56 protein-coding genes (2 of these 56 cut by a window edge) are annotated in these 56,899 nt (G+C 61.1%); 36 read left to right on the top strand and 20 right to left on the bottom strand.

The genetic code is table 11. From position 1 onward, the window contains the following. The 6 genes from VM99_21660 to VM99_21635 all read right to left on the bottom strand — a co-directional run. Positions 1–426, bottom strand: partial view of a hypothetical protein gene (locus tag VM99_21660; GenBank protein ID AKK01825.1) — the 5' portion only. It extends 333 nt beyond the left edge of the window; only the first 426 of its 759 coding nucleotides appear in the window; it begins with the start codon at positions 424–426; its stop codon lies beyond the left edge, outside the window. A gap of 107 nt (positions 427–533) precedes the next feature. Continuing rightward, a complete protein-coding gene (locus VM99_21655; protein ID AKK00547.1) occupies positions 534–1,448 on the bottom strand; it encodes a hypothetical protein in 915 nt (304 codons plus the stop codon). Beyond that, complete coding sequence (locus VM99_21650; protein AKK00546.1) at positions 1,445–2,497, bottom strand: 3-oxoacyl-ACP synthase; 1,053 nt, start codon at positions 2,495–2,497, stop codon at positions 1,445–1,447. Before VM99_21650 ends, VM99_21655 begins: the two co-directional genes overlap by 4 nt. Continuing rightward, positions 2,494–3,636: a hypothetical protein gene (locus VM99_21645; GenBank protein ID AKK00545.1), complete on the bottom strand. Its 1,143-nt coding sequence runs from the start codon at positions 3,634–3,636 to the stop codon at positions 2,494–2,496. Before VM99_21645 ends, VM99_21650 begins: the two co-directional genes overlap by 4 nt. A gap of 12 nt (positions 3,637–3,648) precedes the next feature. Next, positions 3,649–4,098 (bottom strand): hypothetical protein, encoded by a 450-nt coding sequence (locus VM99_21640; GenBank protein ID AKK00544.1) that lies wholly within the window; start codon positions 4,096–4,098, stop codon positions 3,649–3,651. Positions 4,099–4,112: 14 nt separating this feature from the next. After that, positions 4,113–6,314, bottom strand: a complete 2,202-nt coding sequence (locus tag VM99_21635) for a type VI secretion protein ImpA (protein AKK00543.1) — start codon at positions 6,312–6,314, stop codon at positions 4,113–4,115. Between the two features lie 178 nt (positions 6,315–6,492). On the opposite strand from VM99_21635, the gene VM99_21630 reads away from it, so the two are divergent. After that, positions 6,493–7,566: a hypothetical protein gene (locus VM99_21630; protein AKK00542.1), complete on the top strand. Its 1,074-nt coding sequence runs from the start codon at positions 6,493–6,495 to the stop codon at positions 7,564–7,566. A 26-nt stretch (positions 7,567–7,592) separates the two neighbouring features. On the opposite strand, the gene VM99_21625 is transcribed toward VM99_21630, so the two are convergent. Then, positions 7,593–8,234, bottom strand: coding sequence for a TetR family transcriptional regulator (locus tag VM99_21625; protein ID AKK00541.1), 642 nt, complete (start codon positions 8,232–8,234; stop codon positions 7,593–7,595). 17 nt (positions 8,235–8,251) lie between these two features. Next, positions 8,252–9,778, bottom strand: coding sequence for an FAD-dependent oxidoreductase (locus VM99_21620; GenBank protein ID AKK00540.1), 1,527 nt, complete (start codon positions 9,776–9,778; stop codon positions 8,252–8,254). Positions 9,779–10,009: 231 nt separating this feature from the next. Here VM99_21620 and VM99_21615 point away from each other — a divergent pair, with 231 nt between their 5' ends. Next, complete coding sequence (locus VM99_21615) at positions 10,010–10,528, top strand: hypothetical protein (protein AKK00539.1); 519 nt, start codon at positions 10,010–10,012, stop codon at positions 10,526–10,528. A gap of 29 nt (positions 10,529–10,557) precedes the next feature. Here the strand turns inward: VM99_21615 and VM99_21610 are convergent, their stop codons facing one another. Further along, positions 10,558–11,352 (bottom strand): transcriptional regulator, encoded by a 795-nt coding sequence (locus VM99_21610; protein AKK00538.1) that lies wholly within the window; start codon positions 11,350–11,352, stop codon positions 10,558–10,560. Between the two features lie 127 nt (positions 11,353–11,479). On the opposite strand from VM99_21610, the gene VM99_21605 reads away from it, so the two are divergent. The 6 genes from VM99_21605 to VM99_21580 all read left to right on the top strand — a co-directional run bounded on the left by VM99_21605 (position 11,480) and on the right by VM99_21580 (position 15,857). Beyond that, a complete protein-coding gene (locus VM99_21605; protein ID AKK01824.1) occupies positions 11,480–11,668 on the top strand; it encodes a hypothetical protein in 189 nt (62 codons plus the stop codon). A gap of 10 nt (positions 11,669–11,678) precedes the next feature. Next, positions 11,679–12,587: a membrane protein gene (locus VM99_21600; GenBank protein ID AKK00537.1), complete on the top strand. Its 909-nt coding sequence runs from the start codon at positions 11,679–11,681 to the stop codon at positions 12,585–12,587. Positions 12,588–12,604: 17 nt separating this feature from the next. Beyond that, positions 12,605–14,530, top strand: a complete 1,926-nt coding sequence (locus tag VM99_21595) for a fusaric acid resistance protein (protein AKK01823.1) — start codon at positions 12,605–12,607, stop codon at positions 14,528–14,530. Positions 14,531–14,550: 20 nt separating this feature from the next. After that, positions 14,551–14,748 carry a hypothetical protein gene (locus tag VM99_21590; protein AKK00536.1) on the top strand — a complete coding sequence of 66 codons (198 nt, stop codon included), beginning with the start codon at positions 14,551–14,553 and terminating at the stop codon, positions 14,746–14,748. A gap of 117 nt (positions 14,749–14,865) precedes the next feature. Next, complete coding sequence (locus VM99_21585) at positions 14,866–15,072, top strand: hypothetical protein (GenBank protein ID AKK00535.1); 207 nt, start codon at positions 14,866–14,868, stop codon at positions 15,070–15,072. Between the two features lie 2 nt (positions 15,073–15,074). Continuing rightward, entirely contained in the window at positions 15,075–15,857 is a 783-nt protein-coding gene (locus tag VM99_21580) for a methionine aminopeptidase (protein AKK00534.1), read from the top strand. An 11-nt stretch (positions 15,858–15,868) separates the two neighbouring features. Here the strand turns inward: VM99_21580 and VM99_21575 are convergent, their stop codons facing one another. Further along, the gene (locus VM99_21575) at positions 15,869–16,747 is read right to left on the bottom strand and encodes a LysR family transcriptional regulator (protein ID AKK00533.1); all 879 of its coding nucleotides are present in this window, start codon (positions 16,745–16,747) and stop codon (positions 15,869–15,871) included. 152 nt (positions 16,748–16,899) lie between these two features. On the opposite strand from VM99_21575, the gene VM99_21570 reads away from it, so the two are divergent. Further along, positions 16,900–17,325: a glyoxalase gene (locus tag VM99_21570; GenBank protein ID AKK00532.1), complete on the top strand. Its 426-nt coding sequence runs from the start codon at positions 16,900–16,902 to the stop codon at positions 17,323–17,325. A 19-nt stretch (positions 17,326–17,344) separates the two neighbouring features. Here VM99_21570 and VM99_21565 read toward each other — a convergent pair whose 3' ends face one another. The 5 genes from VM99_21565 to VM99_21545 form a co-directional block, all read right to left on the bottom strand. After that, on the bottom strand, positions 17,345–20,308 hold the full coding sequence (locus tag VM99_21565; GenBank protein AKK00531.1) for a hypothetical protein: 2,964 nt from the start codon (positions 20,306–20,308) through the stop codon (positions 17,345–17,347). Further along, positions 20,295–22,124, bottom strand: coding sequence for a hypothetical protein (locus VM99_21560; protein AKK00530.1), 1,830 nt, complete (start codon positions 22,122–22,124; stop codon positions 20,295–20,297). The genes VM99_21565 and VM99_21560 overlap by 14 nt, the downstream gene beginning before the upstream one ends. Next, positions 22,124–22,492 carry a hypothetical protein gene (locus tag VM99_21555; GenBank protein AKK01822.1) on the bottom strand — a complete coding sequence of 123 codons (369 nt, stop codon included), beginning with the start codon at positions 22,490–22,492 and terminating at the stop codon, positions 22,124–22,126. The genes VM99_21560 and VM99_21555 overlap by 1 nt, the downstream gene beginning before the upstream one ends. A 71-nt stretch (positions 22,493–22,563) precedes the next feature. Continuing rightward, on the bottom strand, positions 22,564–23,685 hold the full coding sequence (locus tag VM99_21550) for an ATPase AAA (protein ID AKK00529.1): 1,122 nt from the start codon (positions 23,683–23,685) through the stop codon (positions 22,564–22,566). A gap of 195 nt (positions 23,686–23,880) precedes the next feature. Next, entirely contained in the window at positions 23,881–24,486 is a 606-nt protein-coding gene (locus VM99_21545; GenBank protein ID AKK00528.1) for an amino acid transporter LysE, read from the bottom strand. A gap of 111 nt (positions 24,487–24,597) precedes the next feature. Between VM99_21545 and VM99_21540 the strand changes: the two genes are divergently transcribed. From VM99_21540 to VM99_21475, 14 genes are all read left to right on the top strand, one after another. Beyond that, complete coding sequence (locus tag VM99_21540; protein ID AKK00527.1) at positions 24,598–25,467, top strand: LysR family transcriptional regulator; 870 nt, start codon at positions 24,598–24,600, stop codon at positions 25,465–25,467. Between the two features lie 250 nt (positions 25,468–25,717). Next, on the top strand, positions 25,718–26,569 hold the full coding sequence (locus VM99_21535) for a polyvinylalcohol dehydrogenase (GenBank protein ID AKK00526.1): 852 nt from the start codon (positions 25,718–25,720) through the stop codon (positions 26,567–26,569). A gap of 4 nt (positions 26,570–26,573) precedes the next feature. After that, on the top strand, positions 26,574–26,936 hold the full coding sequence (locus VM99_21530; protein AKK00525.1) for an anti-sigma factor antagonist: 363 nt from the start codon (positions 26,574–26,576) through the stop codon (positions 26,934–26,936). Continuing rightward, entirely contained in the window at positions 26,933–27,337 is a 405-nt protein-coding gene (locus VM99_21525) for an anti-sigma regulatory factor (protein ID AKK00524.1), read from the top strand. Before VM99_21530 ends, VM99_21525 begins: the two co-directional genes overlap by 4 nt. After that, positions 27,334–28,344 carry a transcriptional regulator gene (locus VM99_21520; GenBank protein AKK01821.1) on the top strand — a complete coding sequence of 337 codons (1,011 nt, stop codon included), beginning with the start codon at positions 27,334–27,336 and terminating at the stop codon, positions 28,342–28,344. Before VM99_21525 ends, VM99_21520 begins: the two co-directional genes overlap by 4 nt. Beyond that, positions 28,337–29,212 carry a histidine kinase gene (locus VM99_21515; protein ID AKK00523.1) on the top strand — a complete coding sequence of 292 codons (876 nt, stop codon included), beginning with the start codon at positions 28,337–28,339 and terminating at the stop codon, positions 29,210–29,212. Before VM99_21520 ends, VM99_21515 begins: the two co-directional genes overlap by 8 nt. After that, positions 29,202–31,145, top strand: coding sequence for a histidine kinase (locus VM99_21510; protein ID AKK00522.1), 1,944 nt, complete (start codon positions 29,202–29,204; stop codon positions 31,143–31,145). Before VM99_21515 ends, VM99_21510 begins: the two co-directional genes overlap by 11 nt. A 263-nt stretch (positions 31,146–31,408) precedes the next feature. Further along, positions 31,409–32,059, top strand: coding sequence for a hypothetical protein (locus VM99_21505; protein AKK01820.1), 651 nt, complete (start codon positions 31,409–31,411; stop codon positions 32,057–32,059). Further along, positions 32,043–34,400, top strand: coding sequence for a DeoR faimly transcriptional regulator (locus VM99_21500; GenBank protein AKK00521.1), 2,358 nt, complete (start codon positions 32,043–32,045; stop codon positions 34,398–34,400). Before VM99_21505 ends, VM99_21500 begins: the two co-directional genes overlap by 17 nt. Before the next feature lie 5 nt (positions 34,401–34,405). After that, positions 34,406–35,269 (top strand): hypothetical protein, encoded by an 864-nt coding sequence (locus tag VM99_21495; GenBank protein AKK01819.1) that lies wholly within the window; start codon positions 34,406–34,408, stop codon positions 35,267–35,269. Beyond that, entirely contained in the window at positions 35,269–35,688 is a 420-nt protein-coding gene (locus VM99_21490; GenBank protein ID AKK00520.1) for a globin, read from the top strand. Before VM99_21495 ends, VM99_21490 begins: the two co-directional genes overlap by 1 nt. A gap of 142 nt (positions 35,689–35,830) precedes the next feature. Continuing rightward, the gene (locus tag VM99_21485; GenBank protein AKK00519.1) at positions 35,831–36,610 is read left to right on the top strand and encodes a hypothetical protein; all 780 of its coding nucleotides are present in this window, start codon (positions 35,831–35,833) and stop codon (positions 36,608–36,610) included. Positions 36,611–36,736: 126 nt separating this feature from the next. Then, entirely contained in the window at positions 36,737–37,012 is a 276-nt protein-coding gene (locus VM99_21480) for a transcriptional regulator (GenBank protein AKK00518.1), read from the top strand. Between the two features lie 8 nt (positions 37,013–37,020). Next, on the top strand, positions 37,021–37,971 hold the full coding sequence (locus tag VM99_21475) for a cation transporter (GenBank protein ID AKK00517.1): 951 nt from the start codon (positions 37,021–37,023) through the stop codon (positions 37,969–37,971). Between the two features lie 1,039 nt (positions 37,972–39,010). Here VM99_21475 and VM99_21470 read toward each other — a convergent pair. Continuing rightward, a complete protein-coding gene (locus VM99_21470) occupies positions 39,011–39,613 on the bottom strand; it encodes an XRE family transcriptional regulator (GenBank protein AKK00516.1) in 603 nt (200 codons plus the stop codon). A 159-nt stretch (positions 39,614–39,772) separates the two neighbouring features. On the opposite strand from VM99_21470, the gene VM99_21465 reads away from it, so the two are divergent. The 13 genes from VM99_21465 (at position 39,773) to VM99_21405 (ending at position 53,007) form a co-directional block, all read left to right on the top strand. Then, the gene (locus VM99_21465) at positions 39,773–40,468 is read left to right on the top strand and encodes a hypothetical protein (protein AKK00515.1); all 696 of its coding nucleotides are present in this window, start codon (positions 39,773–39,775) and stop codon (positions 40,466–40,468) included. Positions 40,469–40,483: 15 nt separating this feature from the next. Further along, positions 40,484–41,377 carry a dihydrodipicolinate synthase gene (locus VM99_21460; GenBank protein ID AKK01818.1) on the top strand — a complete coding sequence of 298 codons (894 nt, stop codon included), beginning with the start codon at positions 40,484–40,486 and terminating at the stop codon, positions 41,375–41,377. 220 nt (positions 41,378–41,597) lie between these two features. Beyond that, complete coding sequence (locus VM99_21455; protein ID AKK00514.1) at positions 41,598–42,971, top strand: threonine synthase; 1,374 nt, start codon at positions 41,598–41,600, stop codon at positions 42,969–42,971. Positions 42,972–42,985: 14 nt separating this feature from the next. Then, positions 42,986–43,423, top strand: coding sequence for an AsnC family transcriptional regulator (locus VM99_21450; protein ID AKK00513.1), 438 nt, complete (start codon positions 42,986–42,988; stop codon positions 43,421–43,423). Between the two features lie 117 nt (positions 43,424–43,540). Next, positions 43,541–44,596: a homoserine dehydrogenase gene (locus tag VM99_21445; GenBank protein ID AKK00512.1), complete on the top strand. Its 1,056-nt coding sequence runs from the start codon at positions 43,541–43,543 to the stop codon at positions 44,594–44,596. Then, positions 44,593–46,011: an aldehyde dehydrogenase gene (locus VM99_21440; protein AKK00511.1), complete on the top strand. Its 1,419-nt coding sequence runs from the start codon at positions 44,593–44,595 to the stop codon at positions 46,009–46,011. The genes VM99_21445 and VM99_21440 overlap by 4 nt, the downstream gene beginning before the upstream one ends. A gap of 48 nt (positions 46,012–46,059) precedes the next feature. Beyond that, positions 46,060–47,262 (top strand): cystathionine gamma-lyase, encoded by a 1,203-nt coding sequence (locus VM99_21435; GenBank protein AKK00510.1) that lies wholly within the window; start codon positions 46,060–46,062, stop codon positions 47,260–47,262. Positions 47,263–47,402: 140 nt separating this feature from the next. Beyond that, positions 47,403–47,720: a multidrug transporter gene (locus VM99_21430; GenBank protein ID AKK00509.1), complete on the top strand. Its 318-nt coding sequence runs from the start codon at positions 47,403–47,405 to the stop codon at positions 47,718–47,720. Between the two features lie 174 nt (positions 47,721–47,894). After that, entirely contained in the window at positions 47,895–48,677 is a 783-nt protein-coding gene (locus VM99_21425; protein AKK00508.1) for an ABC transporter substrate-binding protein, read from the top strand. Positions 48,678–48,729: 52 nt separating this feature from the next. Next, positions 48,730–49,458 carry an amino acid ABC transporter permease gene (locus VM99_21420; GenBank protein ID AKK00507.1) on the top strand — a complete coding sequence of 243 codons (729 nt, stop codon included), beginning with the start codon at positions 48,730–48,732 and terminating at the stop codon, positions 49,456–49,458. Then, complete coding sequence (locus tag VM99_21415; GenBank protein AKK00506.1) at positions 49,455–50,165, top strand: amino acid ABC transporter permease; 711 nt, start codon at positions 49,455–49,457, stop codon at positions 50,163–50,165. Before VM99_21420 ends, VM99_21415 begins: the two co-directional genes overlap by 4 nt. A 46-nt stretch (positions 50,166–50,211) precedes the next feature. Beyond that, complete coding sequence (locus VM99_21410; protein ID AKK00505.1) at positions 50,212–50,973, top strand: amino acid transporter; 762 nt, start codon at positions 50,212–50,214, stop codon at positions 50,971–50,973. Between the two features lie 144 nt (positions 50,974–51,117). Continuing rightward, on the top strand, positions 51,118–53,007 hold the full coding sequence (locus VM99_21405; GenBank protein AKK01817.1) for a chemotaxis protein: 1,890 nt from the start codon (positions 51,118–51,120) through the stop codon (positions 53,005–53,007). A 38-nt stretch (positions 53,008–53,045) separates the two neighbouring features. Here the strand turns inward: VM99_21405 and VM99_21400 are convergent, their stop codons facing one another. The 4 genes from VM99_21400 to VM99_21385 form a co-directional block, all read right to left on the bottom strand. Further along, entirely contained in the window at positions 53,046–53,681 is a 636-nt protein-coding gene (locus tag VM99_21400; GenBank protein ID AKK00504.1) for an amino acid transporter, read from the bottom strand. A 71-nt stretch (positions 53,682–53,752) separates the two neighbouring features. Beyond that, positions 53,753–55,378, bottom strand: a complete 1,626-nt coding sequence (locus VM99_21395; protein ID AKK00503.1) for a chemotaxis protein — start codon at positions 55,376–55,378, stop codon at positions 53,753–53,755. Between the two features lie 177 nt (positions 55,379–55,555). Further along, positions 55,556–56,557 carry an NADPH:quinone oxidoreductase gene (locus VM99_21390; protein ID AKK00502.1) on the bottom strand — a complete coding sequence of 334 codons (1,002 nt, stop codon included), beginning with the start codon at positions 56,555–56,557 and terminating at the stop codon, positions 55,556–55,558. Between the two features lie 119 nt (positions 56,558–56,676). Continuing rightward, positions 56,677–56,899, bottom strand: the 3' end of a protein-coding gene (locus tag VM99_21385) for an AraC family transcriptional regulator (protein AKK00501.1). The gene runs 566 nt beyond the window's last position; only the last 223 of its 789 coding nucleotides appear in the window; its start codon lies beyond the right edge, outside the window — the gene reads right to left on this strand; the stop codon is at positions 56,677–56,679.

The raw sequence follows: 56,899 nt of genomic DNA, 5'->3' as shown, positions 1-56,899 counted from the left end.
ATCTTTGTATTGGCTGTCGCTCAAGCCGCTGTCAAAGAATTCGGGTTCGTTTTCGACAGGGTCCAGCAGGTTGGTCAGGTTGGCCTCCACGGCCGCCCGGTCGGCCCGCCGCGGCAGCGTTCGCCACGCCTCGACCATGAACGGGATCAGCCACAGCACTCCCGACCACTGGGCCGCCAGGCACGCCTCGATGCGAAGGTACGGTGGGGCTTCGAGCATGAGTTCGGCGAGGAACTCCAGGTCGCTGTCCAGGCCGGCATCGGCGGTCAGGCCAAGGCAGGCCGAGACCAGTGTTGGCGCGCAATCCTTGTCCAGGATCCATTGGCGCAGGTGTGACACATGGCTGTAATCGCCACGCTTGGCACTCTCCAGGATCGAAGCCAGCGCCAGCCACGGGTCATCGCTGCGCCACCCCTCAGGTGACAATACTTGCGCCGGGACGGGGCCGGCGTAGTGGTATCCGCGCCCCTTCCAATAGAAGCAGTCCTGAAGGAAGTCCGGTCTCTGGGTGTACGTGTAGATGCTGGCTTTCATCATGCGGGCCTTGGGAAACTGTTGATGCGCGCCTCTTGGAGCGTACTCAACTCGCCTTCGAGTTTCTCGCACTTCTTGCCCGTGGGCGCAAGGTTTCCTTGCCCCGCCGGACACCCCCCGGCGGCCTTGGGCACCCTGTGCGCCACAGGCTCTCCCTGGCCCACGCCTTTCCACTCCATGTAGGCTGGCCGGTTTATCGTCCAGTCCGTCTCGATGTTACTTTTCTCCCGCTTGCTGGTGACGTAGTACTTGTTGCATCCACTGGGTTTTTTCCCGGCAGGAGGCAGCAGGTGCCGGCACTGGGGGTTGGCCCGGACCTTGGCGAGGAGGGCGGCGTTCCCGGGGTTCTGGGCCGTGCCATAGAATTGTTCCTCCGACATGAATTCACCGTTCGCTTGGGCCTTGGAATGCGCCGTGCCGCCGCAGCATTCACATTTGTGTTTGCCCGCCACCTTGGCGTCTTGCTGGACCGGGGCGTACTTGGCGGTATTGACCATCGGCACTGCCGCATTGGCCGCCGGGCTGGCGTGGTTCGAGGTGGTGAGGTCGGTGTGCCGGTCGACGTTCTGGCCTTCGAACAGCACGTCCATCGACCATGAAATAAAGTAGGTCTTGCCGGTGATGACGTGGGTGATGACACCGGCGCCCTGGCTTCTTGTCGCCGGTTCGTCACCCAGCGGTGAAGTTTTGTAGAACGAAAGGTTTTTCAGCATCACCTCCTTGTTCTTGATCTTGACCGTGCGGCTGCCTTTCTTCATGTCCTTGGAAAATGAAGTGTCCGGGTAGGGGACCGGAATGGGGCCTGCCGGCGGCGGCGGAGGGGTCAGGCAGACATCCGGAAATGCCGCGATGACTTTGCCATCGCCTGCCTTGCAGGCAATCTCATCGCCGTTTGCGTAGACCTCGCAGCTCATGAGGCACCCCCTGATTGACGTGGGTCACGCACGACTGCAACGGCCCGTGCGCCTTGCAAGGCGCTGGTCAAGCAGATCGCGGTGCTGCCTGGTGCATAGCCCTTGCGCAACGCTTGGTCGGCGAGGATCAACTGGGCGATGCCGGCCACCGCTCCGGTGTCGCCCATGGCCTGCGCCCAGTGCCAGAGAGGCTGGTTCTCTTTTCTCACCGTGCGCCACAGCCGGGCTTCCATCAGGGGGATTTCCTTGAACCCGTATTGCTCCCCCGTGGCATCGGACAGGCGCAGGTCAATCTGGTGCAGTCCCAGGTTCGACTGTGCCAGCGCAGCCCGCGCGGCCTCGGCCAGGCCCTCTGCCCGAAAGGGCTTGCACGACAGCAAAGGTGCCTGTTCCTGGCCAAATCCCAGGCCACAGATTTGCAGGCAGGTGTCCGCTTGCCGGCGGGCCTGGACCAGCACGGCCGCGGCGGCTTCGCCTGGAAACAGCCCGTCCACGTGAGTGCTGGTCTTCAACCGGCGATGTTGGTCCAGCCACTGCAGTGTCGATGCGTTGAGCAGCGAGTCGACTCCGCCCACCACGCAAGCGGGGACGCCCGCTTCGAAGATCAAGCGACTGGCTTCATGCAGGGCGCGCAGGCCGGCCACATGGCCGCACGGGATGACTTTCGACAGGCCGGGGTGCAACTGTATGCCCAGCCGCGTGGCGAGATCCTGAAGAATGGTCTGGGCCAATGCCCTGATATCGACACCCGGACGTTCGGGTTCAGCCAGGCACAGGAGCAAGGGCACCTCCTTGAAGTCCTGTGTTGGCGCGTTCTGTATCAGTTCGGCGAGCGCCTGCATAAAGAGTTTGGACAGGCGCGGCGAGGCCGGCAAATCCAGGTCCAGGGTGGGCACCGCCGCGCCGATGATGGGCTCGCCGTCGTTGTCCAGGAACGGCAGTTCCGAAAGCGCTGAAAGGCCTGCGCGCCTGGCGGCACAGGCACTGGCAACGCACAGGCCCACCGGGCTGACCATGCCCGTGCCGGTGATGAACAGGGGCGGCGTCATAGGGTGTGTTCCGAAGGCGGATAGGCTTCTTTCGTCCAGGCAATGAGCTGATCCAGTGACTCGAAGTGTTGCTTGCCCCGCATGCGTTCTTCGTAGGCCTTGGCCTGTTCGAACTGACGGGCTGTCTGCCCGACGATGACGCGGGCGACCTCCCTGATGTTGCGCCCAAGCGGCGATGACGCTCGCCACGTCAGGGTGAATCGCCTGGCGTCAGGTTCGAGAATGACTGTGTCGACGACGGCTGCGCTTTCCCGGGTGCTGCCATCGTGCAGGAGGATCAGCATCGGCAGTTTCAAATGGGCCGGAAGCCTGAATGCCGAGCGGCCCTTGTCGTCAAGGTTGAGCAGCGCCACCTGCTCACCCCCTTGCGGGTAGTCCATTTGCTGGTCTTGCGGCGCACTCTGGAAGTAGCGCACGTCAAAATCCTCCGGCAGAAACGGAAACTGCTGATCGAGCCATTTCTGATCGTACGTGCCGGCCCATTGGACCCGCTGCCGCCAGGCCCGTCCCACGGGACCCAACGCCATCGGTTTGTAATGACCGTCGGGCGCAGTCACGGGCTGGTCCAGCTCTTCGGTAGTGGGCAGCGGCAGGCCATTGAGCTGCGTGGGATCGGCGCCGGGGTGGTAGCCGACCCCCACCGGGTTCCACGGGTACCACGAGTGCTTCGTCGGGTCTACCGCCGTCCGGTCCACGCCGCCAAAGGCCTGGGCATAGGTGATCGGCATCCTGGTGAATGGAAGCGGCCTGCCGACCGCGTAGGAGAAGGCGCCCGCTTCATAAATGCGTGGCCCGACCACTTTGAAGGCCTTGACCAGCGAGCCGATCTTCATGGCAACGTTCACATCGGTGGCCGGCACGCCATCAGGGGCGTGGCAATGCCCATTGAGCAAGACATCGCAGCGTGGCTTGTAAAGGGCAAAGTCGTTTTCGTAAGACGCCGCTGACTCCCCGGGGTCGCCGGGGAACACATCGGCCGTGACCAGCAGCACCTGCTCGTCCAGCAGCCGGGGCTCGTGCACGGGATGCACGGGGATGCCATAGGTGCCTTTCGCGACCATGACCAGCCACTCGCGGCCGGTCTTGTCGGTTGCGCTCGTGTAGCCACTGGCCAGGCGGGTCTTGTTTATCCATTCCATGGCATGACGGTCTCAGTTGATCTGGACGGAACCGCCCTTGATACGGTTCACACCGGTGGAGCGGCTGGACAGGTAGGCTCCTCGGATCAGCACCTTGCCTTCGCGGGTGAGGGTGATGCTGGCCTTGCCACAGCGCAGGACGATTTCCCGTTCGGCGATGAACTCCATGCGCTCGCCGTCCAGTTGGGCCACCGGCGGCACGCTGGTTGGCGGCGAACGCTGGATGCGACCGATCACCAGTGGTCGCGCCGGGTCGCCCGCCTCGAACATCAGTGCGAGCTGCACGCCAATGTCTTCGCGGCACAGCGGTGTGGTGCTGCGCGCGGCGAGGCCTGTGTCATTGGGGCAACCGGGAAAGCCCACCACCGGGGCGTCGGCGCTGGGCACGTCCAGCAGCACACCGATGACGACACCGTCCAGGCGCGTGTCCTTGCAGGCGGGAAGAGGCTGTGAAACGGTCATGGCGCACGCTCCAGTTAGTTCTGCAGGACTTTCTGGCCTTTGACGACCACGTTCCTGTCGGCCTTGATCTTGATGGCACCGGAACCGTCGACAGTAATGTTCTTGCCGCTGATCATGATGGTGCCGTCCTTCTTCAGAGTGATGCTGGCCGCCCCGGTGGTCAGGGTGATCGAGTCACCGGCGGTGAGCGAAAAGTGCTTGCCGACGTCCAGGCTTTCGTTCTGCTTGATGTTGGTGGTACGGCTCTGGTCGACATCGCGGGATTCGTTCTGGCCGACGTGGGTGCTGTGGTTGCCGGTGACGTCGGTGCTCTGGTTGCCGCTTATCTCGATGCCTTCATTGCCCTTGACCGTTTCGTTGCGGTTGCCCGCAATCCCGATCGTTTCATTGCCGCCGACATCCTCGGTGCGATTGCCCACAATCGTGATGGCCTCGTTGGCGCCGACTTTTTCCGTGCGGTCCGCTCCGATGGTGATGTGCTCGTTGCTGCCGACCTTCTCGGTACGATTGACGCCGATGGTGATTTTTTCATGGTTGCCGACCTCCTCGGTGCGGTTCACACCGATGGTGATGGTCTCGTTGTTGTCCACCGTTTCCGTGCGGTCGTGCTTGACGTGCACGGTCTCGTCGTTGTCGATGGTCTTGCGGCGGTCATGACCGACCCAGTGGGTTTCGTCGTTCTCGACCTCGATGTCCTGGTTCTTCTCGGCGTGGATGAACAACTGCTCCGAGCCTTTCTTGTCCTCCATGCGGATTTCATTGAAGTTGGCCGGCGAGCCGCCCTTGCTGGAACGGCTTTTCACACCGCTCTGGGTGGCATTGGCGGGGAGGGCATAGGGCACGGTCTGTTCGGCGTTGTAGACACGGCCGGTGATGATCGGCCGGTCGGGGTCACCTTCCAGGAAACTGACGATCACTTCCTGGCCGATCCGTGGCAGGTGCATGGCGCCCCAGTTTTTGCCGGCCCAGGCCTGGGACACGCGAATCCAGCAGGAGCTGTTCTCGTTGGACTGGTCGTGACGGTCCCAATGGAAGTGCACCTTGACCCGGCCGTATTGGTCGGTCCAGATCTCCTCGCCGCTGGGGCCTACCACCACGGCAGTCTGCGGCCCGCGAACAATAGGCATGGGGGTCAGCGGGAGCGGGCGGAAGGCCTGGTGGGCGTCCATGCAATCCAGCTCGCTGACGAACTGTTCGGCCAGGTCCGATTGTCCGCTCTCGTAGGGGTCCTGGCGGATCTGGTAGCGTGCGACCACCACCAGGTACTCGCGATTCTGGTCCGCCCGGTCGTACCCCGTCAGCTTGAACAAATGGCCGGCACCCAACCCACGGGCGAGACCGCGCAACTGCACCCGCTCGAACTGGCTGTGAATGGCTTCGATACGCGTACGGGCGTAGTGCTCACCGTCGTTGCTTTGCAGGTATTCACCGGGGTAGTCGTAGAGCGGATAGTCGCCGTTGCTGTGGCTGCGGCCGACACTTGAGCGTACCTCGAGGCTGGCGCGGGGACGCTGGAAGTCGTAGTCGTTCAACGCCAGCGAACCGGGCTGCACTTCCCGCGCCAGTTGCCAGTCGTAGAAGTGATCGCGCTCGCGCATTTGCCGGTCGGGTGGATAGAAGGGCACCGAGGCGTAGTCCGGCACCGTGGAATGGGCGCCGTAGGCATCGGCCAGCACCAGCACATGGCGCGCCTGTTCGTGTCGGAAGTAATAGTAGATGCCTTCCTGCTCCATCAGTCGACTGACGAAGTCGAAGCTGGTTTCGCGGTACTGCACGCAGTATTCCCACTCGCGGTAGCTGGCGCTCAGGCTGTCTTCGAAATCGGAAAACCCAAGGTCGCGAAACACCTGCTTGATGATGTCCGGGACGGTCTTGTTCTGGAAAATCCGGCAGTCGGACGTACGTGTGAGCAACCAGAACCAGGGCCGCAGGCTGACACGGTAACCGGCGAACTGGCCGTGGCCGGTCAACTGGCGGCAGCCGCAGACGACGCCATGGAAGTGCCGCTTGCCTCCGTCGTGCAGCTCCAGCGCCAGGCCCATCGGCTTGCCCAGCAACTGATCGAACGTGATCGCGCGGTTTTCGGACGTCAGGTCCAGCTCATAGTGAAAACACCGCCCCAGCTCTTCACTGCCTTCCATACCCTGCAACACCAGGACATTGCCGCCGAGTGGACTGTCGACTTGCACCAGGCGGTTGTTTTGCGTGATCTCCATATCGCCTCGTCATTGACCCGAGACAGCGCTGAACTGTGTTTCAAGATAGGTGACACGACAGGGTTGGTTAGGCTCGTTAGCTATAGGGGTTATTTCAAATGCACCAGCCGAGGGGGACGACGTGATTTGCGTATACCGTGCACCTTTGTGGCCGCGGGCTAAGCTCAAGAGGCCACTCATGGAGGATGACGCGATGCCCGCTCAGAGCGAAGCCAGTGTAGCGGTGGATTTCACCCAACACTTTTCTCAGGCGTTTCAAAACAGCGACTATTACCAGGACTTCTGCGATGTAGGAGCGCTTCTGTCAGCGGAAGAAAATTGTCGGGGCCCGCTGGCGTATCTGGAACAACAGTTATTTATCCTGTTCTCAGAGCGCGTAATGGCTGCCCAGGGGGCGTTACGCGCCAAGAACATCGACATTACGCCGGACACCTTGCTGGACCTGTTCAATCATTTGAGCGGCATGAGGAAACAATGGAACAGGGGAACACCCGCTGAGTTTAATGAACTGGCCGAGATCGCGAAGAAAACCACCAGCAAGCTGCTGACCACCGTGTTATCGCGCTGGGAAGCCGATAACGGCTTCGCTGTCGACAAGGAATTCTTTTCCAGCAAGCATTTACCGGCGGACTTGCTGGTGGGCAACGTGCTGTCGCTGTTCAACGATCAACTGGCATCGGGACGCCCCTTCAAGGACCTCGGCGCCGGCCCACAGCACGGCGAACATACCCACAGAATCCAGTGGTACCTGATCGGCATCGGGCTGAAACTCGGCCCCAAGGCTGGCGCCATGTTCAGGAATGTCAAACGCTGGATCAGCCGCCAGCCCATCACGTCCATCGACCAATCCAACACTGTCAGGCGATACCTCTGGGAGTATTTGTTCGACAGAGAGGGAGACCCGTCGAATGCCGCATCGGTTGCGTTCAGATGCACGGACAAGCTCGACTTCCGTGCGCCCAGCAACTTGAACAGGTTTCTAATGGACGATGCGCAGCGCGGGACGTATCCGCTCTTGAATTGGTGTTTGAACTACCGATTCGACAAACGTACCCACCAACGTGCGGGGATCGAGTATGTGTCTTCCAAGGTTTCCGATCGGAATGTCAAAAAAGTTGCGAACGCCTACGAGCGCCAGTTCGTCGAGCCTGGTGACAACCGGCTGCTCAGGGCTTTCAACAGTGGTTTGTTCATTCGCAGGGGGCATCTTATCAATGGGGTTAAATGGCAGAACTGGCCGGATGATCTCTAGTTGAAGATGCTTTGACGCAAGACCAACTATGGGCGCCCGTGAACCGTCATCCCCCTAATCACCGTCTCGGCATGCTGCCGGGCAAGCGCTTGAAGGTCGGGCGCGTAGGGACTGAACAGGCCGAATATCTCTTTGAACAAGGCCCCCGCGATCATCGGGCCTAGCACGGAAAACGCATAAAGAGTCGGGTCGCCAGGACGAACTTCACCGCGTTGTTGCGCCTCGCCAATGACCCCCGTCATCAGTTTCAGCAGGTGGGCCACGACGTTGTCGTGCCAGATCGTCGCCAGGTCAGGGAAGGTTCTGCTTTCAGCGATCACCAGCCGGGCCAGGGCAGGAACGCGGCTGTCACCCAGGCGTCCGGCCGCACCGCTGAGTATCAGGGGCACCAGGTCGCGCAGTGGTCCTCGATAGCCTGTCGACACCTGCTCGATGTCTTGCAGGTTGATCGAAACGGCGTGCTGCACAACGGCACGAAACAGGTCTTGCTTGGTGTCGAAGTAGCGATAGAGCGTGCCTTTGACCACGCCGGCGCGCTTCGCCACGTCGCCCAGCTTGGCCGCGGCGAAACCACATTCGGCAAACACATCCAGCGCCGCGTCGATGATCTCGGCGGGGCGTGCGTCCTTGCGCCGGTTCCATTTGGGTTTGGTATCCGTAACGTCCATCGCCTGGCCTGAGTGCTTCAAACCGGCAGTATAAAGCCGCGCTCACTGAAATAGCGGTTTAACGCGGCGATGTCCGCATTGGGCTCAGCCAGTGCCACGTAGGTGTCCGGACGCAACAGATACACGGCGTCTCGCGCCATCCCGGCCTTTTGGTGCTCAGGCTGCCAGGCGAAGACGTGCAGCGCCATGCCGCAGGCCTGGCACCATTGCACCAGGTCGGGCCTGGCCTCACCGTAGACATGCACCTGCCAGCCGATGGCACGCAGGGGTTCGTAGTTGTCCGCACCGGGCGTGGGCACCCACGGCAGCCGATCACCGCCCTGGACGTCACCTGCCTGACCCTGGCTCAACGGACTCTCGTGGTAGTTGAGGGTGGTTTGCGAAATGACACGAAACAGGTACTCACGCACGTTTTCGCTTTTGTACGCGACACTCGCGAACGCGGGGACGATGCGGGTGCGCACGAAGTCGGCGAACCCGCCTTGGGCGGTCGCGAACGTGAACACTTTGTCGGTGGTCTCGACGAGCTTGTGGGCAAAGGCCTGGCGCTCGGCCTGATAACTGTCGAGCAAGGTCTCGCCAGCCTTGCCGTTCAACACCGCGGCCAGTTTCCACGCCAGATTGATCGCATCGAGAATCCCTGTGTTCATGCCTTGGCCACCTGCCGGGCTGTGAACGTGGGCGGCGTCGCCCAGCAGAAACGCTCTGCCATGGCGGAACCGATCCGTGACGCGATGGTGGACGCGATAGGTGGAAAACCAATTCACGGCGCTGATCTGGATGTTCAGGCCATCGATCGCGTCGTGGCTGACATCTGCAAATGTCAGGGTTTGCGGAGGCTCGGCACGTTCGTCCCGGGCGGTGCCAATCAGGCGATAACGATCCGCTTCACCGTAAGACAGGACCAGCACGAACTCGGACTGGTTGAAAGCCACATGGGCTTCCCCGGCAGGCTCAACGCCGCTGGCGGTGACATCGGCAACGTAAAAAAGCTGCTTGTAGGTGCCGCCATCGAAACCGCTGCCGGTCGCATGACGAACGAGGGAACGGGCGCCGTCGCAGCCGGCCAGGTAAGACGCCGTGAACGTTTCCTCGTGCCCGTCGGCATGTCGCAGGAGGGCCGTGACCTGGCCTGGCTCTTCCTCGAAAGACAACAGTTCGGTCTGGCGTTCGACGTCGATACCAACGCCCTGGAGCTGTTCGATCAGCAGGCGCTCGTGACGATCCTGCGGGTAAATCAGGACAAACGGGTAGGGCGAGATCCGTGCGCCCGCATCGATCAGTGGCAAGCGTGCTTTGCGATCACCACGGGCCCACATGTTCATGGCGGGTGTCTTGTAACCGGCATCCACCACTGCATCGGCCATGTCGAGCTGGCGATATAACTCCAGGGTGCGTGCCTGCACCGCCATGGCGCGAGACGTTTCACCCGGGGCGCTGCTCTTGTCCACGATCCGGACGGCAACGCCTTGCCGATGGAGCCAGAGCGCAAGCGTCAATCCAGTGGGGCCGGCTCCCACAATGAGCACATCTGTCTGTGGCATGAACTGGCCTCACGACTATTAATGACCTTTGAGTCATTAGTAGTCTTGAAGGCTGGTGCTGTCAATGATGGGGCTTGGGCGTTGGGCCAGATAGGGTCATGGAGGAAGGCGAACCCAGGCGTATTCCCTGGGAACTGGTTAGAACAACCTTGAATCCATTACCATCAGGCCGCTTTTCGGCAATCCCAAGTCGCTGAAATGGCTGGGGGCAATGGAATCAGGAAGAGATGGATGTACGTCAATCAAAAATCCGGCAGGTTTATCTTGCTGGCCTGCGTGTTGGTGGTGAGCGGTTGCACTTCGTTTTTGCAGGGCAAGCAATACATCGTTCCCGGGGCCGATGACCCCGCCGCAACCGTTCGCCTCAAAACAGGCGGTGGTGCGAGGCTCGATGCCATGACGTTTAGCGACAACGGTTGCTATGCCGGTTACACGACCCTGCCTTCAAACGGTGACCACATCGAATCCCGGGTGGCTGCGAACAAGGAGCTGATCCTGACCTACTGGAAAATCACTGGAAGCAGCGCTTGTAAGATCCCGTTCTCCTTCACGCCACAGGATGGAGCCACCTACACCCTGGTCCAGGGCTCCTGGAGCGAACCTAAGGCAGGCATTCTCCCTATCTTCAACCGCGACGAGCATTTCTGCGGGGTAGGCGTCATCAAAAAAGTCGGCGATCAAGAGAGCGTAGAACCCATTCAACAACTGAAGATCAAGACCGGGTTCGCCTGCCTCAAGTTCGTCAAGTAAGCATGTCACCTCGTAGTCTGTGCCTTCGACTAGCGCGTCACGGTATTGCGGATATACCGCGCCGGCGACGACCCCAGCGTCTTGCGAAACATGCTGATGAACGAACTCACTGACTCGTAGCCGAGCGCCTCGGCGGTGCGTTGTACCGACTCGCCCTCGGCCAGGTTCTGCAGGGCCACGATGATTTGCCATTGCTTGCGCCATTGGCCGAATGTCAGCCCGGTTTCGCGCTTGATCAGGCGCGCCAGGGACCGTTCGCTCATGGCGACCTGATGGGCCCACTGGGCCATGGTGCAGCGATTCGACGGGTCTTGCGCCAGGCTACGGGCGATGAAACGCAGTTGCGTCGAGGCGGGAAGCGGCAGGTACAGCTGTTCGGTGGGCGCCAGTTCCAATTGTTCGAGGAGCACGCTGGCCAACCGCGCCTGGGTACTGGCCGGTGGATAGTCCTGGGGCTGGGCGCTCAGGTGCAGGATCAACTCCAGGATCAGCGGGGAAAGCACCAGCGTGCAGCATTTTTGCGGCAGCGCGGCGGCGCCGGGTTCCACGAACAGGTAGCCGATCTTGCCGTTGGCGGTCACCCGGTTGCTGTGGGCGATACCACCCGCAATCCACACGCCGAACCCCGACGGCACCATCCAGACCCCATCCTCCACGGTACACACGATGCCCCCGCGATAAGCCACCACCAACTGGCCTTTGCGGTGCGTATGCACGGGGAATTCGGTGTCGTGTCGCTGGCTCCCCAGCATCAGCGCGACGGCGGGCTGTTCGAAGCTGTCCAGTTCAAATTGTTCCATCGCCGAGAGATGCGTCTGGCCCATGCCGTCTCACTCAAGTTGTCTGAATTTGATTATAGGTTGGCAGCATACTCAATATCGGCACGTCCCTGCAGTGCTTAGCATCGTCACCAAGGCCATCAAGGTGATTGCCGACTGCGAGACGCAACCGATGCTGAGTGAAATCACAATTGCCCACCTCTACCTGCCTCCCTTCTTGCTGTACGTGGGGGTTGCAGCCCTGGTGTACGGGGCGCTGGAACGGATCATGCGGCGCTGGCTGGACTGGACCTGGCACCCGGAGATGGCGCGCTTTTTCGTGTCGCTGATCGTCCTCTCGCTGCTGGTCTTGAAGGGGTGAGGGCGGCGCAATGATCATCAAACAAGTGCTCAAGGTGCTCGTCACCCTTGGACTCGGGCTGATTGCCCTGCTGTTTTGCTCGCAGTTGTGGCGTGCCTATGAGTTGGCGCCCTGGACGCGGGACGGGCGGGTCAGCGCACACGTCATCCGTATCACCCCCGAGGTGTCCGGCCAGGTGGAGCGGCTGCGGGTGGGCGACAACCAATGGGTGGCCAAGGGTGATCTGCTGTATCAGATCGACCGCAGCGCCTATTTGCTCGCCGAGCAACAGCGCACGGCCGAGTTGGCCGAGGCGCGCAGTGTCTTCGAACAGCGCAGCACGCAGTTCAAGCGTCGTCATCAGTTGGGCGATGCCATCGCGCAGGAGGAGATCGACAACGCCGCCCGTGACCTGGCAGTGGCCAAGTCGCGCCTGGACGCGGCCCAAAGCCAGTTGGCCCAGGCGCGCCTTGACCTGGACCGCACGACCCTTCGCTCGCCGGTGGACGGCTACGTGACCCAACTGCGGCTCCAGCCCGGTGACTACGCGTCGGCGGGCCAGACCAACATCTTTGTGGTCGATAGCCATAGCTTCTGGGTCACCGGGTACTTCGAGGAAACCAAGTTGTCGGGGATTCGGGTCGGTGCCACGGCATCGATCAAGCTCATGGGGTTTGCGACGCCGCTTGAAGGGCATGTGGCGAGCATGGGCAGGGGCATCGCTGACGGCAATGAGCTGCGCAGTAGCAACGGCTTGCCTCAAGTGGCGCCAACGTTCAGCTGGATACGCCTGGCCCAACGGGTGCCGGTGCGGATTGAACTGGACAAGGTGCCGGCGGATGTGGAATTGGCCGCCGGGATGACTGCCAGCATCGAGGTCGCCGAGGCAGGGGCCGCGCCACGTTGGAGGCTGACGCAGTGGCTTCAGGCTTTCCTGTGATGGCCCGCGGGTTGCAAATGCTCGGGGCACGGCTCGGCGCATGGAGCCCCCAGCCTTCGGGCTACCTGCTGCGCAGCCTCGCGGCGGCCACTCTGGCGCTATGGCTGGGCTTCCAACTGCACCTGGAGGCGCCGTTCTCGGCGGCTTCGACGGTGTTGTTGCTGATCCATCCGCTCCAGGGCGCGGTGGTCGGCAAAGGCTTCAATCGGGTGCTGGGAACCGTGGTGGGACTCGTTGTCGCGTTGCTCCTGACCGGTCTGTTCGCCCAGAAAATGCTGCTGTTCATCCTCGGGATCGGGGTATGGCTGGGGCTCTGCGTCGGCGCCATGACCCTGCTGCGGCACTACCAGGCCACGGCAGCCGTGGTTGCCGGTTACACCGTCTGCCTTGCCCTGGGGCCGGCCATCGTCGCGCCGCAGTTGGGTTTCGATCATATCGTGGCGCGGTGCACGGCGGTCGTATTGGGGGTGTTGAGCCTGAGCCTGGTGGCCACCTTGTTCAGCCGCAAGACCGTCGAGCCGAAACTGCGCCTGGCCCTCCAGGACATCTGTTCCCGCACGCTGCAGTGGCTGGCCATGCAGTTCAAGGCGGAGCAGGGTGCGCACCCGGCGATTACGCAACGCCAGCTCGCCCTCGACATCAACAAGGTGGATGAGCTGCTCGGGGTCGGTCGAGGCGAGTCCTTTCTGATTCGCGCCAGGCAGGCGAACCTGCAGGCGGGGCTGGCGTACCTGCACGCCGTGGTCCTGGACGAATGCACGACCGATCGGTGTGTCTCACCAGCCTTCACCCAAACGGGCATGGCGTTGCAACAACTGGCCGACGCGCTACCCGGCTTTCGCGCAGCGGCCGATCGTGTCCGGGCGCTGCAAACTCGCCTGGCGCAAGCACCTGAGCACACGACGAGCCAGCAGCGCTTGGAGGACCAACTGGCTGACCTGTCCAGCGCCTTGGTGAGCTTCGCCAGCCTTGAGCATGCGCCCCAGGCGCCTGCCCGCGCGGTGGGTTTCCATCGTCACTATGCAGACGCGTTGCGTAACGGCTTGCGAGCGCTGCTGGCGACGTTGGCAACCGCAGCGTTCTGGTACCTGTCTGCCTGGGACCAAGGGCCGACGCTGTTGGCGGTGTTAGGGCCGTGCTGCACGTTACTGGCCACCAGCCCGGCGCCCACCCAAGGCCTGGCGCGCTTCTTCGAGGGCACTGTCTACGGAATATTGGCGGCAGCGGCGTGCAAATTCCTGGTGCTGCCACACCTCAGCGGCCTGGCGCTGCTCACGGTGGTGATGATCGCGTTCTGGGCCGTGGGCATTCAAGCCACGACCCGCCCGCGTCACGCCCTGCAAGGCATCGCCTACCTGATTGGCTTCAACACGCTCGTCAGCACAGGCCTGGCTGCCCAGTACGATTTTGCCGACTTTGCCAACCAGGCGCTCGCGTGGCTCGTGGCGCTTGCCCTATGCGTGCTGGCCTTCCAACTGGTGCCGGGAAAACCCCATCGCCACCCACACGTGTTGAGGAAGGCGATTCACCAGGACACCCACCGACTGCTTCGTCATGGGCACCGGATTGACCCGTTCAAGTGGCAGGCCAGGCAGCAACACCGATGGGTGACCTTGCAGGCGTTGGCAGCGGCCGATGAATCGCAGACTGCCCAGGCCGACGCCACGGCCCTGCAACTGAGCCGGCAACTGATTCGGCTGCAACGCAAAACCCGCGACCTGGCTCCGGAGTCATCGACTGGTCAATGCGCGCGACGGGGCGATCGACGGATTTCGACGTCTGCCTCCGACCCGGCGATCAGCGCGGCCCAGGCCCGTCGAACCGCAAGCTCACTGACCCGCCTCGGCGCCCACGACCTGGCTGCCGATTATCGGGAGCTGGCGAGGCTGCTCGAAACGTACGCACACCTCGTCAGCGCGGATAAGCGCAAACGCTTTCGTTAACACAACCCAGGTGAAATGAAATGAAGCCACTTCTTGTTCCAATCCTGTTCGGTTTGATCATGTCTGTTCCATGGAGCGTCCAGGCTTCGGACGGCGCTGATGCGCTGGAGCGTCGCCAGCAGGCCCTCAAGCAAGAGCAGACGCGCCCGGCGGGCAACGAGGACTCAACGGCCCGAGCGCCCAAGGCACAGAAACAGAAACCGTCCTTGGCGAGCTGATCACAACGCCGGCCCTGATGAATCAGGATTGCCAACGCGGGCGCCCGACCATTGCCCTTGGTTTTAATACATACAAAGCATATGCTCTTCATATACGAAACGTATGGAGTGAAACCAATGGGCATCGTGAACATCGACGACGAACTGCATGATCAACTGCGCCGCGCTACCAAAGTGTCTTGCCGTTCCATCAACGCGCAGGCGGCTTTCTGGATCAAGGTCGGACTGCTATGCGAAATGAACCCCGATCTGAGCTTCAACGAGGTCATGCGCCGTGAGCTCGGCAGCGCGGGTGTGCGGGCCCAGCCACTGGTGATGAGTTGAGCATGATCAAGAATCCGCAGCAGATCGCGCTGATGGCGGAGTCAGGGCGACTGCTGGCGTTGGTGTTCGAGCGGCTGGACCAAACCCCGCTCGCAGGAATGTCGACCCTCCAGGTCGATGCCATGGTGGAACGGTTCATCGTCGACGATCTCAAGGCCCGACCGGCGAGCAAGGGCCAGTATGGCTTTGGGTTCGTGCTCAATTGCTCGGTCAACGAGCAGGTTTGCCACGGCGTGCCATCGCCCTCCAGGATTCTGCGCGATGGCGATATCGTCAATCTCGACATCACCCTGGAAAAGAACGGCTATATCGCCGACTCCAGCAAGACCTACCTGATCGGCAATGTCAGTGCCGCTGCGCGGCAACTGGTCCAGGTCACGTACGAGGCGATGTGGCTCGGCATCCGCGCGGTACGCCCAGGCGGGCGGCTGGGTGACATTGGCGCGGCGATCGAGCAACACGCCAGGCGCAATGGTTACTCGGTGGTGCGTGAATACTGCGGCCATGGCATCGGCCAGCAAATGCACGAAGAACCCCAGGTGTTGCACTTCGGCAAGCCAGGCACCGGCCTGGTGCTGCGCGAGGGGATGGTGTTCACCATCGAGCCCATGCTCAATCAGGGCAGCAGCCACGTCAGGACCCTGGCCGATGGCTGGACGGTGGTGACCCGGGACGGCGCACTCTCCGCGCAGTTCGAACACACCGTGGCGGTGACGTCATCTGGGGTGTCGGTGCTGACGTTGCGCTCGGATGAGTTGGACGGGCGTCCGGTGCCGGCCCTGTAGTCTGGGTGCCGTTAGAGGCGCTCGCCCTGGAGGTGCTCACGAATGAGCTCCGCCAGTAGCCGTGCCGGTTCGGTCAAACCCTGGCCAGAACGATGGATCAACCCGATATCACGGTGAAAGGTGTGCACGCCGAGGTCCAGTGCTCGCACGCCCGCCGGCCAGGGCGGGTTCTGCGTCGTTTGCGGTACCAGCGCAACCCCGACACCGTTTTCGACCAGTTTGACGATGGCCTCCAGCTCATCCAGTTCGAAGACTTCGTGCGGGGTGACGTGCATCTGGCGCAGGAAGCGATCGACCTGCCTGCCACCGAAGGAGGATCGGTCGTAGCGAATGAAAGGGTGGGTGGAAAGCAGCGCCGCCCAATCGTCCCCTGGCACCTGGCGCGGCACGATCAGGCGGTAGGGCTCAAGCGCCAGGGTCGTCCAGCGCAGATCGCTGTGCAGCGAAAAGGGCGGTCGAATGATCACGGCCAGGTCGATCTCGCCAGCGTCGACCAGGTTTACCAGCTCCATCGACAGTCCCGGGATGACACGCGTGCGGCACAGTGGACTTTGCTGGTGAAACCGGGCCAGGGCATCCGGCAGGTAGGAGCGCTGCACGGACGCGATCGCACCGATGTTCACCCGCACGCTCGCTGGTTGCCCCACCGCCGCGGAGCCCAGGTTGTCGTAGAGCTTGAGCAGTTCCTGGGCCTGCAGGAGTACCTGCTGGCCCATGGGGTTGAGATGGGCCGTGCGGCCTTTTCTGTCGAACAGCTCGAAGCCGAGCTCGGCCTCCAGGCGCTGGACCTGTGCGCTGACAGCGGCCTGCGTGAGGCCGATTCTGTTCCCGGCAGCGGCAAAGGTGCCTTCGCGCGCCACCGCAATGAGCGTCTTGAGTTCTTTGATCATTCACAAATATTAATTGTGCTTCTAAGAAATATATATTGATTTTTCTGGTTGGTTTTACCCGCTACGATGCGTTTGTTCCCCACGACAACCGCTGCCAGGCGCCATGACGATGGCGGTGTTCGCCCATCACAACAACAGTATCGGAGCCCCTGATGAGCCTCTCGCCCTTTCACCTCGCCATCCCCGTCTACGACTTGCCCGGCGCGCGACGTTTCTATGGAGAAGTCTTTGGTCTTGAAGAAGGACGTTCCAGCAGCCAGTGGGTCGATTTCAATTTCTATGGTCACCAGCTGGTGATTCACCAGCAGCCGAAGACCGCCGCCCAGGACAGTGTTCACAGCAACCCGGTCGATGGTCACGATGTGCCTGTCCCACACTTCGGCATCATCCTGGGGTGGGAGCAATGGGAGGCGTTGGCCGAACGCTTGAAGTCGTTTGGCGTCTCCTTCGTGATCGAACCCTACGTTCGCTTCAAGGGCCAGGTCGGCGAGCAAGCCACCATGTTCCTGTTCGACCCATGCGGCAACGCCCTTGAATTCAAGGCATTCAAGGACATGAGCCAGATCTTCGCAAAATAGAGGGCACGCGCCCGGCAGATCACTGCACCGACAGGGCCGCGGTCGTGGAGCGGGCGACGTCGATTTGCCATAACCGCCCCTGATGATCGAACAGCACGCATTCGCTGCCCACGAAACGCAGTTGCGCATGCTCCAGCGGCCAGTCCATGACGGCGCAGAGCCGGTCGCTGCTGCGGTGTATGAAGTGCCAGCGGGCCTCATCCTCGCCGACCCTGAAACCTATCACCAGCCACTGCGCGAAGGGGTAGACGTGCAACGGGCCGGCGGACTCCGTATTGAAGCCGGGCAGGCGATAGCGCTTGCTCGTGACGCCCTCGTACACCATCAGCGCGGGATCGTTGTCGACGCCGTCTTCGATCCACAATTCGACGGTTCGGCCCACCGCGTCGAACACTTGCCAGCTGTGCGCCTGACGCCGGACGGGCAGCGGTTCACGGCGCAGCAATCGGCGCTCGGGCAAGCGGTAGTGCCAGAGCAGCGCTTGCTGCGGGGTCTGCAGGAAGACCGATTCATTGTGCTCGTCATCCCGAATCGACGTGATCTGCCCAGGCAGGTCACCGACGTGCCACAGGGTTTCGAGTCGGCGACCCACGTCCACGACGCGCAACTGCGTGCCGCGGCCAACGGTCCAGGCCGTGCCGTCGAACGTCCTGGCGAAGGCGTCCAGCATCAGCACGCCCAAGTCGCTGGCGCTGCGATTGACCAGGTCCAGCTTGCAGATGCGCCAGACGTCGCCGCGCCGTGCCAGCGCCAGCGCGACCTGGCGGCTGTGGCCCAGCACAATGACCTGGGTCGGCACCGGGAAGTGGAAGGCGCACTTGCCGTTGGCTTCGACGACCGACGCACCGGCTTCGCCCAGCGCCAGCAGGTAGCGTCCATCCGTCAACGGCACGGCATCGCAGATCGCCCGAACGCCCCTGTCTGGCGCGGTGAATGACAACGGGTCGCTGAACCGCTCAAGGCCTTGGTTGAGGCGTTTGTTTCGAGGCAGGCCGTTGCCGGGCAGGTCTGCCTGGAGCAATTTGTCCTTGCTCATTTTAACCAGCGCCTGGAGCTGGTTCTGGGTCAGGTGGGCCTGTGGCCCGGCCTGGTCACAAATGATTGCCCGCACGGTCGCGGCTGCCAGCCAGGCCAGCGCTGGACTGTAGGCCTTGTGCGCCAGCAGCGCCTGGGCGAGGGTGGCGCGGTCCATGACCCGCGCCGGATCGCTGCGCAGTGTCTCGACCCAGGTTTCATAGGCCGTGAGCGTGTCGGGGAGCAGGATGGCGCGTTTGACCAAGGCGCCAATGGCCAGGCTGCCGCCTGCGGCCTCGGCGGCGAGCAGCCATTGTGCGGCGCGTTCGCGCTCTGCCGGCAGGCTCCAGATGACGTCCACCGCCTGCAGCCACAGGCCTTTTTCAGTCAGGGCCAGCGCCCATTCCAGGCGCAGGCGCGCAGCGGCTTCGGGCCATTTCTTTTCGAGCAGGATAACGGCATCGGCGAACGCATTGTCGCGCCGGGCGACTTGTAGCGCTCGCTGCCAATCCCCGGCCAGGCATAGCAGGCGCACGATGGTCGAGGCGGACATGTCCCAGGCCAGGGCCAGGTCGGCGGCCTGTTGATGGCGTTGCTGCTTTTCCAGGTAATCGAGCGCTTCCTGTCGCGCCCTCAACAGTTCGGCCAGCACGAACACGGCTTCCTCGATCCGCCCCTCGCGATCCAGTCGCTCGAAGGACTGCCGGTAGACCTGCTTGAGGTGGCTTTCCAGATCGGCCTCGAACAGCAAGCGGGTGCCGGGCACTGAGTGCTGGCTGAGCGTCAGGTCCTGGCGCCGGGTGGGGGTGCCGAATGCCTGGCCGGCATCGCCCTGGCCGCCGCCCAGCGGAATGGCATGGCGCAAGGCTTCTTCCAGGTTGCCGTTCTCGAACATGTCCAGCATGCGTTGCATGTAGGCGGCCTGTCGTTTGCCGTACAGCGCTGACAGTCGCGAGTGACGAGTCAGTTGGGTCAACCAGCGTCGCCACCTGGCCGGGCCTCGCGGCCGGCCCGAGGCCCGCGGTGGCACGCTCGGCTGCACGGGGCGGGCGGCATCGGCAACATGGGTGGCTTTTCCAGTCGTCGTCCTCACGCCGTCGCGCCGCACCCAGGCACGCCCGGCCATCAATGCCAACATGAAGAGTACGAAAAACACAGTCCCGATCAGCGCCCACGCCAGGGCATTGTCCAGGTCGAACCCGGAAGGATCCACCGTTCGCGGCGGCTTGACGGTTTCAGCAGGCGGCGCGGTGGTCGGGGACCGCGTACCGTTGAGGGCATTGATGGCGAAGATACCGGTGCCCACGGCCACCCCAATGAAGCCTGGCAGGCCATCTTTCAACGGGCCTCGGCCCTGCGAGTGAGACGCGGAGGCGGGCGGGCGGTGGGCTGCCGTTGCCTTGTCGACGGCAGCCTGACGCTGGCGCTCCAACAGGGCCCGCATCACCCCCTCGCGCTCGGGGCTGACCGGCGCCAGTGAATCGCCGAGGATCTCCCGGATATCGGTTTGCACAACCAGCGGCTCGGCGTGGGGTTCTGGCAATGCATCGCGGCAGTCATAAGTGGCGAGCAGGGCGTACTGACTGACGTCGATCCATTGGCCGGGGGCCAATGCCGTGGCGTCGCGCAGGTGCAGCGCACTGACCTGGGTGCCGCGTACCAGCCAGACATCGGCGGGTGCCAGGTGCTGCATTTCCTCGTTGCTCAGCCGCGCCGAGCACAGCGTTCGCCCCTGGCGAATCAACGGCCAGCCGGCCAACCCCTCGCACAGCCGTGCACAAGCCTTGGGAAAACGCAGCAGGTCGCCGTCGGCAAAGCGATAGGCCTTGGCGTCGGTTTGCCAGTGGGACAGGATCAGCCGAGCCCGTTCATGCTCACTGAAGCGCTCGGCGGGAAACCACAATGCCTCGATCGGTTGATAGCCGCTCAGCACCGGCCGGCGGATCATGACGATATCAGGACCGGACATAGGTGCTTAGCTCCGAATATGGCTGCGGCGGATTGCACATGACCTGCAGGACCCTGCGTTCCTCCCGGACCGCATACACCACCAACTCGCGAGCCTTGGTCAGTGCAGCGACCAACCCGCTCATCGGACAGAAGGTAATCCTGGCAATGGGGTCCTGGGTGGTGAACAGCGCCTGCTGCTCACCCTGGCAGTACAGGGCGACCGTCTGCTGGTGAGGGCTGAGCAGGACCATGGAAAAGACTTCGTCGTCACCGATCAGCAATCCCAGGCCTTTCCAGCCTGGCGCCAGGTCGACCTGCACGGTCTGAAGGTCGGGGGCGACCAGCTGCCACTGCTGGTGGCCGTCGACCAGGCGCATCCAGGCACAGCCGTGAAAGGCCCGGTTCCAGCATGCACTGGCCGGGAACAATACCTGAGCGACGTCGTTCGCCGTGCCCACCAGATCGCTCGCGGGCTGGCTGAGCCAGGCATTGAGCCGATGGACATACAGCCGACCGGCTTCCTGGCGCAGATAGACCAGCATGTCGCGACTGACCTGCGCCATGCCCACCACGTTATCGGCCATCGAATGCGTCATCCCCGACGCGCGCTGCGGCGGCAGCTTGCCGTTGTCGGTCACCCAGAAGGCCAGGTGTCCCTTGTTGTCGAGCAGGAAAGCTGCGCCGTGGGTGCCGTTGTGCAACCAGACCATGGGCAGCAGCGTGGCCGTGCCCACGGGGATCTGCAGTTGATTACGTTCAGGCCGGGCGGCCGCCTTGACGAAGTCCATGTTCCAGAAGACCAACTGCTCGTCGAAGCTCAGGATCGCACCGGGCATGCGCCCTGGGAATGTGATCGCCAGCGGCGTGCCACGGCTGTTCCAGAGAGTCTTGCGAACCTCGAGCGGTTTTTTCTGCCGTGGCGCCGGGAGCTTGATCACCACGAGCCCGGGCTCGTCGAGCATTTTCAGGGCGACATGGGAGCCGCTGCTGGCGATGATCGGCGCCAGGGTCAGGACCACCCGGGCAATGGGGGTCTTGACCGGCGTGCGCGCCAACTGTCGAGCGGTGTCGAACTCGCCTTTGATCAGTTGCAGGGCCTGGCGTTTGTCGGGAAAGGGCAGGGCGATTTGCCGGGTGGTTGCGGCCTGTAGCGAGAACATCAGGCTGCGGCCATCGAGGCTGTCTTGAATCTGCACCCGGTGGGTGCACGAACGGCTATCGGTGGGCGGCAGGCGCTGACCGACGAGCCAGCGTTCGCCGCTGTCGTACGCCTGTTCCGACAGCCAGGCGCACCAGGTGCGCCAGTGCTCGTCACTGACGGTCTGATAGGTACGGGCGCTGAGTAACTGCTTCAAATGCGCGGCGCCCTTGAACTCGTTCAGTCGAGGCGCTTCCTGCAAAATGCCCCAGCGCAATTCGGCCCCGGCTTCGCTGGCACGGCGGGCAAGCAGGATCAGCAGGGCCAGGTGCACCAGTCGCGGGCCGCCCAGTTGCAAGGGGCCGGCGTCAAAGAGCACGACAATCATGCGGTTGGCGTGATGCGTGCGGTAGCGCGGCGCCAAAAACAGATGCTCGCCCACCACCGCCCTGCGTAGAAACTCGTCGGGCAACTCATCGGCCAGCAACCATTCGCTGGTCAGCAGTCGTTCATAGGGGCCGCGGCGTTGCAGGTCGCCCAGGCCGTCGGGTTCGGGGTCGCCGCCCGGCTGCATGCCGCGTAACGGACCCAGCAACGGGTTGAGGCGGGTGAACAGGTCGGTCAGCACCGGCAGTTGTTCGGGGGCAAACCATTGCAGCCAGTCCCGCCAGGGTTGCAGGGATTTGGGTAATTGCATCAATGACCTGCCCACTCATCCTGAATACGTTGCAGATGCCGGGCCGTGACGGGCAGGCAGCGGTCCAGGGGCAGAACCGCCCTGGGCGCGTGCCACAACAGCAACGGCGCGCGGGCGAACCTGTCGAGCAGCGCCTGGCCCATCAGGTCCACCGGCATATCGGGTTCCCAACTGGTGGGCAGCCAGAGGCCGGGAGCGGCGGGCTCGCTACAGGCGTAGTCGACACCCTCGACCCACGGCAGGTCATCCACATGGCCGGTGACGATCAGCACGTCCCGGTTGGCCGTGGCTTGCAGGCGAGCGGTTTGATCCTCAGGCATGCGCAGCAGGCGTGCGTGCAGACGCGCTGCGACATCACCCCAGGCCACGGCCGCCTGGGGTTGACCGGCCTCACGCCGCGCTCGCCAATGCCAGTCGAGGGCAGGGGTGGCCCTGTTCGTCATGCCTGGGCGCTCAGCAGGTGAGCCACTTTTCCGCGCACCTCATGCAGCCGCTGGGGGATGGTCTGGCTGTTGAAGTTGGCGTCGATCTCACGCAGCAGCGCTTCCAGCAAGGGGCTGGCCGGCGGCTCGCTGCGCCCCAGGTAATCCTCGGCCGTTTCCAGCAGGCGATGCAGGCGAGCCATCGGTTGCAGCGTCGCTTCTTCGACGGCACTGAACAGATGGCTGTTGTTGCACTGGGCCAAAAGGTCTTTCAGCACCTCGCGACCGTGCTGCTGGGTCTCGCGGGTCGGCAGCACATAGAGCAGCGGCCAGAGGTCGGCTTCGCTGGCTTCGCGGTGGCCACGCAGCAACGCGGCGGCGGCGATCAGGCGCTGGGATTTGACGATACGGCGGTCGGACAGTTGGATTCCGGCTTCGCGCAACCGGCGAATGGCCTGGGCCAGTGCCGGGCGCACCCGGGACAGGTCGACGTCCTTGAGCGCCTGGCCCAGCGTGTCGAGCGGCGTCAGCCCCAGCAGTTGCGGGACCGGGCGTTGTTCGGACTGCCAGCCGCCGGCCAGCATCGCTTCGAGCTGGTTGTCGGGGACGGCATCCACGAACAGGTGCAGCAGGAATCGGTCGCCGAAGGCCGCCAGCGATTCGTCGTCGGGCAGGCCGTTCGCCGCAGCGACGCAGACGCGCAAGGGGCACTGGACCTGGGTGTGGCCTCGGCGGAACCGTCGCTCATTGAGCACGCCGAGCAGGGTGTTGAGAATGGCCGTCGAGCCCAGGAACACTTCATCCAGGAACACGATGTCGGCTTCGGGCAGCATGCCGCTGGTGTCGGTTTCCACCGTGCCTTCGCGCAGTTTCTTCAGGTCCACCGTGCCAAACAGCTCCGAAGGCTCGGTGAAGCGTCCCAGCAGGTATTCGAAATAACGCCCGCCCATGGACTGGGCGACCCGACGCACCACCGCGCTTTTCGCCGTGCCGGGCGGGCCCACGACCAGGATGTGCTCCTGGGCAACCGCCGCCAGCACGATCAACTCGGCCAGTTGCTCACGGCCGACCAGGCCTTCGGTGGCGGCGCGTACTGCCTGACGGATCTGGGTGGCGGCGAGGTCGAGCGAAGCGGACATGGGGATCTTCCCTGAATCTGAAAGGGCCTATCTTGCCTGAAGGCGAGGGCGAACTGGGAAGTTGATCGGCATGCAAGGCCCAAGCTTGAGCCTCGTGGGGGGAGCCCGCCACGGAACATGCGCCGCCATTGCGTTGCACAATGGCGGCTGCGGCAGGCGTCCGTCGCTCACGCCGCCCCCCACGAAGGCACCTGCCTAGCGGATCGGCAACAACGCCCCAAACGCCACGAAAAAACCGCCGCAGATGCGGTTGAAACGCCGGCCCATCCGCGCCAGCCACGGCCGGACCCGGTTCGCCGCGCTCGCCACGCCGAACTCCACGGCGAATTCGACGAATGCGTAGGTCAGCGCCATGACCGTCGCCTGCAGGATCAGATTGCGCTGGGCGTCGATGAACGGCGTGATGAATGCGGTGAACAACAGCAAGGCCTTGGGGTTGGAAATCGCCGACAGCAGCCCCTGGCGAAACAGCGACCAGTCGGCCGAGCCGCTCACGTCGCTGACCGCCAGGGTCATCGCCTCCGAACGCCACAGGCTCAGCCCCAGCCAGATCAGGTAGAGCCCGCCGATGATCTTCAGCGCGGTCAACCAATGCAGCGACGCTTGCAGCAAGGCGCCCAGGCCGAGGACGCACAAGGCGATCACGATGACGAAACCGAGGACGCCGCCGGTGATGGTGAACAGTGTCTTGCGGTGGCCATGGATCGCCCCGTGGGTCAGCACCAACAGGGCATTGGGGCCGGGCACCAGGGCGATGCCACAGCAGGTCAGCAGGTAGAACAGCCAGGCGTCGAGGGACATGGGGGCTCCGGTGCACGATGACAGGCGCCGATGTTGACGCGAGAATGCCTGGACGAAAAGCGCATATTGTGGCACTCAGGTATTCGATTATCGAATGCAGGGTTTTCCACCATGACACCCAGGGATCTTCAGATCGATTGGCTCAAGTGCTTCGTCGCCGCCGTCGATACCGGCTCGCTGTCGAGCGCCGCCCTTGAGATCAACAAGTCGCAGTCGGCCGTCAGTATGCAGCTCAAGAAACTCGAGTCGGCCTTGGGCCGCCAGGTCCTGAGCCGCGGCCCGCGACACTTCCAGCTCACCAGTGACGGCGAAGCACTGCTCGGCTACGCCCGGCGCATGCTGGCCTTGCACGCAGAAACGCTGGGGGCCTTCTGGGGCGAACAGCTGAGCGGACGGATCCGCCTCGGCGTGGCGGAGGATTACGCCGCGCCTTACCTCACGCCGGTGTTGAAACGGTTCTCGGCGCGCTACGCCAGCGTCGACATCGAGTTGACCTGTGAGCAATCCACCGCACTGATTCCCCGGGTGGCCAGCGGTGAACTGGACCTGGCCCTGGTCTCGCGCGACAGTCCGCGTCGCGGCGCCTTTCTGTTCCATGAACCCATGGTCTGGGTCGGCTCGCCGCAGTTCGAGCTCTGGCGTCGGGATCCGCTGCCGATCGCGGTCTACGACGAAGAAAGCCTGGCCCGCCGCACGGCAGTGGAAACCCTGGTCCGCCATGGGCGCCGCTATAAGGTCGTCTACAACAGTTCGAGCCTGGCCGGGCAGATCGCCGCGGTGGAAAGCGGGGTCGCGGTGGCGGTGCTGACCCGCTGCTGCACCCCGGCCAACCTTCAGGTGCTGGGCCAGGAACATGGCCTGGGCGCGCTGGAATCCATGAGCGTGGCGGTCTATCGCAGCCGGGCCTCGCAAGGATCGATCGCGGTGGATGGACTGCGCAGCTTTCTGATCAAGACCCTGGGCGCCCCTGCGCAGGCCTAGCTTGCCGACCCGGCTACCGTGGACGGCGGCCAGCACTTGCAGGTTCGGGCGAAAAAGCAACACTCATTCACGCAATCTGCACGGCTATAAGTGACATCCAGGCAAAGTTAAAAAAATTACGAGCATCAAGGACTAAGCCCCTGTAAATTCCCGAAACAACTACCCAAACTATTTCTGATGGCCAAGGTCATTCATTCGCGCCGGTCGTTCTCAGTCACCGGTTTCCCCTACGTTCAGGAGCAACTCACACATGGCAGCACTGCAGAACACCACGTTCGAGGCGATGAAAGACAAACAGGCGCAGGTGCTGGGCGAATGGGTCAACGGACTGGAAACCAGTGGCGCGACCCGCAACCTCAAAAGCCAGGACCTGCAGCAACAAACCAGCGAGTTCCTGCAACTGGTGATCAATGGCCTGCAAAACAACAACGGCACCAACATCAATACCCCGGGCTGGGAGTCCACGCGCCAGTTCCTCGAAAAGCTCTCCCAAAGTCGCGCCCAACTCGGGCAGGATTCGCAACAGACCGCCAGTTTCATTTTCGCCCTCAAGGGGCCGCTGTTTGCCTTGCTGCAAGCTCATTACCGTGAGCAACCGGCGCTGCTGGCTGAGCAACTGTGGGAAATCTCCGAGCTGTTCGATGCGTTCGGGATGCACACCATCCGCACCTTCCAAAAATCCCGCGAGGCGGTGATCAAGCGTCAGCAGGAGGAACTGCTGGAGCTGTCCACCCCGGTCGTCAAGCTGTGGGACGGCGTATTGGCGCTGCCGATGATCGGCACCCTCGATTCGCAACGCACCCAGGTGGTGATGGAGTCGCTGCTGCAGCGTATCGTCGACACCGGTTCGGAAATCGCCATCATCGACATCACCGGTGTGCCGACCGTAGACACGCTGGTCGCCCAGCACCTGCTCAAGACCGTGACCGCCATTCGCCTGATGGGCGCCGACTGCATCATCAGCGGCGTGCGTCCGCAAATCGCCCAGACCATCGTGCACCTGGGCCTCGACCTGCAAGGCGTGGTCACCAAGGCCAACCTGGCCGACGCACTGAAACTGGCCTTGACCCGCCTGGGCGTCAGCCTTGGCAAGACGGTCTGAGCCGATGGAACGTATCCCGATTCTACAAATGGGCGACTTTCTGCTGGTCACGATCCAGGTCGACATGCATGACCAACTGGCCTTGACCCTGCAGGACGATTTGTCCGAGCGCATCAGCAAGACGTCGGCCCGCGGGGTGTTGATCGACATTTCCGCACTGGACATGGTCGATTCGTTCATCGGCCGGATGATCGCGACCATTTCCGGCCTGTCGAAAATCATGGACGCCGAGACCATGCTGGTGGGCATGCAACCGGCCGTGGCGATCACCCTGGTTGAGCTCGGCCTGACGCTGCCCGGCGTCAGCACCGCGCTGAACGTCGAGCGCGGAATGAAACTGCTGCAGGAACGAGTACGCCATTCATGACCGTGCGCAGCAGCGGCACTCAACCGATCAACATCGAACAGGACGTGGTGCTCGCTCGGCAAGCGGCACGCAAACTGGCCACCGAATGCGGCATGCGCCTGATCGACCTGACCAAACTGGTGACCGCGGTCAGCGAGCTGGCGCGTAACACCATGGTCTATGGCGGTGGCGGCGACATGGATTGGCAGATCCTCGACGAGGGCGACAGGGTCGGCCTGCGCCTGGTCTTTCGCGACGAAGGGCCGGGCATCGCCGACATCAAGCTGGCGATGACCGACGGTTGGACCTCCGGCGGTGGCCTGGGGCTTGGGCTGACCGGTGCCAAGCGACTGGTCGATGAATTTGAGCTCGACACCGAGCCCGGCAAGGGCACACGAATCACGATTACCCGATGGACATGACGATCGCTGGGTCACTGACCCAGGTGCTGCCGATCGAAGACAGCAGCCAGGTCGGCCATGCCCGGCGTACCGCGCAAAGGCTCGCCGAGCAAAACGGCTTTGATGCCACCGATGCCGGACGCGTGGCCCTGGTCGCCACCGAACTGGCCAGCAATGTGCTCAAGCACGCCAGCCGCGGCGAGCTCCACCTGCGCCTGTTACCTTGTCCCGACGGGTTTGGCATCGAGATGCTCGCGGTCGATCGCGCCCAGGGCTTCGATCTGGACGCCTGCCTGACGGATGGGTATTCCACCGGGGGCACCCAGGGCATCGGCCTTGGGGCCGTGGCGCGCCAGACCGAAGTGTTCGATGTGTACGCCGATGCCCGTGGCGCGGTGTTGCTGGCGCGGCTGTATCCGCGCGGCAATCGCCAGCCGGACTTGCGTTACGGCGTCAGCCAGCATTCGCTGAACGACGATCCGGCGTGTGGCGACACCTGGCACCTGGCGTACAACGGCGCCAACATCAGTGCTCTGGTGATCGACGGCCTCGGCCACGGTGAGGATGCCGAGCGTGCGGCCAAGGCGGGGGAGCGAGCGTTCGCCCAGACCCCGTTCGCCAGTGCGGTGCTGTTGATGGAGGACATGCACCGCGACATGATTGGCACGCGTGGCGGCGCAGCCGCTTTCGCCCAGTTCAATGCCGCGCGCGATGGCCTGACGTTTACCGGCGTTGGCAACATCGGCGCTACCCTTATCAGCGCGGACAAGTCGCGGGGCCTGGTGTCGAGCCCGGGCATCGTCGGCAGCCAATACCGCAGAGCCCAGCCCTTTGACTATGCTCACGTGAACGGACATTTATTGATCATGTACAGCGATGGCTTGCAGTCCCGTTGGAATCTTCAAGACTACCCCGGCCTGGTGCACCGTCATCCCGCTGTGGTCGCCACTGTCCTGCATCGCGACTTTTGCCGTGGACGCGATGATGTGACCGTGCTGGTCGTTGCCTTGGAGGCCGCCCATGGCTGAGCCGTCTACCCTGAACCCTGCCGAGCAAGCCGCGTTGATCGCCCAGTTGCAGGGCGAGAACGCCGCCCTGCGCGACGAACTCGATGAAACCAACCAGGGCGTGCTGGCGCTCTATGCCGAACTCGACACCCAGGCTGAGCAACTGCGCCAGGCCTCGGACCTCAAGAGCCGCTTCCTGTCGTACATGAGCCATGAGTTCCGCACACCGCTGGGTTCGATCCTGAGCATCAACAGCCTGCTCGCCGATGAACTCGACGGCCCGCTCAGCCCCGAGCAGCACAAGCAGGTGGCGTTCGTCAGCAGCGCCGCCCGCGAACTCAGCGACATGGTCGATGACTTGCTCGACCTGGCGAAAATCGAAGCCGGACGGATCTCCATTTCCCCGGCGTGGTTCGACATGTTCGACCTGTTCTCGGCCCTGCGCGGGATGTTCCGACCGATCGTCGATGCGTCCGCGGTGGACCTGATCTTCGAAGAGCCCGTCGGCCTTCCGCGCCTGTACACCGATGACAAGAAACTCGCGCAGATCCTGCGCAACTTCATTTCCAACTCATTGAAGTTCACCACCCGCGGCGAAGTGCGGATCTCGGCCCGCCTGGAAGGACCGGACCGGGTGCGCTTCGCTGTCAGCGACACCGGAATAGGCATCGCGCCGGAACTGCACGGTGCATTGTTCGAGGACTTCATCCAGGTCGACTCGCCCTTGCAGAAACGCCTGCGCGGAACCGGCCTGGGCCTGTCGTTGTGCAAACGCTTCGCGGCGTTGCTGGGGGGCGAGGTCGGGATGGACAGTACACCGGGGGTCGGCTCGAACTTCTTCGTGACCATTCCATTGGCGCTCGCCTTGGAGAATGCCGATGAATCGTGACATTCGTCTGTTGATCGTCGACGACAACATCGCCACCCGCTATGCCTTGCGCCGGCGCCTGGAGAGCCACGGCTACGTGGTGCTGGAGGCCGGTACCGGCAGCGAGGGCCTGGCGCGGATCGCCGACGAGCCCATCGACGCACTGATCCTGGACGTCAACCTGCCGGACATGAGCGGCTTCGACATCGTACGTACCTTGCGCGCCGATGCGCGCACCGCGTTGCTGCCGGTGATCCATGTATCGGCCGCGTCGATCCAGACCGGCGACATCATCACCGGCCTCAACGCCGGTGCCGACGCCTACCTGATCCACCCGGTGGACCCGGACGTGCTGCTGGCGACCCTGCGCACCTTGCTGCGGGTGCGCGACACCGAAAACGCGCTGCGCGAGAGCGAGGCGCGCTTTCGCGAGATTTTCGTCAACGTCTCGGCGCCAATTGCCGTGCTCGATGCGCATTTGAAAGTGCATGAGTGTAACCATGCTTTCGCGCAGATGATCCAGGACAACCATGCCCCGGAAACCCTCAGCGAATGCTTCGACGAGGACCAGGGCGCGGTTCTCGACGAGTTGCGCCAACGCCTGGCCGATGGCGAACGCTGGAAGGGCACGTTGAACATGCGCGTGCAGGGTGAGATTCGTGAGACCGAGTGGCAGATATCACCGTACCGCACGCCGCAACTGAGCCTGGTGTTCATCGAGGACGTCACCGAACACCGCCACCGTGAGCGTTCTCACCTGGCACGGCTGGACGACACCACCACACAACTGGCCAAGGAAGTCGCCGAGCGGGCGCGCGCCGAATCACAATTGCTGCAAGTGCAGAAAATGGACGCGCTGGGCAAGCTCACCGGCGGCATCGCCCATGACTTCAACAACCTGTTGACCGGCATCATCACCAGCCTGGAACTGATCCAGAAACGCATGGCCGATGCACGTCCGGACAAGGTTCAGTTTTACGCCGAGGCGGCACTGAATTCGGCAATGAGCGCGGCCTCCCTCACGCATCGACTGCTGGCCTTCGCTCGCCAGCAGCCCCTCGACACCCGTCCGGTGGACATCAACGAGCAAGTGCGCTCGCTGGAAGAGCTGCTGATGCGCACCATTGGCGAACGCATCAACCTCAAGCTCGAATTGACCACCAAACCGGCGATTGCGCTGGTCGACCCGGTGCAACTGGAAAGCGCGGTACTGAACCTGGTGATCAACGCCCGGGATGCACTGCCCAAGGGCGGTAACATTTGGCTCAACACCTATGCGGCGCATTCCCATGGCGCCCCCAACCTGGCCGATGGCGCGTATGTCGCGTTGTCGGTGCGCGACGACGGCACCGGCATCGATCACAGTGTGATCGACAAGGTATTCGAGCCCTTCTTCACCACCAAGCCGCTGGGGCAGGGCACCGGGTTGGGGCTGTCGATGATCTACGGTTTCGCCCGTCAGTCTGGCGGCGATGCGCACATCCGCAGCGTGGCGCGGTGCGGCACTGAAGTGACGATCATGCTGCCGGCCACCAGCGACTCGACACAGGCTTACGTCGCCCCGCTCATTGTCGACCCGCAGGCTTCTGGCGAGCATGTGCTGATTGTCGAGGACATGCCTTCGGTGCGCCTGTTCGTGACCGAAGTGCTGGAGGATGCGGGCTATCGCTGCACCCAGGCACCGGATATCGAAACCGCGTTGGAGCGCTTGCAGAATGATCCGACCATTAACCTGCTGCTGACCGACGTCGGCCTGCCACGCATGAGCGGCCGGGAACTGGCCGATGTGGCGCGAGGCTGGCGTGAAGGTTTGCCCATCCTGTTCATGACGGGCTACGCCGAAACCGCGCTCAACCGCCAGGTGTTCCTGGGCAGCGGCATGGAAATGCTGGTCAAGCCCTTCCAGATCAGCGAGTTGCTGGAAAAAGTTCGCCTCACGCTGGATGCTCAGTAACCCCCCGACATCGGCGGGGTCCCGGTAGACCAGGCATTCAATTGTGCCTACAGGAGCGAGCCTCCAGGTGTGGCGTGGCCTGGGCATGCCATGGCGCCAAGGAATTTCAGGCCAGCCTGTTCAGGTTTGCGCCAGACGGTCGATACCCTGATAGACGCCCAAGTGCGTGATTGCCGGTGCCGCCGTGAGGGGTGTGTCACCCAGATCCTTCACCCATCGTTTTCAGTGGAATTGGCATGGCCAAAAAAATCTCCCTTTTCGCCTTGCTATTGCTGCTTGCTGCCCCGGTCGGGTGGGCGGGTGTGGCGAAGCTTGATGTCGAGATTCTCGAGGGCACGGGCAAGCGGTTACCCGATGCGGTCATTACCCTCAAAGGCCCTATCGATAGGCCCTCAACTGACTTGGCCGCCAGCATGGACCAGCGCAACCAACAGTTTGCGCCTCACGTACTGGCAGTGCACACCGGCTCCCTGATCAAGTTTCCCAACAGCGACAACATCCGCCACCAGGTCTACTCGTTTTCACCCGCCAAGCGTTTCGAGCTGCGTCTGTACGAGGGCACGCCCTCCGAGCCGGTCCTGTTCGACAAGCCTGGCGTGGTGGTCCTGGGCTGCAACATCCACGACCGCATGCTGGGCTACGTCTTCGTCACCGACGATCCGTTCTTTGCCGTCAGCGATGCTCAAGGCAACGTGACGCTGGACAAGCTCGCGGTCGGTGAATACCACGTGACCCTCTGGCACCCGCAGCTCAAAGGGATGCAGCCGATCGATGCCGGCACGCTGAAACTTCCTGCCAGCGGACTCCAGCAGCACTACACGCTGACACTCGAACCGTTACCTGAACAGATGGCGCCCGCGACCAGTGCCTTCGGTGATGCCTTCAAGCGAGCCACTCGTGAAACTGCGCAATAGTTTTCAGGCGCAAGTCGCGGCAGTGATGATCTTGCTGTCGCTGCTGGTGATCGGCTTGTTGTATTTCAGCGTCAATGCGGCGACCCGCACGGCCGTGCGAGGGCAGGCCGACGCACAACTGGACGTCGGCACGCGCATCTTCGAACGGCTGATGGAAGTCCAGGGGCGGCGCCTAGCCGATGGCGTGCAGCTGTTGGCGGCCGACTTCGGCTTTCGCGAAGCGGTGGCCAGCCGGGACGCGGCAACCATCCGTTCAGTGCTGATCAACCATGGCAAGCGGATCAATGCCAGCGACATGATCCTGCTGAGCATGGATGGCACGATACTCGCCAGTACCCTTGACCATACGCCCGATGGATCGCTGTTCCAGTACGACGGCGCGCTGCGCCTGGCACAACGTACGCGCCAGGCCATGGTGATCGTGCCGTTGCAGGGCAAGCCGCATTTGTTGGTGGAAACGCCCGTGCTCGCGCCTCTGCCGGTGGCCAGGGTGGTGATGGGGTTCAGCATGGACGAGACCTTTGCCCGTGAACTGCGCTCACTCACCAACCTGCAAGTGTCGTTTCTTGCCGTCGATCGGCAACAACCAGGGGGGCTGGTCAGCACTCAGCCAGAGGTATTGCACGGGCCAATATCCCGCTTGATGCTCGGCTCGTCCATCCGCAGCGGGGCCATGCCGACGGAACACCTGAATCACAACTACCTCAGCCAGTTACTGACGCTGGCCGACGGTTCGGGTGAGTACGATGGGCAAGTGATCGCCTTGCTGCAAAGCCCGCTTGACGCAGCCATGCAGGCCTTCGCGCCGCTGGATGAAAAAATCCTGGTGATTAGCCTGATGGCGCTGATCGCCTCGCTGGTCGGTGCCTTGCTGTTGGCCCGGGGGGTGTCGCGGCCGGTCAAGTCGCTGGCCTTGGCGGCGGAGCGCATCGGGCAGGGCGATTACCAGACCCCCGTGGTATTGCCGCGCGCCGATGAACTCGGCTTGTTGGCCAGCGCCGTCAACGCCATGCAAAGAGGCATTGCCGAGCGTGAGCAACAACTGGCCCACAATGCGTTGCATGACCCGGTCACCGACTTGCCCAACCGGGCACTGGCCATGGAGCGCCTGGGCAGTGCGATCAGCGCAAAACGGCCGATGGCATTGATCTTCCTGGGCATCGAGAACCTGCGCGGCATCAACGAAACAGTGGACCCCGAGACGGTTGACCGGTTGCTTCGTCAAACCGGCCAGCGCATCCAGGCCCTGTTGCAACCTGGCGACACCGTGGCGCACCTGATCGCCGAGGAATTTCTGATCCTGCTCGACGGGATGGACAGCGACGCGGCGGTGGCTATCGCCGACCAACTGCAGCAGTTGCTGCTCAAGCCCCAGCAAATCAACGGCCATCATTTGGCCTTGGATTGCCGCCTCGGGATCGCGGCGTACCCGGTGGATGGCGAAAACGCCCAAAGCCTGCTGGAGCGCGCATCGATCGCGATGAAGGATGCGGCTCAGATGCCAGGGCATCTGCAGGTTTACCAGCACGGGCGGGACCTGGCGCACCGTCGTCAAATCACGTTGATTCGTGACCTGCGCCATGCGGCGAACAACGGTGAGCTGGTCCTGCATTACCAGCCCAAGCTGGACATCCTCAAACATCACGTGCGCCAGGCCGAAGCCTTGCTGCGCTGGCACCATCCCCAACTGGGCTCGATCTCGCCTGGCGAGTTCATCCCGTTGGCAGAGCGCACCGGCAGTATCCAGGCCCTGACCTATTGGGTGATCAACGAGGGCATGCGTCAACTGGCCGAGTGGAATGAACGGGGCCTGTGCCTGGAACTGTCGTTGAACATCTGCGCCGAGGACCTGATCAGCGATGAGTTGCCCAACCGGGTCGCGGTGTTGTTACGCACTCACCGGTTGCCAGCCGAACAGCTGGTGTTCGAAGTCACGGAAAGCGCGGTCATGCGCGAACCCGAGCGGGCCTTGAAGAACCTTCATCTGCTGCGCGATTGCGGCATCAGCCTGTCGGTGGATGATTTCGGCACTGGCTATTCGTCCTTGGCGCACCTCAAGCGATTGCCGGTGCAAGAGCTCAAGATCGACCAGTCTTTTGTCCGCGACCTGGACGAGGCCAGTGAAGATGCGGTGATCGTGCGCTCGACGATCGAGATGAGCCACAACCTGGGGCTCAAGGTGGTGGCTGAGGGCGTCGAATATGCCCACAGCCTTCGGTTACTCGAGCGCTGGCATTGCGATACAGCGCAGGGTTACCTGATCAGCCCGCCGCTCAGCGCCGCAGCCTTCGCGGCCTGGGTGGCGTTGCCTTTGAATATCCGTACAGCGCTGGTTCATTGAACATGATGGCTTCACGTTTTTTCCTGTCGATCGGCTGCTGCATGGCCTTGGCCTTCCAACACGTTTGCGCCGATGGCGGGCGCTTGATCGCGACAGGCGGCGCCAGCAGCCTGGAAGGTGCCGCGGGCGGCGGGATCACGCCCTGGGCGATGCTGGCCGGGTACGGTGAACAGAACGAGTGGGGCGCGACCGCGTTCGCGACCTCTGTCAACCTGCCGGATTATCGGCTGGATGTGGCGGGGTTGGCCGTGGCCTATGACAACCGGGTGGAGCTGTCCTTTGCCCGGCAACGTTTCGACCTGGGGTCGCTGGTGAACAAGCTGAACCTACCGGACGACCATCTCGACCAGGACATCTACGCCATCAAGGTGCGCCTGTTCGGTGACGTGATCTATGACACCTTGCCGCAGGTCTCCGTCGGCCTGCAATACAAGCACCAGAACGATTTTCTCATCCCCAGCCTGGTGGGCGCCCGGCGCGACAGCGACACCGAGGGCTACCTGGCTGCGAGTCGGCTATTCATGGGCGCGGCGTTTGGCTACAACCTGCTGGTCAACGGCAGCCTGCGCTACAGCCGCGCCAACGAACTGGGGCTATTGGGGTTCGGCGGCGATCGTCGCGATACCCGCAGCGTGCTGAAGGAAGGCTCGCTGGCCGTGTTGCTCAATCCGCGCTGGGCCTTGGGTATCGAGTATCGCCAGAAACCGGACAACCTGTCCTTCAGCGGGGAGAGTGACTGGTCTGATCTGTTTGTGGGTTACTTCCCCAACAAACACGTATCAATGGTACTGGCCTACGCGCGACTGGGTGAAATCGCGACGCTCGATCGCCAGAACGGCTTGTACTTGTCCATTCAGGGGGGCTTCTGATGCGTGGGGTCCTGCTGATGCTCATCGTGCTGCTGGGCGCGTGCACACAACCCTTGCCCAAGGACGACAGCCTCTATCAAGACCTCGGCGGCCAGCCGGGAATTACCGCGATCGTCGAGGGCATGTTGCTGAACATCGCCCGTGATGACCGTATCGTGGAGCGCTTTCGCAGAATCGATATCCAGCGGTTGCGCGACAAACTGATCGAACAGTTTTGCGTGGAGGCGGGCGGCCCCTGCACCTATACCGGCGACACCATGGCCGAAAGTCATAAAGGACAAAAGGTCAGTCGCAGTGACTTCAATGCCCTGGTCGAGGACCTGATCGCTGCGATGGATGAGCAACGCATACCGGTGCCTGTGCAGAATCGCCTGATCAAGCGCCTGGCACCGATGCGCGGCGAGGTCATCGAAAAGTGATGGACCGGCGCCATGACATCAGCAGGCAAGGGCCTGTTCGATATTTTGATTGCCGTCTGCATGGGCAGCCTGCCCGGTAGCCGCTATAGTGCGCGTTTTACGCCACTCCGGCGCTGACACGGCAGTCACAGGAACCCTTCACATGTCCCACGGCGAAATCGCTACCCGCCCTGAAATCATCCACGTCCCACTTTCCCCCAGCGTTGAACAGGCCCGCCAGTTGATACCGCCCGCCGAAGCACGCCTGGCGCAGCGCAAGCACGTGATTCTCAAGCCGTTCATGATCGTCCAGGGGCTGGTCTGCGGATATTTCCTGATCAAATGGGTGGCGCAGGGGCATTACATCGGCGGTCCGATTCTCGCGGGGCTGCTCTGGTGCGTGACCTGGGTCTTCAGCCTGCCGCTGGCGCTGTTCTGGCGCCAGGAAAGCCGCGAACTCAAACGCGTTCAAGACAATGTCGGCGTCGTCCTGCACAAGACCTGCACGGACTTCCTCGCCGAACAGGCACTGGGGCCGTATCGCTGGATCTCCCGCGGGGAAAACATGCTCGGGTTGTTTCCGGAAACCGGCGTGCTCTATCTCTATGCAGAGGAGTCCGGCTACCAACATGCGCTGATCGATGCGCCGCAAGTGGTTCGCCAAGTGCGGGTCGATGAGAAAGTCCAGACCGTCCACACCTCCAACACCCATACCACCCACAGCGAGCGTCGGGTCAGCAGCACGCACTTTGGCGGCGAGATCGGCAAGGGCACGTCGAACTCCACCACCTACACGTCCAGCACGACCCACCACACCTTTACTTTGCAGATTCAGTTCCAGATCGGTGCCGGCACGCCGTGCTGGACCACCTGGTCATTCGGCAACGACTGGCAGGAAGCGGAAAACTGGCGGTTGCAGATTGCCCAGGCGGCGGGGTTGTAGACCCGCGCTCACGGCAACAGGCCCGAGCGATCCTGGTTCAAGCAGACAGGGCCCCTGAGGAGCCCTTGTCGTTGGGAAGTCCTGCCGTGCTATGCTCACTGCCAATATAGGGTAGGGGGGGATGCTATGGCGCATACAAAAGCAGGCAAAGAACAGCTACTCAAGCGTGTGAAGCGTATCGCCGGGCAGGTGCAGGCGATCGAGCGTGCACTGGAGGGTGACGCCGACTGCGCCAAGACATTGCATCTGGTCGCGGCGACGCGGGGTGCAATGAACGGTTTGCTCGACGAAATCATCGAGGACCATGCCCGGGAGCATGTCGCCAAGCCAGGCCTGACCGATCAGGAGCGGGCACAAGGCGTAGAAGAACTGCTCGAAGCCATCCACCGGTATTCAAAGTGAGCACTGCATTGAGCACTCATTCCGTTCATAGCCACAATTTCCTGGGGGCCGCCCACGATGCCAATGCCAAGCGCACCTTGTGGGTGGTGACACTCACGGTGGTGATGATGGTAGGGGAGATTGCCGCCGGCTACATCACCGGCTCGATGGCGCTCCTGGCTGATGGTTTCCACATGGCAACCCATGCCGGCGCGCTGGGCATCGCGGCGGCCGCCTATGCATTCGCCCGCAAGCATTCGCAGAGCCCTGCCTACAGTTTCGGCACCGGCAAGGTGGGTGACCTGGGAGGGTTCGCCTCGGCGTTGATCCTCGGCTTGATCTCGTTGGGCATCGGGGTCGAATCGGTGATTCGGCTTTTCGAGCCGTCCCAGGTGCAGTTCACGATGGCGATCCTGATCGCGGTCATCGGGCTGATCGTGAACATCGTCAGTGCCTTGCTGCTGGGTGGAGGCGGGCATGACCACGGTCATTCCCATGCCCATGCCCATGCCCATGCCCATGCTCATCACGGACACGGTCACGCCCATGGCCATGGCCAGGACAACAACCTGCGCTCCGCCTATGTCCACGTGCTCGCCGACGCGGTCACGTCGGTCATGGCCATCGTGGCGCTGCTGGCCGGCCGGTTTCTGGGCTGGGTATGGCTCGACCCGCTCATGGGCATTGTCGGGGCACTGGTCATTGCCCGCTGGGCGTGGTCGCTGATGAAAGACACCGCGGCGGTGTTGCTGGACAAGACGGATGAGCACGTCGCCGAAGAAATCCGCGCGCTGCTTGATCAAGCCGGCCGACTCCAGATCACCGACCTGCACGTGTGGCAGGTGGGGCCGCAAGCGCGTGCCGCCATCGTCAGTGTGCAGGGCCCGCGAGCGTTTTCCGCGGAGGATGTACGGGCGGCGTTGAGCGCGGTACATGAAGTGACTCATCTTACGGTGGAGTACCGGGCGGTGGAGAACTAGCCCCGTCAGGTCTTGAGCGGCGTTGCCTTGGCATTGCCGCTCGCCATCTGTCTGTTCACTTTGGATCCAATAATAGTTTTTGCAAATTAATTTTGGATGAGCGTTGTCGCTGGCGGTCACTGTGCCGGGAGCCGAAACGTTGCCGGCCGCATCGGTCAAGACGACCTCAAGGGTCTGGCCATTGGTCTGCGGGCTGCTCAGTACCACCTCGAACCGGCCATCAGTGCCAACCGTCCCGGTGCCCAGTAGGTTGCCCAGTGCATCACGTATGGTGAGCAGGCTCCCGGCTTCCCCCAGGCCGCTCAGCGTCAACCCGTCACTGCTCAGTGCCAGCCCTGTGGGTGCGTCAGGCGCCGTCGTATCGACCGTCGCGCCGTTGCCGCCACCACCGCCACTGGCGACCGCGCCGGCCGCGGCCGCGGTACCGCCCACCCCGAGCAAGCCGAGACCAGCAAAAGCCCAGACCGGCGTCGCACCTTCGACGACGCCGGCACCGGCAATCAACTCGTCCAGCGAGGAGACTTCTTCGAAGGTAAAACCGTTGAACGGCTCGGCGCTGTATCGGGCTTGCCACAGGGTGCTGGCCTCGCCCTGGAAAACCATATCGCTGGTGCTGCCATCGGCGCCGTTGTTTTTACTGGGCGCTCTAGATAGGGTCTTTTTGACAAGACCGCTGGTCGGTTTTACAAAAATGAGCTTCTTGTACAAGAATCCCCAGGCAACGCTGCCGCATGGGGGCGGCGGCGATTACGCGATTGCGAAGGACAGGACAGGAACTGTCAGAACTAGTCTTTTTTAACGGAGAGCGGGCCGGGGTATCAGCGCAACAGGGCGGACCGATAGGCACCAGGGCCGATCCCGAACGCCTGCTTGAATTGCCGGGTCAGGTGGCTTTGATCGGTAAAAATTCGTCGGTCAAAAGGAACCCGAGGCCCAGTCGCCAGCGTGGAGACAGGGGGGGCGGGAGTGTACATCGCCAGCGGACCCTAGCCGGGGAAAGGGGACGACGTCCAGCCTGCTCGGTGCAGCGCTCTTCAAGCTACTGGTGTATCTCCGCCACGGACATGGTGAACACCAGCCTGGATTTGCCTGCGTTGGAGTAGGCATGAGGGACGTCGGTTTTAGCCACCGCCGAGCTCCCCGCCGGGATGATGAGTTCTGTTTCTCCGATCACGCATTTCAGCGTTCCCTTCTCCACATGAAACAGTTCAAGTGTGCCCTGGGGGTGCCCAGGTGAGGTGAAGGATTCGCCTGGGTGCATTTCCCAGCGCCACAGCTCGATCATGTTGGGGCCGGAAGTGCCCGCCAGCAGCCGCGCCGTGCCACCCAACTCGCCGGTCCAGAGGGTGGGGATGTCCTGGCTGTCGATGACATGGGCAGAGGGGGCTTCGGTCACATTGACGATATCGGCTACGGACAGCCCCAGCGCGGCTGCGATTTTGCAGAGGATCCCGATACTGGGGTTCGCCGTGCATTTCTCTATTTCGACGACCATGCCTTTGCTCACGCCTGAGCGCCGTGAAAGCTCATCCAGCGTGATCCTTTGCGCCTTGCGTGCTTGCTTGAGTGTGCGGGCGACGGCCAGGCTGACGGCTTGAGCATCAGCACCCGGGGTAGTCGACAGGCTGGTATTGGTGGTCATTGATGAGCGTCATGAGAAAAATGAGCTGGAATTCTCAGCCCTTACCAACGGTGCCGTCAATCAGTCCGCCCTTTATAGTGGATCATATTGGTCATTATATTGACTTCGACGGTCGTCGCTGACTAGCATGAACTGACATTTAAGGTGCTGGAGGTTTTGATGCTGTCTGTACTGCCGTTAATCGATCAAGCCGTTGCAGAACTGGCTCCGCAATTCAGGGCGCTGAGCATCGTCGTGCAAGCTGCGCCTCTGACTCATCCCGAGGTTGCCCGGGCAGCCCTGGAACGTGCCTGCAAGGCAGTGCTGGCAGGTGGACCCAGCTGGGGAGAAGCCCACCTGAATGCTTGGGCCGACACATTCCGAAAGTTCGGTGCCAAGCCGCAGCGCACGCCGTGTTCCGCCGAAGCATTGCGCAAGCGGGTTCTACGCGACGGTAGCTTGCCGAGCCTGGACCCTATCGTCGATCTCTACAACGCCATCAGTATTGAGTACGCCATCCCTGTGGGCGGGGAAAACATAGAGGCCTATGTTGGCGCTCCACGGCTGGTGATCGCCGATGGCAGCGAGCCCTTCGACACGATGAAAGAGGGCGCACCGGCCTTCGAGTATCCAGACGCAGGCGAGGTTGTCTGGTGCGATGACAAAGGCGTCACCTGCCGTCGCTGGAACTGGCGGCAAGGTGTCAGGACGCGTCTGGGCGCGGACGCCACGTCCATGTGGTTCATTCTGGAGAGTTTGCCGGCGATGCCGCTCGAAGCCTTGACGCAAGCGGGCGACAAGTTGATCGAAGGCCTGGAGCAAATGATGCCAGGCGTCCTGATCGAAAGCTCATTGATTGGTCCTGGGGCCAGATAATCGAGGATGACGAAGATGTTTACTGGCCTTGGTGCGTTTCCCTTGACCCCCATGAATGAGCAGGGCGTGGACGAAAAAGCGTTCATGGGGCTCGTGCAACAACTGGCGCGGGCGAAAGTCGACACCATCGCAGCCCTCGGATCCACGGGAGGCTACGCGTATCTTTCTCGAGCCGAACGCACTCGCATTGCGCATCTGGCAGTGGAGGCGGCCGAGGATGTGCCGGTCATGGTGAGCATCGGGGCGCTGCGCACACGCGAGGTTCTGGCGCTGGCAGAAGAGGCACAGAAGGTGGGCGTCAAAGCCTTGCTGCTGCCCCCTGTTTCTTACCAGAAACTGTCTCAGGACGACGTGTTCTCGCTATACGAAACGGTCACGGCCAATATCTCGGTCCCGCTGTGTGTCTATGATAATCCGGGGACCACCCATTTCGAATTTACCGACGAGCTGCATGGACGCATCGCAGCGCTGCCAAATGTCGGGTCGATCAAAATCCCGGGCGTTCCCGAGTCGCCCGACCTGGCCTGCGCGCGCGTTGAGCGCCTGCGTGAGCTGATTCCAAGTCATGTGACGATCGGAGTCAGCGGTGATGTGTTCGCCGCCGTGGGCATGAATGCTGGCTGCGATGCCTGGTACTCCGTTATGGGAGGTCTGTTTCCCCATACGGCGTTGGCAATCACGCGAGCGGCGTTGTCAGGTGACGCCGATGAAGCTACACGCCTTTCTGACGCCTTGAAGCCGCTTTGGGCGTTGTTCCGCCAATTTGGCGGCAGCTTTCGCGTGATTGCGACAGCGGCGGAGCTTCGCGGCCTTACCTGCTTTCCGAGTGTCCCGCTGCCACTACGGACTGTTACCGGGGAAGGGCGCGATCAAATTGCCGCCGTGATCGACGCGCTTGAATTGAGCTGAACATCGCACTGTTCTCCTGCCTCCTTCTCGCGGTGGGAGGCAGCAGCGCTTATGCCAGCAGTCCCAACCACTTGGAATATTGTCAGGTCAGTATATTGACTTTTATAGTCGGTAGACTGAAGCTGGACAGGAGGCGTAGAAACCGCCGCAATGAATTCCAGCCGAGCGCCGCCCCCTTGCGGGCTGGTAGCTCACAGATGGCTTGAGGGTGTCTTGGATCATGAAATACGTCAGCACGCGGACGCCTGGAAGAACATTCGAATTCAGCGAAGTGCTGATGGGCTCGTACGCACCGGACGGTGGCTTGTACGTGCCGCGCAAGGTACCCCGCTTCAAAAAGGAAGCGCTCACCCGGCTAGAATGGTTGCCCTTTCATGAGTTGGCTCGACACGTGATTGCGCCCTTTGTCGGGGACTGGATTGAGCAAGGACAACTGTCTCATCTGCTTGAAGAGACGTTTGGCGGCTTTAAAAGCAACGCCGTTGCACCGCTGCACCAGACAGCAAGCAACGAGTGGGTACTGGAATTGTTCCATGGCCCTGCCGGTGTCTATCAAGACCTTGGGCTCCAGTTAATGTCGCGTTTTGTTCAGCACGAGTTACTGAAGAGTTCAAGGGAGGCGTTGGTTCTAGGTTGTACAGGCGGGGACACGGGCGCTTCGGCTATAAAAGCTTTTTCGGGCATCAAGGGTGTCACTCTCTTGGTGCTGCACCCCTTGAAAGGAATAACCCCAGCCCATCGTCGTCGGTTACTGAGTGCGAGTGCGGAAAATGTGGTCAATATAGCGGTTGACGGGGACTACTCCGATTGTCATCGCTTGTGCGAACAATTCTTCCGCCAACGTCACGATTCAAAGCGGCCGATCATTTCGTTCAACTCTGTGAACTGGGTTCGCGTACTGGCGCATCTGTCGTTCTATTTTTATTCCGCGCTACAACTCGGTGCGCCTAAGCGAGAAGTCGCATTCAGTGTACCCACGGCAAATTCTGGCGCGCTATACGCCGGTTATATGGCCAAGGAAATGGGGCTGCCCATACGGCAGTTGGTTGTTGCCACTAACGCCAACGCCGGCCTGCACCACTTCCTGCAGTCAAACCTCTACAGCCGCAGTGAAATCCGCACCACCAACACACCCAGCATGAATGTTTCACTGGCTTCGAACTTTGAGCGCTTGCAATGGAGCATGCTCAATCGATGCACAGAAAAAGTCGTTCGGAACATGGAATTGTTGGAGGGCAGCGGCGCGGTCCAGTTGGAACAGGATGAATGGTTGGGCGCACGAAAGTTGTTCGATTCGCTGGCCGTGGACGACGCCGATGCATTGACTTGCATTCATGAGTTGTTTGCGCAGAACGGGTATCGGATCAGCGCCAATACCGCTGTCGGCTTGCACGCCGCCCGGGTGAGCAGGCGCAGCCTGCTCATCCCCATGATCTGCCTGGCAACGACCCATCCCTCGGACCACGGCCGCCAGGAGGATGCAGCAGGCTCGTCGGCACCTGAACCAGACTGCCTTTGCATCGCTAATGACAGTAGGGCGCTGGCTGAGTGGGTCGGGGTCTTATCCAAAGACACGGAGTCTCACTTGTTATAACGTCGGAGCCAGAGATGAAACGTGTTTTAGATAAGGTGGATGAAAAAATCCTGGAAGCATTGACCCGTAATGCACGACTGTCTCATAACGACATTGCCATGAAGGTCAACTTATCCAGAAACGCCGTCAGGTTGCGAATAGAACGCCTGGAGCGCGATGGTTATGTCAGAGGGTACACCATCGTCAAAGGCATGCCTTCTAACGATACCGGGCCTATCAAGGCACTCATCTTCGTCTACCGTAAAGAACGCATGCGTGATGCTGAAGTGGTTCGCTGTGTAGTGTCCATGCCGGAAGTTATTTCCTGCAATGTCATGAGTGGTGATTGGGACTTGGTATTAACCGTCGAAGCAATCAACGCCGATCGCATTCACAAAGTATGGGCAGAGATATCGGCACTTCCTGGCGTCTTGAACACCGTCACCTCTTTCGTCTTGTCCAGCGCCAAATAGCAAGTTGCACGGTGATGCGAGCAATTTGCTCGCGACAACGTTCTATTTGCCATATTCGTAAAGTTAAATCACTGGATTACCATTTCAGCACCACATCATAACAATGAGAACCCTGTCGTGACTGAATATAAAGTAGCCTTGCTTGGCTTTGGTGGCGTTAATCGCGCCTTGACTCAACTTATTGCCGATAGGAACTCACGTTGGGCAGATGAACTGGGCTTCACGTTGAAGGTTGTCGGTGTCAGCGACCTTTACCTGGGTTCGATCATCGACAAAGACGGCCTGGATGCACAGGCGTTGGCTGCCGTGCCGGCTGTCAAAGGCAGTTTCGCCACGTTGCCAGGTGGTAACGCCGAACCGGCAAACGAAACCGTGATCCGCTTTTCGGGTGCGGACATTGTCGCTGAGGCAACCTTCACCAATCCTGTGGACGGGGAGCCTGCCACCACGTTCTGCCGCTGGTCCCTGGAAAAAGGCGTCAGCGTCGTGACCACGAATAAAGGCCCCGTGGCGCTTCATGCGCAAAGCTTGAAAGCATTGGCTCAAAGTACCGGTGCCCGGTTCGAGTTCGAAGGGGCTGTCATGAGCGGAACCCCGGTCATCCGATTGGCCAAGGAGTTACTCGCCGGCTCGCAAATCACTGGGTTCAAGGGGATCCTCAACGGTACGTCCAACTTCGTGCTCTCCAGCATGGAAAACGGGTTGGACTTTTGCGGTGCGGTCGCTCAGGCCCAGGCGCTGGGTTATGCCGAAGCCGACCCAACAGCCGATGTGGAAGGGCACGATGTGCGCCTGAAGGTTGCCATCCTGGCCAACGAACTGTTGGGCGCCCAGCTCAAGCCTAACGATGTTGTGTGCAAAGGCATCTCGCAGATCACCGCCGGGAACATCGCTGAGGCGGCCAAGGTGAATGCCCGTTGGAAATTGATCGGCAGCGCGGAAAAACAGGCCGACGGCTCGATTTCAGCTTCCGTGAGCCCCCAGTTACTGCCCGCCGATGATGCGCTCAGTGCAGTCAGTGGCGCCACCAACGCAATCACCTTCGCCACGACCCTTCTGGGTCCCGTCACGGTGGTGGGGGCGGGGGCCGGTCGTGTTGAAACCGCCTTCGCCTTGCTCGCCGATATCGTGAGCATCCACAACCACAAGACAGCGTCAGGTAAGTCATCATGAATAGCTTGAGTCTTTCGCTCGCTGCTGATTACAAGGCCATAACGGTGTTCAACCCGTTCGACGGCAGCACCGTGGGAGAAGTGACGGACATGCCTGCCTCCTCGGCCACTACGATTGTCGACACGGCTCTCCTGGGTGCTTCAGTGGCCAAAAACCTTGCCCGCCATGAACGCGCGAGCATCCTGGAAAAGGCCGCGCATGCGGTCGAGCGTGACAAGGACGCTTTTGCCCAACTCATCGTCGCGGAGTCAGGCAAGACCCTGAAACAGGCACGAAAAGAAGTGCTGCGCTGCGTCAACACGTTGAAGCTGTCAGCCGAAGAAGCCAAGCGCAATGCCGGTGAAGTCGTACCTTTCGACGCTTATGTCGGCTCCGAATCGCGCCAGGGCTGGTTCACTCGCGAACCACTGGGGGTAATTCTTGCAATCACGCCCTACAACGACCCGCTGAACCTGGTCGCACATAAACTGGGGCCCGCCATTGCCGGTGGCAATGCAGTTGTTCTCAAGCCGTCGGAGCTCACGCCGTTATCGGCGATCAAGCTGGTGGAATGCCTTGTCGACGCGGGCCTGCCGCGGGTCGTGGTGACGGTCGCTACCGGTGGCGCCGCGCTGGCCAAGGCCTTGGTCGCCCATCGCGCCGTGCGCATGGTGTCGTTCACGGGGGGCTTTGTCACCGGTGAGCAGATCTCGCGTACCGCCGGCCTGAAGAAACTGGCCATGGACCTCGGGGGCAACGCACCGGTCATCGTAATGGCCGATTGTGCACTGACTGAGACGGTCGATGCTTGCGTATCGGGGGCTTTCTGGGCCGCCGGTCAAAACTGCATAGGGACCCAGCGAATCCTCATCGAGGCCCCACTCTATGAAGCTTTCAAAACACGCTTCGTCGAAAAGACCCGAGAGCTGATCGTGGGCAACCCGGCCGATGAGCAAACCGATGTCGGGCCGATGATCACCGAGGCATCTGCCAAGCGCACCGAAGAGGTGGTCAATGACGCCATTGCCCAAGGTGCCACCCTGTTGTTCGGCAACACGCGCAGGGCCTCACTTTACTCGCCCACGGTGCTGGAGGGCGTCGACCGCCAATGCCGGTTGTGGTGCGAAGAGGTATTCAGCCCGGTGGTCATCCTGCAGCGCGTCGCGTCTTTGGATGAGGCGTTGGCGCTGGCCAACGAACCCGAGTACAGCCTGCATGCCGGGATTTTCACCAGCAATCTGAATGTGGCGATGACCGCTGCCAAGCGACTTGAAGCCGGTGGCGTGATGATTAATGACTCTTCCGACTATCGCTTCGATGCAATGCCGTTTGGAGGGTTCAAGTACGGCAGCATGGGCCGTGAGGGCGTACGTTTCGCCTATGAAGACATGACGCAGCCCAAGGTGGTTTGCATCAACGATGCCGGTGGCCGCTAGGCCGCTCTTCGGCTTGAGCACGACACACAACAATAAAGAGGAATCGACATGCGCCCCGACAAGCACAATCTCTCGACCCTGTCTGCAGCGACATTGGCCGTTCACGGCGGGAATGTCGCCGATGCCACCAGCGGCGCGGTCCGCACGCCATTGGTCATGGCCAACTCCTACCTGTTGCCGGAGGACCCGGCGACCATGGACTGGTCGAGCCCCGATGGTCTCGTGTACACCCGCAACCAAGGCCACAACCAGGTCTGCCTGGAGAAAAAACTGGCCGCCCTTGAGGGCTGTGAAAACGCCGTGGTGTTCGCCACCGGTGTCGCGGCGTTGCACTCGGTGTTTTTCTCGTTCTTGAAAAGTGGCGATCATGTGATTGTCAGTGACATTACCTACCAGGCGGTCTGGAAGCTTTTCGCCGAGCTTCTGCCTGAGCGCTACGGCATTGAAGCAACGTTCGTGGATGTCGGTGACCTGGAATCGGTTCGTGGGGCCATTCGGCCCAACACCCGGTTGATCCATACTGAAACCATCGCCAATCCCACCACCAAGGTGGCGGACATTGCGGCATTGGCCGACATTGCCCATGCGCACGGCGCACTCATCTCGGTGGACGCCACGTTCACGCCTCCGCCATTTTTTCGGGCGAGCGAGCACGGTGTCGACTTCGTCGTTCATTCATTGACCAAGTACATCAACGGCCATGGCGATGCCATGGGTGGGGTAGTGATCGGCTCCCATCAGTTGATCAACAAGATTAAGAATGATGCGTTGGTTGACCTGGGCGCGACTATTTCGCCGTTCAATGCCTGGATGATCATGCGCGGCTCCGTCACGTTGCCATTGCGCCTCAAGCAACTGTTGAGCACCGCCGAAAAGCTGGCTCAATTCCTGGACAACGATGATCGGATTGCCTACGTCTACTACCCAGGCTTGCCGTCCCACCCGCAACACGAGTTGGCACGCCGGCAATTCGAGGGCAAGGGCTATGGGGCGGTAATGGCTTTTGCGGTAGAGGGCGACCCTGACACCCAGAACCGCTTTGTTTCGAACCTGCGCATTATCACCTCGGCCGTTTCACTGGGACATGACGAATCGCTGATCGTGCATGTGGGGGCAGAAGGGCGGGGCGGCTTTGACAAGTATCCCGAGGAGTTTCGCAAGTATGGTCACTTGCGTTTTTCGGTGGGCCTGGAAGATCCAGAAGACTTGATCAAGGACATCACATTCGCGTTGGACGCAACGTTCAAGTGATGTAACGACTGTTGGCATGTAACAGGGTTTGGTCAACCCGTCTTTTACCCCCGTGCTCGCGGGGGTCTTTTTAACAAGGTCAGCCTAGTAGTTGTCGCTCAAGCGAACGACGGGGTTTGCCATTGGCTTGGGAATTATTCATGGCTTGGGTCAGTTTGTTCATTGCCGGTTTATTGGAAGTGGTCTGGGCTTTTTCGATGAAACAATCCGAGGGGTTTACGCGGTTAGTTCCCTCGGTCATCACATTCATCACGGTCATCACCAGTTTCGCGCTGCTGTCGTTTTCGATGAAGAGCTTGCCGCTGGGCACCGCTTACATGATCTGGACCGGTATCGGTGCGGTCGGCGCCTTCGCTGCGGGCATCTTTTTCATGGGGGAGCCCGTCACGCTGCTACGGATCCTGGCGGCAGTCCTGATCGTCGGCGGGCTGTTGTTGATGAAACTGGTGTCTGCCTGAAACGCGAGCATTTTGCTCGTAATTACGTTCACTTTGCCATATTCGTAAAGTCGTCGCAGTCAGGTAACGTTTGAATTGAAGCACTGAAGTGCCCTACTAACAATGTGCTGCTCGCTGTCAGGTTGTCCGCTGTTCACTGCCCTTAATCCAACTACAATATCTAGGGAATTACGTATGATCTCGCTAAAGAAACTTTCTTTGTTGATATGCCTGGCTGTGTGTGCAGGCAGCGCTTCGGCCAAAGAATACTCCACCCTGCGTTTCGGCGTGGATGCCAACTACGCGCCGTTTGAGTCCAAGGCTGCTGATGGCAGCCTTAAAGGCTTCGATATTGACTTGGGTAACGCGATCTGCGCAAAGCTCTCAGTCAAGTGCATCTGGGTGGAAAGCGATTTTGATGGTTTGATTCCAGGTCTCAGGGCCGGCAAGTTCGACGGCATCCTGTCTTCCATGACCGTGACACCCACCCGGGAAAAAGCCATCGATTTTTCCAGCGAACTGTTCTCCGGGTTCACGTCCTATGTGTTCAAGAAAGGTTCAGGGCTGAGCGCGGACGTCGCGTCACTCAAAGGCAAGCGGGTGGGCTACTTTCAAGGCAGCATCCAGGAAGCCTACGCCAAGGCTGTGCTGGACAAGGCAGGCGTAAAAATCCAGTCCTATCAAAATCAGGACCAGGTGTATTACGACCTGGTAGCAGGACGGCTGGACGCCTCCCTGCAGGATACGCTGCAAGCACAGTTGGGCTTTATCAACTCGCCCCAGGGCGCCGATTACGAAATGAGCCCGCCCGTGGAGAGCCCTTACCTGCCATCCAAGACGGCTATCGGCATCGTCAAAGGCAACTCAGCACTCAAGGCCATGCTGGACAAGGCGATCCAGGCCCTGCATGAAGACGGCACCTACGATTCGATCCAAAAGCAGCATTTTGGCGACCTGAATCTTTACAGCGGCAAATAACCACCCGGCGCCCGTCCGCCGGATGGGCGTTCCTCGCGATAGGTTGTTGATCATGTTCGAAACACTGTTAGGCGCACTCGGGCTCTCCGCATTCAGTTTGCAGGGGTTCGGCCCCTTGCTGCTGGACGGCGCCTGGATGACCGTCAAGTTGTCCCTGTCTTCCTTGGCGCTCAGCGTATTGCTCGGGCTGATGGGGGCCGGCGCCAAGCTTTCCGGCCTCAAGCTGCTGCGTTTGCCGGCGCAGCTCTACACCACACTGATCCGTGGGGTCCCGGACCTGGTCCTGATGCTGCTGATTTTCTACAGCCTGCAAACCTGGCTGACCGTCATCACAGGGGCGCTGGATTGGGAGTACATCGAAATCAATCCCTTTGTCGCCGGGATCATCACCCTCGGGTTTATCTACGGCGCTTATTTCACCGAAACTTTTCGCGGTGCCATGCTGGCGGTACCCCGTGGGCAGGTCGAAGCGGCGACAGCCTATGGCTTGAGTCGTGCGCAGCGCTTTCGCTTCGTAGTGTTCCCGCAAATGATGCGGTTCGCCCTACCGGGACTTGGCAATAACTGGATGGTGATCCTTAAAGCCACAGCACTGGTCTCGATCATCGGCCTGGCTGACTTGGTGAAAGCGGCCCAGGATGCGGGAAAGAGTACTTATCAGCTGTTCTTTTTCCTGGTGCTGGCCGCCCTCACGTACCTGGTCATCACCAGCGTTTCCAATGTCATCCTGCGCATTCTCGAAAGGCACTACGCGGCGGGTTCACGGGAGGCGGTACGATGATCGAGTTACTGCAAGAGTACTGGAAGCCTTTCGTCTACAGCGATGGCCAGCAGGTGACCGGCCTGGCCATGACATTGTGGCTGCTCAGCGCTTCATTGCTCATTGGCTTTATCGCCTCGATCCCTCTGTCCATCGCTCGTGTATCGCCCAGGTTCTACGTACGTTGGCCGGTGCAGTTCTACACCTACCTGTTCAGGGGGACGCCGCTCTATATCCAACTGCTGATCTGCTACACCGGGGTCTATAGCCTGGCGGCCATACGGTCCCAGCCACTGCTGGACGCGTTTTTCCGTGACGCGATGAACTGCACCATTCTGGCCTTCGCCCTTAACACCTGCGCCTACACCACGGAGATATTCGCCGGCGCCATTCGCAACATCCCCCATGGAGAAATTGAAGCGGCAAAAGCGTATGGCCTCTCAGGTTGGAAACTCTATGCATTCGTGATCATGCCGTGCGCCTTGCGTCGTTCACTGCCGTACTACAGCAACGAAGTGATCCTGATGCTTCATTCGACAACCGTGGCCTTCACCGCAACGGTGCCAGACATTCTCAAAGTCGCCCGTGATGCAAACTCGGCGACTTTCCTGACCTTTCAATCGTTTGGGATGGCTGCAGCGATTTACCTGGCGGTGACTTTTGCATTGGTTGGCGTGTTCAGAATGGCCGAACGTCATTGGCTGGCTTTTTTAGGGCCGACTCACTGAGCCCGATAGGGCCAATCCCAATCCGCGTTAGAGGATGATTGCGAACATGTACAAATTGACGGTTGAAGGTCTGTACAAACACTACGGTAACCATGAAGTGCTCAAGGGCGTTTCCCTGCAAGCCAAGACGGGTGATGTCATCAGCTTGATCGGCGCCAGTGGTTCGGGAAAGAGCACGTTCCTGCGCTGTATCAACTTTCTCGAAACCCCCAATGACGGAACCATGAGCCTGGACGGCAAGCCGATCCGCATGATCAAGGGCCCGGCGGGCTTGCAGGTGCAGGACGATCGCGAACTGCAACAACTGCGCACGCGCCTGGCCATGGTGTTCCAGCATTTCAACCTGTGGGGGCACATGACCGTGCTGGACAACATCACCATTGCCCCGCGGCGGGTGCTGGGGGTCAGCAAGAAAGACGCGCAAGAGCGGGCCCGCCGGTACCTGGAGAAAGTCGGACTGCCGGCCCGGGTCGCCGATCAGTTCCCGGCATTTCTTTCCGGAGGGCAGCAACAACGGGTGGCGATCGCCCGGGCCCTCGCCATGGAACCTGAGGTCATGTTGTTCGACGAGCCCACATCGGCACTCGACCCCGAGGTCGTGGGCGAGGTGTTGAAAGTCATCCAGGGGCTGGCTGAAGAGGGCCGGACGATGATCATGGTGACCCATGAAATGGGCTTTGCGCGAAAGGTCTCCAACCAGTTGCTGTTTCTCCACCAGGGGCTCGTGGAAGAGCAGGGCGGGCCTGAAATCCTGGATAACCCTCGAAGCGAGCGCCTGCAGCAATTCTTGTCCAATGGGTTGAAGTGAAACGCTAAAAACCTTAGGCATACGAGTCTGCGGGCATTCGAGAGGCTGACGGCCTACCACGGTGTGGCCGTCATCAAGCACTCATCGACGCATCTTGGGCACCGAATAACAACGACAACACTCTCGGCCTTCGGATACAACATGATGATTGCCAACCTGAAGTTCAGTCATAAGGTCTTGCTTGCGGCATCGCTCGTGGTGGTCGCGGCATTTTCCCTCTTTACGCTGTACAACGACTCGATCCAGCGCAGAACCATCCGCACGAACCTGGAAAACCACTTGGAAGAAATGAGCCAGATCACCGCCGCTAGCGTGCAGGCCTGGCTTTCGGGGCGCCTACTGCTGGTTGATCATGTTGCCCAGACGCTAGCCAACGATCCCGCACCGGAGAGCGTCACACGGCTGCTGGAGCAGAAATCATTGCTGTCGACATTCACCTTCACTTATCTGGGCCGTCGCGACGGCGGTTTCGCCATTCGCCCCAAGGACGATTTGCCCGCTGACTACGACCCGCGCACGCGTCCCTGGTACATCGACGCGATGGCTGCCGGGGGAACCACCTTGACCGAGCCCTACCTGGATGTAACGACGGGGCAACTGATGATGACCATCGCCACGCCGGTCAGCCATGGCGGTCAGGCGCTTGGGGTGGTAGGCGGCGACCTGACGCTCGAAACCATGGCCAACATCGTCAGCTCACTCGATCTAGGCGGCATCGGCTATGCCTTCCTGGTCAACGCTGATGGCAAGGTATTGGTTCACCCGGACAAGGGTCAGGTGATGAAACAGCTGAGCGATATCTATCCCCAGAAGACGCCGACACTCAGTACGCACATCAGTGAGACAGAACAGGAAGGAAAACCTCGGATCCTGATGTTTTCGGCGATCAAGGGGTTGCCTTCGGTGAACTGGTACGTCGGCTTGTCCATCGACAAGGACAAAGCCTATGAGGCGCTGGGCGATTTTCGCGCCTCGGCGATTCTGGCCATGGTCATCGCCGTGGCACTCACGCTGCTCCTGCTGGGCATCCTGATTCGCGTGCTGATGCAGCCCTTGAGGCTGATGGGCAAAGCCATGCGGGATATCGCCCAGGGGGAGGGCGACCTTACCCGTCGACTGGATGTGCACTCCAAGGATGAGTTCGGAACCCTGGCCGGCGACTTCAATCTATTCGTGGAGCGTATCCAGCACTCGATACGAGAAGTCTCTTCTGCCACCACACATGTCAATGAGGTGGCCAGGCGCGTGATGCAGACCTCCAGCGCTTCCATGGCGAACTCGGACGAACAGGCCAATCGCACCCACAGCATCGCGGCGGCGATAAACGAGCTGGGGGCGGCCGCCCAGGAAATTGCACGCAATGCGGGGATTGCGTCTCACCAGGCGTCGGATGCCCGTGTTCAGGCTGAAGGCGGGCGACAGATCGTGACCCGGACGATCCATGCCATGGACGAGTTGTCCGGAAAGATCCGCCTGTCGTGCAGCAATATAGAAGCGCTGAATGGCAAGACGGAGAACATCGGACGGATCCTTGAAGTCATCAAAGGCATTTCCGAACAGACCAACCTGCTGGCGCTCAATGCCGCGATTGAGGCGGCGCGGGCGGGCGAGGCGGGGCGTGGTTTTGCCGTGGTAGCGGACGAAGTGCGCAGCCTGGCCTATCGCACCCAGACGTCAGCCCAGGAAATCCATACGATGATCGAAGAGCTTCAGGTAGGCGCACGTGCAGCGGTTCAGACCATGAGCGAAAGCGAGCGCTACAGTAAGGATGGCGTGATGATCGCCTACCAGGCTGGCGAGCGGTTGAGCAGCGTGACGGATGGCATTGGCCAAATCGACGGGATCAATCAGTCGGTGGCGGCTGCAACGGAGGAACAGACGTCGGTCATTGATTCGTTGAACGTGGACATCACCCAGATCAAGACCCTCAACGAGGAAGGCGTGCAAAACCTCCAGGCCACGCTGCAGGCGTGTGACGACCTTGAGCGACAAGCCACGCGGCTCAAGCAGTGGGTGGACGGCTTTCGAACGTAGGTCAAAAACCATGGCCAGCCGCGAGGGCTGGCCTTGAATCACGGGCGAGAAAACAACAATTTCAGGCCTGCCGCGCCAAACACCAGTCCAAGCGTGCCTTCGATCCAGCGACGTGCCCGGCGATAGCCCCGAATCATCGGTGCCGTGGAGAAAACGACCGCATAGCCACAGAAAATGGTGATGCTCAGCACGGCACAGCCCGCCAGGATGATCACCACCGTTTCAGGCGTGGACTGCGGCCCCAGTCCCAGCGTCATTGTCGCCATCCAACCCAGCAAGGCCTTCGGGTTGGTCAGGTGCATCAGCAAGCCGCGCCGATAGAGATCGAAACCCGACACCGCTGGTGCGGCCGCCAATTCCTTTTCCAGCCGCTCATCGGGCGTCAGGGCAGAGCGCCCAGCCTTGACGGCAAGAAACAGCAGGTAAAGCCCACCGATCAGCTTGAGCGCGAAGAGTGCCTGCGCGAACTGGGTCAGGATGGCCGACACGCCGGTAGCGGCCATCGATCCCCAGAAAAAAGAACCACTGATGACCCCGGCGGCGAGCATCAGCGCCGGCTGCCGGCCCTGATGCATGGCCACCCCCATGATCCGCATATTGCTCGGACCGGGGCTGGCCGCACCGACAATGTAGGCAGTGAAGACGAGCAGCAGGTGGTGGAAATCAACTGACATGTGCATTCCTTGAACGTTGTCTGCCAGACAGCTTAAGTGTTCGGACGCTGAACGTCACCACGCTAGGACAGTCAGGTCTTGAAACGCAGCACCAGATTGTTCAGGTTCACAGCGAGGTGCGACAGCTCGTTGCTGGCGATGAGCGTTTGACGGGTGCCCTCGCTGCTTTGCGCTGCCAGATCGCGAATGCTCACCAGGCTTCGATCCACATCCCGTGCCACATGCGCCTGTTGCTCGGACGCCGTGGCGATTTGCAGGTTGCGTTCATTGATTTCCAGTACCGCATGGGTGATCTGTTGCAAGGATTGCCCGGCGTCTTCCGCCGTTTTCCGGGTGCTGTGCACCTCCTGCGTGCTCTTTTGCATCGACTCCACGGTGGCAGAAGAGCCGGCCTGTATCGCCGAGATCATCTGTTCGATTTCCTGGGTGGAGGTTTGCGTACGGTGTGCCAAGGCCCGCACTTCGTCGGCCACCACTGCGAAGCCTCGACCTTGTTCGCCGGCTCGCGCCGCTTCGATGGCGGCGTTGAGGGCCAGAAGATTGGTCTGCTCGGCGATGCCCCTGATCACGCTCAGCACTTTGCTGATGTCCTGGGCCTGGCCGGCCAGGGCCAGCACCTGCGCGGATGAACCTTCCACCAGGCTCGTCAGGCTGCGCATGGCCGCCAGGGTTTCAGTGACACGTTCGTTGCCCAGGTCTGCCGACAGACTCGATTGTTGCGCGGCCTGGGAGGTGGACGTCGCGTTGCGGGCCACTTCTTCAACCGCCGCGCTCATCTCGTTGACGGCCGTGGCGGCTTGTTCGATTTCGCTGTTCTGTTGTTGCAAGGTTCGGTCAGCGTCTTCAGTGATGGACGTCATTTCGACGGCAGCGGTGCTCAGTTGCGTAGACGCACCGGCGATTTCCAGTACCGTTCGCCGCAGCCTCTGCGACATGACGTTCAGCGCCTGCATCAAGCGGGACGCTTCATCCTTCCCGGTGACTTCAAGCTGCCGGGTCAGGTCGCCTTCGGCAATGTCTTCAGCCAGTTTCAGCGATGTGTTGATCGGCTCGACAATGCTGCGGGTCAAGGCGATAGCGAGGATTACCGTCAGTACCAGCGCTACGACCACGACGATCAGCAGGACGTTGACGCTATGGTTGTACACGGCCGTTGCCACGGCGCCCGATTGCTCCGCCGCTTTGGTATTGAGCTCACGCATCAGCGTCAGCTTTTCCTGATAAGCGCTGGCGCGATTGGCCTGCTCCGAGTTGGCGAAAGCAACCGCTTTGTCATGGTCAGCGGTGTCCATTTCAATGACTTGCTTCAACCCCTCGATGTAGGTGTTCATCGCGCTGTGAGCGTCATCGAACTTGGCGCGGTCCTTTTCGTCGGAGATCAGGTTCTGCCGATAGAACTCACTGCGCGACTGCAACGTATCCATGGCTTGTCGCACTTTGGCTTGCGACGCGCTTTTGACTGAGGGATCTGTGCTGGCGAGCATCCGGATGCTTTCGAGGCGTGCGTGTAGAAGCGCTATTTGGATGTCATCGACCACTTGAACGCTGGGCAGCGAATTCTCTTCTATGTTTTGTTCCGCAGCACGCAAGTGGTCGATTTGAACGTAGGAGAATCCTCCCAGCCCGATCAGCAGCAACGTGATTGCACCGAAGCAGAATGCAGCTCTGCGCGCGATATTGAGGGATCTCAGATTCATGTTTGGCTCCAGTGGCGCGTTACGTAACGCCTTGCGGAGCTGGCCCTTTGCCAGCCATTACAGAGTTGGCCAAAGCGGATGAAAATTCTGTGAGCTGTATGTGGTTTTTTTGAGAACGATGGGACAACTGGAGAGAGGGGGGCATTCAGATGAGCCTCGACTCTCTCACTCGCACCATCATTTGACCTTTACGACGACCTTGCCCCTCGCGTGCCCTTGAGCCAGGTACTCAAGGCCCTGCTGGGCTTGTTCGAAAGGGAAGACCTTGTCAATGACGGGCTGGACGCGCCGATTTTTGATCAGGTTGCCAATCTCATCGAGTTGAGCCCCATCCGGTCGGACGAACAGGAACGAATAGTTCACATTGTGTTTTCTCGCCAACTGCATGATCTTGCGACTCATCAAGCTGAACACAATGGTGAAGAAGACATTCATGCAACGCGCTTTTGCGAAGGCTTTGTCCAGTGGACCGATGAGGGAAATGATCTGGCCGCCTGGCTTGAGTATACCCACCGACTTTTCAACGGCATCGCCTCTGATGGTGCCTAGGACCAGGTCATATGAACTCAACACCTGTTCAAATGCCTGTTTTTTATAATCGATCACTTCATCTGCACCCAAACGGCGAACCATCTGGACATTTCCAGTGCTGGTAGACGTACCTACCTCGGCCCCGAAATGTTTGGCCAGCTGAATCGCGAAGGTACCGATTCCTCCTGAGCCGGCGGGTATGAACACTTTCTGCCCGGTTTTAAGGTTGGCGCGCTCTTTCAGGGCCTGCCAGGCGGTCAGGCCGACCATGGGGAGGGCGGCTGCCTGGACAAAATCCAAATTGTCGGGTTTTGCCGCTGCAGCACTTTCCGGCACGGCTGCAAACTCGGCAATCGAACCTCTTCCGAGGTCAAATAGGCTGGCAAAGATGGCATCACCCACCTTGAAGCGAGTCACCGCGCTGCCGACCTCTATCACGATGCCGGCAAGGTCACTGCCCAAAGTGGCGGGCAAGTCGAATTTCAGGACGGGCTTGAATGTTCCTGTGGGGATCATGTTGTCAATCGGGTTCAAACCTGCCGCGTGAACTTCAACCAATAATTCATCGGGTTTGATTGTGGGGCGAGTGACCTGCGTGAACCCGACATCAGGCGACTTGCCATAACGTTTGAAGGTCAGCGCTTTCATATTGATCTGGTTCCGAGATATTTGAGGAATGTCAGGGGTTGGTACGTGTTTGCTCAATGCTCCCTACGGCAACAGCCGTTGGGAGCATTTGCTCAAAGAGAACGCCACTAAGACACCGGTCAGGCCTTGGTTTGATAGCGCTCGGCGGCGTTAGCTTGACGAATATCGGATATCAACCCTAGCCGGGCCTGGTCCAGAATCTCCCATCGGGCTTCTGCATGCAGCGGCGGGATAGTGACCAGTTCCCGACGATCAAAGCCCAACAAGGCAGCATCGACCAACTCCTCGACATCCATCATTTCCGGGATTGCATTGAGATCGATCCCGGCACGCTCCCAGATT

The organism is Pseudomonas chlororaphis (assembly GCA_001023535.1).
GTDB classification, from domain to species: domain Bacteria; phylum Pseudomonadota; class Gammaproteobacteria; order Pseudomonadales; family Pseudomonadaceae; genus Aquipseudomonas; species Aquipseudomonas chlororaphis_E.
This window is presented reverse-complemented; position numbering and strand designations above follow the sequence as displayed.

What these genes read in the sequence shown, in the direction of transcription:
- VM99_21615 (AKK00539.1), top strand. Translation starts at nt 10,010, where the DNA reads ATGTACGTCAATCAAAAATCCGGCAGGTTTATCTTGCTGGCCTGCGTG.
- VM99_21460 (AKK01818.1), top strand. Translation starts at nt 40,484, where the DNA reads ATGTTTACTGGCCTTGGTGCGTTTCCCTTGACCCCCATGAATGAGCAG.
- VM99_21565 (AKK00531.1), bottom strand. Translation starts at nt 20,308, where the DNA reads ATGTCCGGTCCTGATATCGTCATGATCCGCCGGCCGGTGCTGAGCGGC.
- VM99_21525 (AKK00524.1), top strand. Translation starts at nt 26,933, where the DNA reads ATGACCGTGCGCAGCAGCGGCACTCAACCGATCAACATCGAACAGGAC.
- VM99_21545 (AKK00528.1), bottom strand. Translation starts at nt 24,486, where the DNA reads ATGTCCCTCGACGCCTGGCTGTTCTACCTGCTGACCTGCTGTGGCATC.
- VM99_21540 (AKK00527.1), top strand. Translation starts at nt 24,598, where the DNA reads ATGACACCCAGGGATCTTCAGATCGATTGGCTCAAGTGCTTCGTCGCC.
- VM99_21625 (AKK00541.1), bottom strand. Translation starts at nt 8,234, where the DNA reads ATGGACGTTACGGATACCAAACCCAAATGGAACCGGCGCAAGGACGCA.
- VM99_21650 (AKK00546.1), bottom strand. Translation starts at nt 2,497, where the DNA reads ATGACGCCGCCCCTGTTCATCACCGGCACGGGCATGGTCAGCCCGGTG.
- VM99_21400 (AKK00504.1), bottom strand. Translation starts at nt 53,681, where the DNA reads ATGTCAGTTGATTTCCACCACCTGCTGCTCGTCTTCACTGCCTACATT.
- VM99_21610 (AKK00538.1), bottom strand. Translation starts at nt 11,352, where the DNA reads ATGGGCCAGACGCATCTCTCGGCGATGGAACAATTTGAACTGGACAGC.
- VM99_21520 (AKK01821.1), top strand. Translation starts at nt 27,334, where the DNA reads ATGACGATCGCTGGGTCACTGACCCAGGTGCTGCCGATCGAAGACAGC.
- VM99_21645 (AKK00545.1), bottom strand. Translation starts at nt 3,636, where the DNA reads ATGGAATGGATAAACAAGACCCGCCTGGCCAGTGGCTACACGAGCGCA.
- VM99_21485 (AKK00519.1), top strand. Translation starts at nt 35,831, where the DNA reads ATGTCCCACGGCGAAATCGCTACCCGCCCTGAAATCATCCACGTCCCA.
- VM99_21605 (AKK01824.1), top strand. Translation starts at nt 11,480, where the DNA reads ATGCTGAGTGAAATCACAATTGCCCACCTCTACCTGCCTCCCTTCTTG.
- VM99_21495 (AKK01819.1), top strand. Translation starts at nt 34,406, where the DNA reads ATGGCTTCACGTTTTTTCCTGTCGATCGGCTGCTGCATGGCCTTGGCC.
- VM99_21470 (AKK00516.1), bottom strand. Translation starts at nt 39,613, where the DNA reads ATGACCACCAATACCAGCCTGTCGACTACCCCGGGTGCTGATGCTCAA.
- VM99_21430 (AKK00509.1), top strand. Translation starts at nt 47,403, where the DNA reads ATGGCTTGGGTCAGTTTGTTCATTGCCGGTTTATTGGAAGTGGTCTGG.
- VM99_21420 (AKK00507.1), top strand. Translation starts at nt 48,730, where the DNA reads ATGTTCGAAACACTGTTAGGCGCACTCGGGCTCTCCGCATTCAGTTTG.
- VM99_21575 (AKK00533.1), bottom strand. Translation starts at nt 16,747, where the DNA reads ATGATCAAAGAACTCAAGACGCTCATTGCGGTGGCGCGCGAAGGCACC.
- VM99_21630 (AKK00542.1), top strand. Translation starts at nt 6,493, where the DNA reads ATGGAGGATGACGCGATGCCCGCTCAGAGCGAAGCCAGTGTAGCGGTG.
- VM99_21395 (AKK00503.1), bottom strand. Translation starts at nt 55,378, where the DNA reads ATGAATCTGAGATCCCTCAATATCGCGCGCAGAGCTGCATTCTGCTTC.
- VM99_21440 (AKK00511.1), top strand. Translation starts at nt 44,593, where the DNA reads ATGAATAGCTTGAGTCTTTCGCTCGCTGCTGATTACAAGGCCATAACG.
- VM99_21530 (AKK00525.1), top strand. Translation starts at nt 26,574, where the DNA reads ATGGAACGTATCCCGATTCTACAAATGGGCGACTTTCTGCTGGTCACG.
- VM99_21435 (AKK00510.1), top strand. Translation starts at nt 46,060, where the DNA reads ATGCGCCCCGACAAGCACAATCTCTCGACCCTGTCTGCAGCGACATTG.
- VM99_21635 (AKK00543.1), bottom strand. Translation starts at nt 6,314, where the DNA reads ATGGAGATCACGCAAAACAACCGCCTGGTGCAAGTCGACAGTCCACTC.
- VM99_21390 (AKK00502.1), bottom strand. Translation starts at nt 56,557, where the DNA reads ATGAAAGCGCTGACCTTCAAACGTTATGGCAAGTCGCCTGATGTCGGG.
- VM99_21450 (AKK00513.1), top strand. Translation starts at nt 42,986, where the DNA reads ATGAAACGTGTTTTAGATAAGGTGGATGAAAAAATCCTGGAAGCATTG.
- VM99_21570 (AKK00532.1), top strand. Translation starts at nt 16,900, where the DNA reads ATGAGCCTCTCGCCCTTTCACCTCGCCATCCCCGTCTACGACTTGCCC.
- VM99_21480 (AKK00518.1), top strand. Translation starts at nt 36,737, where the DNA reads ATGGCGCATACAAAAGCAGGCAAAGAACAGCTACTCAAGCGTGTGAAG.
- VM99_21585 (AKK00535.1), top strand. Translation starts at nt 14,866, where the DNA reads ATGGGCATCGTGAACATCGACGACGAACTGCATGATCAACTGCGCCGC.
- VM99_21465 (AKK00515.1), top strand. Translation starts at nt 39,773, where the DNA reads ATGCTGTCTGTACTGCCGTTAATCGATCAAGCCGTTGCAGAACTGGCT.
- VM99_21515 (AKK00523.1), top strand. Translation starts at nt 28,337, where the DNA reads ATGGCTGAGCCGTCTACCCTGAACCCTGCCGAGCAAGCCGCGTTGATC.
- VM99_21655 (AKK00547.1), bottom strand. Translation starts at nt 1,448, where the DNA reads ATGAGCTGCGAGGTCTACGCAAACGGCGATGAGATTGCCTGCAAGGCA.
- VM99_21490 (AKK00520.1), top strand. Translation starts at nt 35,269, where the DNA reads ATGCGTGGGGTCCTGCTGATGCTCATCGTGCTGCTGGGCGCGTGCACA.
- VM99_21410 (AKK00505.1), top strand. Translation starts at nt 50,212, where the DNA reads ATGTACAAATTGACGGTTGAAGGTCTGTACAAACACTACGGTAACCAT.
- VM99_21580 (AKK00534.1), top strand. Translation starts at nt 15,075, where the DNA reads ATGATCAAGAATCCGCAGCAGATCGCGCTGATGGCGGAGTCAGGGCGA.
- VM99_21560 (AKK00530.1), bottom strand. Translation starts at nt 22,124, where the DNA reads ATGCAATTACCCAAATCCCTGCAACCCTGGCGGGACTGGCTGCAATGG.
- VM99_21640 (AKK00544.1), bottom strand. Translation starts at nt 4,098, where the DNA reads ATGACCGTTTCACAGCCTCTTCCCGCCTGCAAGGACACGCGCCTGGAC.
- VM99_21535 (AKK00526.1), top strand. Translation starts at nt 25,718, where the DNA reads ATGGCAGCACTGCAGAACACCACGTTCGAGGCGATGAAAGACAAACAG.
- VM99_21600 (AKK00537.1), top strand. Translation starts at nt 11,679, where the DNA reads ATGATCATCAAACAAGTGCTCAAGGTGCTCGTCACCCTTGGACTCGGG.
- VM99_21510 (AKK00522.1), top strand. Translation starts at nt 29,202, where the DNA reads ATGAATCGTGACATTCGTCTGTTGATCGTCGACGACAACATCGCCACC.
- VM99_21425 (AKK00508.1), top strand. Translation starts at nt 47,895, where the DNA reads ATGATCTCGCTAAAGAAACTTTCTTTGTTGATATGCCTGGCTGTGTGT.
- VM99_21590 (AKK00536.1), top strand. Translation starts at nt 14,551, where the DNA reads ATGAAGCCACTTCTTGTTCCAATCCTGTTCGGTTTGATCATGTCTGTT.
- VM99_21415 (AKK00506.1), top strand. Translation starts at nt 49,455, where the DNA reads ATGATCGAGTTACTGCAAGAGTACTGGAAGCCTTTCGTCTACAGCGAT.
- VM99_21620 (AKK00540.1), bottom strand. Translation starts at nt 9,778, where the DNA reads ATGCCACAGACAGATGTGCTCATTGTGGGAGCCGGCCCCACTGGATTG.
- VM99_21595 (AKK01823.1), top strand. Translation starts at nt 12,605, where the DNA reads ATGCTCGGGGCACGGCTCGGCGCATGGAGCCCCCAGCCTTCGGGCTAC.
- VM99_21550 (AKK00529.1), bottom strand. Translation starts at nt 23,685, where the DNA reads ATGTCCGCTTCGCTCGACCTCGCCGCCACCCAGATCCGTCAGGCAGTA.
- VM99_21405 (AKK01817.1), top strand. Translation starts at nt 51,118, where the DNA reads ATGATTGCCAACCTGAAGTTCAGTCATAAGGTCTTGCTTGCGGCATCG.
- VM99_21455 (AKK00514.1), top strand. Translation starts at nt 41,598, where the DNA reads ATGAAATACGTCAGCACGCGGACGCCTGGAAGAACATTCGAATTCAGC.